The 55896-nt window shown below is 74.2% G+C and carries 53 protein-coding genes, 1 tRNA gene and 1 riboswitch (2 of these 55 running past the window's edge); of the genes, 21 read left to right on the forward strand and 33 right to left on the reverse strand.

What is annotated here, in order from left to right:
- Both ACRYM6_RS10630 and ACRYM6_RS10635 read right to left on the reverse strand, forming a co-directional pair.
- Positions 1-598: the 5' portion of an SDR family oxidoreductase gene (locus ACRYM6_RS10630; protein WP_432542838.1), read on the reverse strand. Its footprint begins 158 nt before the window's first position; the window shows 598 of its 756 coding nt (coding positions 1-598); the start codon lies at positions 596-598; the stop codon falls past the left edge of the window.
- A gap of 46 nt (positions 599-644) precedes the next feature.
- Complete coding sequence (locus ACRYM6_RS10635; protein ID WP_432542839.1) at positions 645-890, reverse strand: DUF2630 family protein; 246 nt, start codon at positions 888-890, stop codon at positions 645-647.
- Positions 891-1027: 137 nt separating this feature from the next.
- On the opposite strand from ACRYM6_RS10635, the gene ACRYM6_RS10640 reads away from it, so the two are divergent.
- Entirely contained in the window at positions 1028-1507 is a 480-nt protein-coding gene (locus tag ACRYM6_RS10640) for a MarR family winged helix-turn-helix transcriptional regulator (RefSeq protein WP_432542840.1), read from the forward strand.
- Positions 1508-1511: 4 nt separating this feature from the next.
- On the opposite strand, the gene ACRYM6_RS10645 is transcribed toward ACRYM6_RS10640, so the two are convergent.
- On the reverse strand, positions 1512-2741 hold the full coding sequence (locus ACRYM6_RS10645; RefSeq protein ID WP_432542841.1) for an MFS transporter: 1230 nt from the start codon (positions 2739-2741) through the stop codon (positions 1512-1514).
- A gap of 72 nt (positions 2742-2813) precedes the next feature.
- Here ACRYM6_RS10645 and ACRYM6_RS10650 point away from each other — a divergent pair, with 72 nt between their 5' ends.
- Complete coding sequence (locus tag ACRYM6_RS10650; protein WP_432542842.1) at positions 2814-2999, forward strand: hypothetical protein; 186 nt, start codon at positions 2814-2816, stop codon at positions 2997-2999.
- A gap of 38 nt (positions 3000-3037) precedes the next feature.
- Here ACRYM6_RS10650 and ACRYM6_RS10655 read toward each other — a convergent pair whose 3' ends face one another.
- The 5 genes from ACRYM6_RS10655 to dcd form a co-directional block, all read right to left on the reverse strand.
- A complete protein-coding gene (locus tag ACRYM6_RS10655) occupies positions 3038-3673 on the reverse strand; it encodes a potassium channel family protein (RefSeq protein ID WP_432542843.1) in 636 nt (211 codons plus the stop codon).
- A 37-nt stretch (positions 3674-3710) separates the two neighbouring features.
- Entirely contained in the window at positions 3711-5051 is a 1341-nt protein-coding gene (locus ACRYM6_RS10660; protein WP_432542844.1) for a TrkH family potassium uptake protein, read from the reverse strand.
- Between the two features lie 104 nt (positions 5052-5155).
- On the reverse strand, positions 5156-5611 hold the full coding sequence (locus ACRYM6_RS10665; RefSeq protein WP_432542845.1) for an ankyrin repeat domain-containing protein: 456 nt from the start codon (positions 5609-5611) through the stop codon (positions 5156-5158).
- 67 nt (positions 5612-5678) lie between these two features.
- A complete protein-coding gene (locus ACRYM6_RS10670) occupies positions 5679-6971 on the reverse strand; it encodes an EAL and HDOD domain-containing protein (RefSeq protein WP_432542846.1) in 1293 nt (430 codons plus the stop codon).
- Between the two features lie 82 nt (positions 6972-7053).
- The gene (dcd, locus tag ACRYM6_RS10675; RefSeq protein WP_432542847.1) at positions 7054-7629 is read right to left on the reverse strand and encodes a dCTP deaminase; all 576 of its coding nucleotides are present in this window, start codon (positions 7627-7629) and stop codon (positions 7054-7056) included.
- Between the two features lie 75 nt (positions 7630-7704).
- Between dcd and ACRYM6_RS10680 the strand changes: the two genes are divergently transcribed.
- Positions 7705-7775 (forward strand) — tRNA-Gly (locus ACRYM6_RS10680).
- A 55-nt stretch (positions 7776-7830) separates the two neighbouring features.
- Here the strand turns inward: ACRYM6_RS10680 and ACRYM6_RS10685 are convergent.
- A complete protein-coding gene (locus ACRYM6_RS10685) occupies positions 7831-8097 on the reverse strand; it encodes a hypothetical protein (protein WP_432542848.1) in 267 nt (88 codons plus the stop codon).
- On the reverse strand, positions 8094-10517 hold the full coding sequence (locus ACRYM6_RS10690; RefSeq protein ID WP_432542849.1) for a glycosyl hydrolase family 95 catalytic domain-containing protein: 2424 nt from the start codon (positions 10515-10517) through the stop codon (positions 8094-8096). Before ACRYM6_RS10690 ends, ACRYM6_RS10685 begins: the two co-directional genes overlap by 4 nt.
- A 210-nt stretch (positions 10518-10727) precedes the next feature.
- On the opposite strand from ACRYM6_RS10690, the gene ACRYM6_RS10695 reads away from it, so the two are divergent.
- A complete protein-coding gene (locus ACRYM6_RS10695) occupies positions 10728-11711 on the forward strand; it encodes an NAD-dependent epimerase/dehydratase family protein (protein ID WP_432542850.1) in 984 nt (327 codons plus the stop codon).
- Here the strand turns inward: ACRYM6_RS10695 and ACRYM6_RS10700 are convergent.
- The 3 genes from ACRYM6_RS10700 to ACRYM6_RS10710 all read right to left on the reverse strand — a co-directional run bounded on the left by ACRYM6_RS10700 (position 11708) and on the right by ACRYM6_RS10710 (position 12422).
- Complete coding sequence (locus tag ACRYM6_RS10700) at positions 11708-11881, reverse strand: CsbD family protein (RefSeq protein ID WP_432542851.1); 174 nt, start codon at positions 11879-11881, stop codon at positions 11708-11710. The two genes, ACRYM6_RS10695 and ACRYM6_RS10700, sit on opposite strands and share 4 nt — an antisense overlap.
- 82 nt (positions 11882-11963) lie before the next feature.
- Positions 11964-12266, reverse strand: coding sequence for a DUF4235 domain-containing protein (locus tag ACRYM6_RS10705; protein ID WP_432542852.1), 303 nt, complete (start codon positions 12264-12266; stop codon positions 11964-11966).
- 15 nt (positions 12267-12281) lie between these two features.
- Positions 12282-12422: a hypothetical protein gene (locus ACRYM6_RS10710; protein ID WP_432542853.1), complete on the reverse strand. Its 141-nt coding sequence runs from the start codon at positions 12420-12422 to the stop codon at positions 12282-12284.
- A 62-nt stretch (positions 12423-12484) separates the two neighbouring features.
- A riboswitch (TPP riboswitch) is annotated at positions 12485-12589 on the forward strand.
- Between the two features lie 48 nt (positions 12590-12637).
- Between ACRYM6_RS10710 and ACRYM6_RS10715 the strand changes: the two genes are divergently transcribed.
- From ACRYM6_RS10715 to ACRYM6_RS10725, 3 genes are all read left to right on the forward strand, one after another.
- Positions 12638-13240 carry an ECF transporter S component gene (locus tag ACRYM6_RS10715; RefSeq protein ID WP_432542854.1) on the forward strand — a complete coding sequence of 201 codons (603 nt, stop codon included), beginning with the start codon at positions 12638-12640 and terminating at the stop codon, positions 13238-13240.
- Positions 13233-14687 carry an ATP-binding cassette domain-containing protein gene (locus ACRYM6_RS10720; protein WP_432542855.1) on the forward strand — a complete coding sequence of 485 codons (1455 nt, stop codon included), beginning with the start codon at positions 13233-13235 and terminating at the stop codon, positions 14685-14687. The genes ACRYM6_RS10715 and ACRYM6_RS10720 overlap by 8 nt, the downstream gene beginning before the upstream one ends.
- A 95-nt stretch (positions 14688-14782) precedes the next feature.
- On the forward strand, positions 14783-15556 hold the full coding sequence (locus ACRYM6_RS10725) for an energy-coupling factor transporter transmembrane component T (RefSeq protein ID WP_432542856.1): 774 nt from the start codon (positions 14783-14785) through the stop codon (positions 15554-15556).
- A 9-nt stretch (positions 15557-15565) separates the two neighbouring features.
- Here the strand turns inward: ACRYM6_RS10725 and ACRYM6_RS10730 are convergent, their stop codons facing one another.
- Positions 15566-16642, reverse strand: a complete 1077-nt coding sequence (locus ACRYM6_RS10730; protein WP_432542857.1) for a DUF3616 domain-containing protein — start codon at positions 16640-16642, stop codon at positions 15566-15568.
- 176 nt (positions 16643-16818) lie between these two features.
- Here ACRYM6_RS10730 and dnaK point away from each other — a divergent pair, with 176 nt between their 5' ends.
- The 4 genes from dnaK (at position 16819) to ACRYM6_RS10750 (ending at position 20835) form a co-directional block, all read left to right on the forward strand.
- Complete coding sequence (dnaK, locus tag ACRYM6_RS10735) at positions 16819-18690, forward strand: molecular chaperone DnaK (RefSeq protein ID WP_432542858.1); 1872 nt, start codon at positions 16819-16821, stop codon at positions 18688-18690.
- Positions 18690-19283 carry a nucleotide exchange factor GrpE gene (grpE, locus tag ACRYM6_RS10740; RefSeq protein ID WP_432542859.1) on the forward strand — a complete coding sequence of 198 codons (594 nt, stop codon included), beginning with the start codon at positions 18690-18692 and terminating at the stop codon, positions 19281-19283. Before dnaK ends, grpE begins: the two co-directional genes overlap by 1 nt.
- 28 nt (positions 19284-19311) lie before the next feature.
- On the forward strand, positions 19312-20361 hold the full coding sequence (locus tag ACRYM6_RS10745; protein ID WP_432542860.1) for a DnaJ C-terminal domain-containing protein: 1050 nt from the start codon (positions 19312-19314) through the stop codon (positions 20359-20361).
- Between the two features lie 108 nt (positions 20362-20469).
- The gene (locus ACRYM6_RS10750) at positions 20470-20835 is read left to right on the forward strand and encodes a heat shock protein transcriptional repressor HspR (RefSeq protein WP_432542891.1); all 366 of its coding nucleotides are present in this window, start codon (positions 20470-20472) and stop codon (positions 20833-20835) included.
- A gap of 42 nt (positions 20836-20877) precedes the next feature.
- Here ACRYM6_RS10750 and ACRYM6_RS10755 read toward each other — a convergent pair whose 3' ends face one another.
- Positions 20878-22455, reverse strand: a complete 1578-nt coding sequence (locus tag ACRYM6_RS10755; RefSeq protein WP_432542861.1) for a hydantoinase/oxoprolinase N-terminal domain-containing protein — start codon at positions 22453-22455, stop codon at positions 20878-20880.
- Positions 22452-23555: a DUF917 domain-containing protein gene (locus ACRYM6_RS10760; protein WP_432542862.1), complete on the reverse strand. Its 1104-nt coding sequence runs from the start codon at positions 23553-23555 to the stop codon at positions 22452-22454. The genes ACRYM6_RS10755 and ACRYM6_RS10760 overlap by 4 nt, the downstream gene beginning before the upstream one ends.
- A gap of 73 nt (positions 23556-23628) precedes the next feature.
- On the opposite strand from ACRYM6_RS10760, the gene ACRYM6_RS10765 reads away from it, so the two are divergent.
- Entirely contained in the window at positions 23629-25113 is a 1485-nt protein-coding gene (locus tag ACRYM6_RS10765; protein ID WP_432542863.1) for a PucR family transcriptional regulator, read from the forward strand.
- A gap of 1202 nt (positions 25114-26315) precedes the next feature.
- Here the strand turns inward: ACRYM6_RS10765 and ACRYM6_RS10770 are convergent.
- Positions 26316-26951 (reverse strand): helix-turn-helix domain-containing protein, encoded by a 636-nt coding sequence (locus tag ACRYM6_RS10770; RefSeq protein WP_432542864.1) that lies wholly within the window; start codon positions 26949-26951, stop codon positions 26316-26318.
- Positions 26952-27059: 108 nt separating this feature from the next.
- Between ACRYM6_RS10770 and ACRYM6_RS10775 the strand changes: the two genes are divergently transcribed.
- The 3 genes from ACRYM6_RS10775 to ACRYM6_RS10785 all read left to right on the forward strand — a co-directional run bounded on the left by ACRYM6_RS10775 (position 27060) and on the right by ACRYM6_RS10785 (position 29701).
- Positions 27060-28115 (forward strand): NAD(P)/FAD-dependent oxidoreductase, encoded by a 1056-nt coding sequence (locus ACRYM6_RS10775; protein ID WP_432542865.1) that lies wholly within the window; start codon positions 27060-27062, stop codon positions 28113-28115.
- Positions 28108-28869, forward strand: coding sequence for an SAM-dependent methyltransferase (locus ACRYM6_RS10780; protein ID WP_432542866.1), 762 nt, complete (start codon positions 28108-28110; stop codon positions 28867-28869). The genes ACRYM6_RS10775 and ACRYM6_RS10780 overlap by 8 nt, the downstream gene beginning before the upstream one ends.
- 88 nt (positions 28870-28957) lie before the next feature.
- Positions 28958-29701 carry an SDR family NAD(P)-dependent oxidoreductase gene (locus tag ACRYM6_RS10785; RefSeq protein ID WP_432542867.1) on the forward strand — a complete coding sequence of 248 codons (744 nt, stop codon included), beginning with the start codon at positions 28958-28960 and terminating at the stop codon, positions 29699-29701.
- Between the two features lie 573 nt (positions 29702-30274).
- Here the strand turns inward: ACRYM6_RS10785 and ACRYM6_RS10790 are convergent.
- From ACRYM6_RS10790 to ACRYM6_RS10805, 4 genes are all read right to left on the reverse strand, one after another.
- The gene (locus ACRYM6_RS10790; protein ID WP_432542868.1) at positions 30275-30946 is read right to left on the reverse strand and encodes a response regulator; all 672 of its coding nucleotides are present in this window, start codon (positions 30944-30946) and stop codon (positions 30275-30277) included.
- Positions 30943-32103, reverse strand: coding sequence for a sensor histidine kinase (locus ACRYM6_RS10795; RefSeq protein WP_432542869.1), 1161 nt, complete (start codon positions 32101-32103; stop codon positions 30943-30945). Before ACRYM6_RS10795 ends, ACRYM6_RS10790 begins: the two co-directional genes overlap by 4 nt.
- Entirely contained in the window at positions 32100-32948 is an 849-nt protein-coding gene (locus ACRYM6_RS10800; protein ID WP_432542870.1) for a CPBP family intramembrane glutamic endopeptidase, read from the reverse strand. The genes ACRYM6_RS10795 and ACRYM6_RS10800 overlap by 4 nt, the downstream gene beginning before the upstream one ends.
- Before the next feature lie 584 nt (positions 32949-33532).
- On the reverse strand, positions 33533-33985 hold the full coding sequence (locus tag ACRYM6_RS10805) for a hypothetical protein (RefSeq protein ID WP_432542871.1): 453 nt from the start codon (positions 33983-33985) through the stop codon (positions 33533-33535).
- A gap of 692 nt (positions 33986-34677) precedes the next feature.
- On the opposite strand from ACRYM6_RS10805, the gene ACRYM6_RS10810 reads away from it, so the two are divergent.
- A complete protein-coding gene (locus ACRYM6_RS10810) occupies positions 34678-35265 on the forward strand; it encodes a TetR/AcrR family transcriptional regulator (protein WP_432542872.1) in 588 nt (195 codons plus the stop codon).
- Between the two features lie 248 nt (positions 35266-35513).
- Here the strand turns inward: ACRYM6_RS10810 and ACRYM6_RS10815 are convergent, their stop codons facing one another.
- Positions 35514-35843: a hypothetical protein gene (locus tag ACRYM6_RS10815; protein ID WP_432542873.1), complete on the reverse strand. Its 330-nt coding sequence runs from the start codon at positions 35841-35843 to the stop codon at positions 35514-35516.
- A 397-nt stretch (positions 35844-36240) separates the two neighbouring features.
- Entirely contained in the window at positions 36241-37185 is a 945-nt protein-coding gene (locus ACRYM6_RS10820; RefSeq protein ID WP_432542874.1) for an NAD-dependent epimerase/dehydratase family protein, read from the reverse strand.
- A gap of 70 nt (positions 37186-37255) precedes the next feature.
- On the opposite strand from ACRYM6_RS10820, the gene ACRYM6_RS10825 reads away from it, so the two are divergent.
- Complete coding sequence (locus ACRYM6_RS10825) at positions 37256-37693, forward strand: MarR family winged helix-turn-helix transcriptional regulator (protein ID WP_432542875.1); 438 nt, start codon at positions 37256-37258, stop codon at positions 37691-37693.
- A gap of 433 nt (positions 37694-38126) precedes the next feature.
- Here the strand turns inward: ACRYM6_RS10825 and ACRYM6_RS10830 are convergent, their stop codons facing one another.
- From ACRYM6_RS10830 to ACRYM6_RS10870, 9 genes are all read right to left on the reverse strand, one after another.
- The gene (locus tag ACRYM6_RS10830; protein WP_432542892.1) at positions 38127-38981 is read right to left on the reverse strand and encodes an alpha/beta fold hydrolase; all 855 of its coding nucleotides are present in this window, start codon (positions 38979-38981) and stop codon (positions 38127-38129) included.
- A gap of 13 nt (positions 38982-38994) precedes the next feature.
- Positions 38995-39783, reverse strand: coding sequence for an ABC transporter ATP-binding protein (locus ACRYM6_RS10835; RefSeq protein WP_432542876.1), 789 nt, complete (start codon positions 39781-39783; stop codon positions 38995-38997).
- Complete coding sequence (locus ACRYM6_RS10840; protein ID WP_432542877.1) at positions 39780-41477, reverse strand: dipeptide/oligopeptide/nickel ABC transporter permease/ATP-binding protein; 1698 nt, start codon at positions 41475-41477, stop codon at positions 39780-39782. Before ACRYM6_RS10840 ends, ACRYM6_RS10835 begins: the two co-directional genes overlap by 4 nt.
- Before the next feature lie 3 nt (positions 41478-41480).
- Positions 41481-42416 (reverse strand): ABC transporter permease, encoded by a 936-nt coding sequence (locus ACRYM6_RS10845; protein ID WP_432542893.1) that lies wholly within the window; start codon positions 42414-42416, stop codon positions 41481-41483.
- Between the two features lie 102 nt (positions 42417-42518).
- A complete protein-coding gene (locus ACRYM6_RS10850; protein ID WP_432542878.1) occupies positions 42519-44126 on the reverse strand; it encodes an ABC transporter substrate-binding protein in 1608 nt (535 codons plus the stop codon).
- 157 nt (positions 44127-44283) lie between these two features.
- The gene (locus tag ACRYM6_RS10855; RefSeq protein ID WP_432542879.1) at positions 44284-45459 is read right to left on the reverse strand and encodes a M20 metallopeptidase family protein; all 1176 of its coding nucleotides are present in this window, start codon (positions 45457-45459) and stop codon (positions 44284-44286) included.
- Complete coding sequence (locus ACRYM6_RS10860; RefSeq protein ID WP_432542880.1) at positions 45438-46088, reverse strand: FMN-binding negative transcriptional regulator; 651 nt, start codon at positions 46086-46088, stop codon at positions 45438-45440. Before ACRYM6_RS10860 ends, ACRYM6_RS10855 begins: the two co-directional genes overlap by 22 nt.
- Positions 46085-47569, reverse strand: a complete 1485-nt coding sequence (locus ACRYM6_RS10865; protein ID WP_432542881.1) for an amidohydrolase — start codon at positions 47567-47569, stop codon at positions 46085-46087. The genes ACRYM6_RS10860 and ACRYM6_RS10865 overlap by 4 nt, the downstream gene beginning before the upstream one ends.
- 93 nt (positions 47570-47662) lie before the next feature.
- A complete protein-coding gene (locus ACRYM6_RS10870; RefSeq protein WP_432542882.1) occupies positions 47663-49039 on the reverse strand; it encodes an MFS transporter in 1377 nt (458 codons plus the stop codon).
- Positions 49040-49193: 154 nt separating this feature from the next.
- On the opposite strand from ACRYM6_RS10870, the gene ACRYM6_RS10875 reads away from it, so the two are divergent.
- Complete coding sequence (locus ACRYM6_RS10875; protein ID WP_432542883.1) at positions 49194-51134, forward strand: helix-turn-helix domain-containing protein; 1941 nt, start codon at positions 49194-49196, stop codon at positions 51132-51134.
- A gap of 4 nt (positions 51135-51138) precedes the next feature.
- Here the strand turns inward: ACRYM6_RS10875 and solA are convergent, their stop codons facing one another.
- Positions 51139-52281, reverse strand: coding sequence for an N-methyl-L-tryptophan oxidase (gene solA, locus ACRYM6_RS10880; RefSeq protein WP_432542884.1), 1143 nt, complete (start codon positions 52279-52281; stop codon positions 51139-51141).
- Between the two features lie 151 nt (positions 52282-52432).
- Between solA and ACRYM6_RS10885 the strand changes: the two genes are divergently transcribed.
- The 3 genes in view from ACRYM6_RS10885 to ACRYM6_RS10895 are tightly spaced (at most 4 nt apart) and all read left to right on the forward strand, a layout consistent with a single transcriptional unit that may run on beyond the window.
- A complete protein-coding gene (locus tag ACRYM6_RS10885; protein WP_432542885.1) occupies positions 52433-53746 on the forward strand; it encodes a hydroxymethylglutaryl-CoA reductase, degradative in 1314 nt (437 codons plus the stop codon).
- On the forward strand, positions 53743-54738 hold the full coding sequence (locus ACRYM6_RS10890) for a hydroxymethylglutaryl-CoA lyase (protein WP_432542886.1): 996 nt from the start codon (positions 53743-53745) through the stop codon (positions 54736-54738). Before ACRYM6_RS10885 ends, ACRYM6_RS10890 begins: the two co-directional genes overlap by 4 nt.
- 4 nt (positions 54739-54742) lie before the next feature.
- Positions 54743-55896 carry the 5' portion of a CaiB/BaiF CoA transferase family protein gene (locus tag ACRYM6_RS10895; protein WP_432542887.1) on the forward strand. The gene runs 91 nt beyond the window's last position, so 1154 of the gene's 1245 nt are visible here — the first part of the coding sequence; it begins with the start codon at positions 54743-54745; its stop codon lies beyond the right edge, outside the window.

The following is a 55896-nucleotide window of genomic DNA, read 5'->3' on the forward strand; positions in this document are numbered from 1 at the left end:
TCCAGCCGGTGTCGACCGGCCCGGGGTTGACCACGTTGGCGGTCAGCCGCAGGTGCTCCAGCTCCCGCGCCGCGGCCAGGACGATCCGGTCCAGCGCCCCCTTGCTCGCGCCGTAGGGCAGGTTGTGGACGGTGTGGTCGCTGGTGAGGGCCACGATCCGGCCCGTCCCGGTCGCGCCCCGGAACCGGCGGGCGAACTCCGCGACGAGCAGCCAGGAGGCCCGCGCGTTGACGGCGACGTGCCGGTCGAAGCTCTCGACCGTCGTGTCCAGGATCGAGGAGTCCACCGACTCGCAGTGGCACAGCACCAGCGCCGTCACCGGCCCGAGCGCCGCCTCGACCTCGTCGAACAGCCGCGCCGGGGCCGCGGGGTCGGCCAGGTCCGCGGGGACGGCGACCGTGCGGGCCCCCGCCCCGCGCAGCCGCGCGTGGACGTGGTCGGGGCCCTCGGGCTGCGGTCCCCAGGGCATCCGCTCGTCGTAGGGCGTCCAGTGGCTCGTCGCCACGTCCCAGCCGTCCCCGGCCAGCCGCGTCGCGATCCCGGCCCCGATGCCGACCTCGCGTCCGACCCCCGTCACGAGCACCACCGGTCGCGTCACGCCACCCACTGTGGCCGACGCCCCCGGGGGCCCGCGACGGGTTTCCTCACTGCTGGTAGTGCTCGACCTCGCTGACGGGCCGCGCCTGCGCGCCGTCGGGGTCCTGCCCGGCGGCGCGGCGGGCGTCGCGCTGGCGCAGCAGGTCCCAGCACTGGTCCAGGGCCTCCTCGGCGGCCCGCAGCTGGGCGTGCTCCTCCTCGGCGCTGAGCTCACCGGCCGCCAGCGCCTCGCGCAGGCGGTGCTCGGTGGCGACCAGGTCGTTGATCTGACGGTGGATGTCGCGCTCGTCCATGGCGGCATCCTGCTCCGCGGTCCCCCGGACCGCGCGGGCGGGTCGGGGCGGGGCCCCGGAGGGGGTCGTCGTGACGGCGTCCGCGGGATGGGCCGACTCGGCTCGCGCGGCGCGGCCCGGCCACTAGCATCCGCTGCGTGCCACCACCCGATCAGCAGGTCGACGACGACGTCGAAGCCGTGCTCGCGGGGTCCCGTGCCGTCGTGGGCATCAGCGTCCGTTCCCTCTCGGGCGCCATGGGGTCCCTCACCCTGCAGCAGTACCGCGTCCTGGTGCTGATCTGCTCCCGCGGCCCGTTGCGCAGCGGTGCGCTGGCCGCCGCCATCGGTGTCCACCCCTCCACGTTCACCCGCGCGGTGGACCGGCTGGTCGCGGCCGGCTGGGTCACCCGCGAGGACAACCCCGACACCCGCCGGGAGGTCCTCGTCGCCCCGACCGCGCGGGCGCGGCTGCTCGTGCGGGAGGTCCTGGACCGCCGCCGGGCCGAGTTCGAGGCCGTGCTGGCCCGGATGAGCCCGCAGGACCGGGCCGTCGTGGGGGACGGCTTCGCCCGGTTCGCGCTGGCCGTGGGGGACGCCGAGCTGCCCGAGGCGGCGACGCTGGGGTACCCGGGCTGACGGTTCAGGCGTCGCCGGCGGTCAGCGCCTGCGCCTGGGCGGGGGAGCCCGCGGCGGGGCCGTCGTGCGCGACGGCGAGGTGCCGGCGCCCGCCGAGCAGGACGAGCAGCCCGGCGAGCACGCCGACCGCCCCGAGCGCGAACGGGGACCAGTCGGTGAACACCTCGCCGAGCTCGCCCACGGCCCAGGCCGCGATCGCCCCGCCGAGGAAGCGGACGAAGGAGTAGGCCGCCGACGCCGTCGCGCGCGGGACGGGGGAGACCTCCATGACGAGTTCGGTGACGATGGTGTTGTTCACGCCCAGGGGGATCCCGGCGACGACGGTGCCGACGACGAGGACGGCCTGCGAGTGGACGAAGACCGCCTCGACGGCGAGGACGAGCGCGAACGCGACCAGCACCCCGGCGACGACGGGGACGGCCCCGAAGCGGTGCCGCAGCCGCGGGGCGAGGACGACGGAGGCCAGCGCCAGGCAGACGCCCCAGCCGAAGAAGACGAGCCCGAGGCGGACGGGGGAGGTGATCCCGAGCGCGAACGGCGTGTAGGCCAGGAGGGTGAAGAACCCGACGTTGTAGAGGAACGCCGTGATCGCGACGGTGCGCAGGCCGGGGTGCCGCAGGGCCCGCACGGGGTCCTTGACGGAGGTGCGCGCGGCCGGCCGCGGCGTCGTGGGCAGCAGGGTGGCGATGGCGACGAACGCGACGGCCATGAGGGCGGCGGTGCCGAAGAACGGCCCGCGCCAGGAGACCTCGCCGAGCAGGCCGCCCAGGAGGGGGCCGGTGGCGATGCCCAGGCCGAGCGCGGCCTCGTAGAGGATGATCGCCGCGGCGGTGCCGCCGCTGGCCGCGCCGACGATGGTGGCGAGCGCGGTGGCGATGAACAGGGAGTTCCCCAGGCCCCAGCCGGCGCGGAAGCCGACGATCTGGCCGATGGACCCGGCGGACCCGGCGAGGGCGGCGAAGACGACGATGAGCGCCAGCCCGGCCAGGAGGGTCTTCTTGGCCCCGAAGCGGCTGGAGACCCAGCCGGTCAGCAGCATCGCCAGGCCGGTGATGCCGAGGTAGGACGTGAACAGCAGCAGGGTCTGGGCCCGGGTGGCGCCGAGCTGCCCGGCGATGGCGGGCAGGATCGGGTCGACCAGGCCGATGCCCATGAAGGAGACGACGGCCGCGAAGGCGACGGCCCACACGGCGACGGGTTGCTTCAGCAGGCTCGGCTCCCTATTTAGTTGCATAGGGACACTATAAAACCGCCGCGTCCGCCCGACAACGCGACAGGGGACCACGGGACGTGGTGAGCTGGAGCGGTGAGTGACGAACGGGCGACGAGCAGCCACGCCGACGAGGACCGGCGGCGGCGCGTCGACCGGCGCAGCACCATCGACCTGACCCGCGCCGAGCGCGGCGAGCCCGAGCGCCGCCGCCTGCCCGGGGTGGACCGCCGCGACAACGACGACTCCGTCACCGCCGACCGGGACGACCGGGACGGCTGACCGGGCCGGCCGACCCGGCGGGCCCGGCCGGCCCCGGGTCAGGACAGCGCGCTGAACGCCTCCACGTCGCGGATCTGGCCCGAGACGATGATCACGTCGTCGGCGGCCAGGACGGTCTCCGGGGTGGCGTAGGTGAACCCCTCACCCGGTTTGTGGTGGGCCACGACGGTCACCTTGTACGTGCTGCGCAGCTTCACCTGCCCCAGGCTCTTGCCCACGATGGGGCTCGGCGGGGTCGTCTTCACCATGGCGTAGCCGTCGTCGAACTCGATGTAGTCCAGCATCCGGCCCCGCACCAGGTGCGCCACCCGCAGGCCCATCTCGTGCTCGGGGCGGATCACCTTGTGCGCGCCGAGCTGGGTGAGGATCCGCGCGTGCGACTCGCTGATCGCCTTGGCCCACACGTTGCGGATGCCGAACTGGAGCAGCGTCGAGACCGTCAGGATGCTCGCCTCCAGGTTCGTCCCGATGCCCACCACGGCCCGGTCGAACTCGTGCACCGACAGCTGCCGCAACGCCTCCTCGCGGGTGGAGTCGGCGACCACGGCGTGCGTCAGGGACCCCGCGAGCTCGTCGACGAGCCGGGGGTCGTTGTCGATGCCGAGGACGTCGACCTGACCGTCCTCCATGAGCTCCAGGGCCAGGGAGCGGCCGAACCGGCCGAGGCCGATCACGACGACCGACCGGGGACTGGCCAGAGCCGAGCGCTTGCTACCCAATGATCGGCCTTCCTTCGGGGTAGTCGTACAGCCGCGTGCGGTCACGCAGCGCCAGCGCCGCACCGAGCGTGATGGGCCCGATGCGGCCGAGGAACATGAGCAGGGCCAGGATGACCTGCCCGGCGTCCGGCAGCTGCACCAGCAGGCCCGAGCTCAGGCCCACCGTCGCGAACGACGAGATCACCTCGAACACCACCATGTCGAGCGGGGCGCGGGTCATCTCCACCAGGACGATCGTCGCGACGACCACCACGCCCACCGAGGCCAGCGCCACCGTCAGGGCCTGCCGGACCACGCGGTCGGCGACGCGGCGCTGGAACACCGTGACGGTGGCCTCCCCGCGGAACTCGGCGTAGACGGCGACGGCGAGCAGCGCGAACGTCGTCACCTTGATGCCGCCGGCCGTCGACGCCGACCCGCCGCCGATGAACATCAGCACGTCCATGACGAGCCAGGACCCGCCGTTCATCTGCGTGATGTCGATGGAGTTGAAGCCGGAGCTGCGCGTCGCGGAGGCCTGGAACAACCCCGCCAGCGGCCGGGCCCACCAGTCCAGCGCGCCCAGCGTGGCCGGGTTGCGCCACTCGTTGACGGTCAGGAAGAAGGTGCCGACGACCAGCAGCGGGACGGTCGTGACCAGCGTCAGCCGGGTGTGCAGCGACCAGCGCTGCGGGGTCCGGAACTGCTTGCGCAGCTCCAGCAGGACCGGGAAGCCCAGCCCGCCGAGGAAGGAGGCCGCCACCACCGGCAGGCACATCCAGGGGTCGGCGACGAAGTCGGTCATGCTGTCCGAGCGCAGCACGAACCCGGCGTTGTTGAAGGACGAGACGGCCAGGAAGGTGCCCTCCCAGGCGGCCGACGGGAGGCTGCGGTCGTACCCGGTGAACAGGCGCGAGGTGAGCAGCACGGCCGTCACCAGCTCGACGAGGACGGAGACGCGCACGACGCCGAGCAGGACGCTGCGGACGTCGCCGAGGTCCAGGCCGCGCGACTCGGTCGCGGTGAGCATCCGCGAGCGCAGGCCCAGGCGGCGGGAGGCGAAGACCCCCAGCAGCGAGGCCGACGTCATGATCCCGAAGCCGCCGACCTGGGCGAGCGCCAGGATGACGACGAGCCCGAAGGTGGACCAGTGCTCCCGGGTGTCGACGACGACGTGCCCGGTGACGCACAGCGCGCTGACCGCGGTGAACAGGGCGTCGACGGAGGCGGCGGCGCCGGCGCCCCGGCGGGCCACCGGCAGCGACAGCAGCGCGGTCCCGAGGAGGACGGCGGCGGTGAACCCGAGCGCCACGACCTGGGCGGGGTGCCGCACGACGAGCGGGCGTCGCCGCACCGGGCCCTGCTCCACGTGCGGCCTCCGGCGGTGCGGTGTCGAGGACGACGCGATCACGCCGACGGGGCCAGGCTACCGACGGCCGGGGGCGGGGGCGGCCCGGTTCAGTCGACCTCGGGGACCTCCAGCAGGTCGAGCAGGTCCTCGCGGCCGAAGAACCGGGCCGACTCCAGGGCGTTGGGGGACCCCAGGTACGGGTCGGCGTCGGCGGCGACGAGGGCGGCCACGACCTCCAGCTCGCCCTTGAAGACGGCGCCGGTGAGCGGGGTCTGGCCCCGGCCGTTGGTGCGGTCGGGGTCGGCGCCGCGCTCCAGCAGGGCCAGGACGGTGCGGGGGTGGCCGTGGTAGGCGGCCAGCATCACCAGGGAGTTGCCCTCGCTGTCGGTGGAGTTCACCGGGATCCCGAGGTCGAGGTAGCCGCACAGCTCGCGCACGCGGCCGTTGCGGGCGTGCTCGAAGACCCGGTGGGCCAGTTCGAGGGCCCGCGCCTCGCCGTCGTCGGCAGGCCCCGCGGGCTCGGTGGTCGAGCCGTCGGGCAGGTCCTCCCGGTTCTCGGTCACGGCGCCAGGGTAGGTCCGGGGCGCTCGCCGGCGCACCCCGGCGACGTGTCCCTGGTCGGTCCCCGGGTCAGTGACCCTGCAAGACTGCACTCACAGTGACCATCGCGCCACTGAGAGCAGCCAAGTAGGCGCGGGAGACCTCGTACACCGCGTGCCCCGCGTTCGAGATGACCAGCGGCTCGTCCTCCTCGTACGCCAGCACCGCCTGCAGCGCCCGCCCCGCCGCACCCCGCCGGCCCACCAGCGCCGTCCGCACCGACTGCGCCACGCCCGTCGTCGCGACCAGCTCCTCCTCGGCCATCCCCAGCACGGTCGCCAGCCCCGACAGCAGCCCCACCGTGTACCCCAGGTCCACGTCGTCGTCGGCCAGCCGGGACACCGCCGCCGCCCGCGTCAGCACCATCGTCAGGGACTCGGTGTCCACCGTCGTCACCCCGCCGAGCAGCATCAGCACCACCCACGAGCACAGCTGCCGCGGGCCCAGCAGGACGATCGCCTGCCGCAGCGACCGGATCTCCCCGCGCGTGCCGTGGGCCACCGAGGACACCGTCCGCAGCACCCGCAGGCTCAGCGCCGGGTCCGAGGCCACCAGCTCCTCGATCTCCCGGATCGGGGCCTCGGCCCCCGTCAGCGCCCGCACCAGCCGCAGGCACACCAGCTGCGACGGCGTCAGGCTCATCGCCTCCAGCGTCACCGGCCGCTGCAGCCCGTACCCCTGGAACAGGTCCGCGCCCGCCGCCGCGCACCGGGCGAGCATCGCCTCGTCCTCGATGCGCTCCACCACGACCAGGGCGTCCGGGGCGTGCTCGCGGGCCATCGCCAGGACGCGCTCGAAGTCGTCCCCCGACGCCTCCAGGTCGATCTTCACGTAGTCGGCCAGCGCCAGCGCCGGCAACCGCGACTCCTCGCCGTTGAAGTCGTCCACGGCGATCCGGTACCCCAGCGCCCGCAACCGGATGAGGCCCAGCAGGACCTCCTCGTCGACGGTGATGTTCTCCAGCAGCTCCAGCACCACCTGCTCCGGGGAGCACGGCACCGGCAGCTCACCGGTGAAGAACGGGCGCGTCAGGTTGAGGAACAGCGGCCGGTCGCCCGCGATCTGCTCCACGCCGAAGTCGCCGAAGGTGGCGCTGATGACCTGCGACGTCGCGTGGTCCTGCTCCGCGCCCTCGGCCAGGTCCGCGCTGGTGCCGCCGTGGTTGCGGAAGAGCAGCTCGTACGCCACGAGGGTGCGGCCGGCGTCGTAGATGCCCTGCCGGCCCACCCGGACCGGCGACAGCTCGCCCCGGGCGGAGGTGCCGCGCGCCGCGGGCGCGCCGGAGGCGGGGCGCGCCATCGCGCCCCCCTCGTCGGTCGTCACCGGTGCTCCCACCCTGGTGACAACGGCGTCCGCGGCCCGCACCTGAAGCGTCCGGCCCCGCGCGCTGGGCCGAACGGGGTGCTCAGACCCTCGTGCGGTGGAAGTGCAGCGCCGAACGGCTCGGCGTCGGCCCCCGCTGACCCTGGTAGCGCGAGCCCGACGCGTCGCTGCCGTAGGGGGCCTGGGCGGGGGAGGACAGCTGGAAGAAGCACAGCTGGCCGATCTTCATCCCCGGCCACAGCGTGATCGGCAGCGTCGCGACGTTGGACAGCTCCAGCGTCACGTGCCCGGAGAAGCCCGCGTCGATGAACCCGGCCGTCGAGTGCGTCAGCAGCCCCAGCCGGCCCAGGCTGCTCTTGCCCTCCAGCCGCGCGGAGATGTCGTCGGGCAGCGACACGACCTCGTACGTCGAGCCCAGGACGAACTCGCCCGGGTGCAGGATGAACGCCTCGTCCGGCGCCGTCTCCACCAGGCGCGTCAGGTCGGGCTGCTCCTGCGCCGGGTCGATGACCGAGTACTTGTGGTTGTCGAAGAGGCGGAAGAAGCGGTCCAGCCGCACGTCGACGCTGCTGGGCTGGACCATCGACGGGTCGAACGGGTCCAGCCCGACGCGGCCGGACTCGAGCTGGGCGCGGATGTCGCGGTCGGAGAGCAGCACGGGCGTGAGGCTACCGCCGGTGCGAGCACCCCCCGGGGTCCGGTACAGTGGTCCCGCTCCTGCTCGCAGGGGTGCGCGGGTGTAGTTCAATGGTAGAACTTCAGCTTCCCAAGCTGATAGTGCGAGTTCGATTCTCGTCACCCGCTCCGCCCGAAGGCCCCGGTCCGCTGGACCGGGGCCTTCGTCGTGCTCGGGGTCGCCTCAGCGGGTGCCCTCGGGGCCGTCGTCGCCGGGGACGGCGTTCGCGGCGTCCTCCTCGCTGATGCGGACCCCCGCGATCGGGTCGCCCTGCCCGGTGCCGTCGGCCGCGTCGTCGTCCACGCCGAGGGGGTCCTGCGGGTCGCGCGCCGGGCTGGGCACCGGGCCGGAGCCCGACGCCCGGGCGTTCTCGCGGCTGCCGCCCTCCTGCACGGCCCGCACCTCGGCGTTGTCCCGCGGGTCCACGTGGTCGGTGCTCTGCCCGCTCATCCGGCCACTGTGCCGTCGCCCGCGGGCGGCCGCGCGCCGGGGACGGCGCCGGGGACGCGGACGACGTGCCCGTCGCCCGCCGCGGCGTCCCACCGGACGGTGGTGGTGCCGTCGGCCGCGGCGGTGGCGGTCGCGACCACCTCGTCCCCGCGCAGGACCTCCAGCCCGTCGGCGGGGGCGCGGACCGCGAGCTGACCGCCGGTGCCCGCCAGGACCCGCGCCCCCACCAGCCGCCCGCCGGACCAGCGGGCGTCCACGCGGTGCCCGCCGCGCACCCGCAGGCCCCGGAACCGCCCCGACGGCCACGCGGCGGGCAGCGCCGGCAGCAGGTCCACCGCGTCGTCGTGCCCCTGGACGAGCACCTCGCAGATCCCCGCCGTGACGCCGAAGTTGCCGTCGATCTGGAAGATCGCCCCACCGGGCCAGTGCGGGTGCGGGTGCATGTCCAGCAGCGAGTCCGACGCGAGGTCCTCCACGAGCACCCGCAGGTGCTCCGCGGCCCGGTCCCCCTGGCCCAGGCGGGCGGCGAGGGCGACGGCCCAGGACCGGCTCCAGCCCGTGTGCCCCCCGCCGTGGCGCAGCCGCTCCTCCAGCGCCCGGCACGCCGCGTCCCGGTGCCCGGGGGTGCGCGAGGCGGTGATCCGGGTCCCGGGGAACAGCCCGTACAGGTGCGAGACGTGCCGGTGCCCGGGTTCGGCGGACACCTTGCCGGGGTCCCACTCCTGCAGGACGCCGTCGACGACCGCGGGCGGCCGCACCCGCGCGGCGGCCTCCCGCACCCGCCCGGCGAGGTCGTGGTCCGCCGGGTCGACGGTCCCGCTGCGCGCCAGCAGGTCCAGGTAGTGCGCGAAGACCTCGGTGACGAGCTCCTGGTCCATCGTGGACCCCGCGGTGATCGCCGCCGACGACCCCCCGGGCAGCACGAACGTGTTCTCCGGGGAGGTCGAGGGGCTCACCACGAGCCGGCCCGCCCCGTCGTCGACGAGCAGGTCGAGGGCGAAGGCGGCCGCGGCGCGGTGCACCGGCAGCGCCACGTCCCGCACGAACCGGTCGTCGCCGGAGCCGAAGTCGACGTGGTCGTACGCGTGCGCGGCGACCCACGGCAGCGCGCCGGTCCAGTTCGACCACAGCGGCTGCCCCGCGACGGCCCGGGTGAACCGCCACAGGTCGGTGTTGTGGTGCACGACGGCCCCGGCGGCGCCGTAGTCCAGCCGGGCCGTCTCCCGGCCCGCGTCGGCCAGGTCCAGGGCCAGGTCGAACAGGGGGGTGTGCAGCTCGCCCAGCCCGGTGGGCTCGGCGGCCCAGTAGTTCATCGTGAGGTTGATGTTGGTCGTGTAGTTGCTGCTCCACCCCGGCCGGACGTCGACGTTCCAGATGCCCTGCAGGTTCGCGGCCTGGGTGCCGGGGCGGGAGGAGGCGATCAGCAGGTACCGGCCGAGGTCGAAGAGCAGTTCCGCCTCGGCCGCCGTGCGCTCGTGCCCGGCGGCCGGTCCCAGCTCGACCTCGCTGCGGTCGAAGAACACCCGGTGCGCCTGCTCGGTGCGCTCGCGCAGGACCCCGGTGGGGGTGGCCGCGACGGCCAGCACCCGTTCCCGGGCCCGGTCCAGGAGGGCCTCGAGGTCGGCGCCGGGACGTTCGCGGGGGCCGCGGAAACCGGTGACGACCGTGGTCAGGACCCGGGGCCGGCCCTCGACCACCTGCTCCAGGGCGGCGACGGCGAACCCGGTGCCGCGCGCGACGGTCCCCGCGGCGTCGGGTCCGTCGTCGGCGTAGCGGACGGGGTCCTCGTCCGGCACGTAGTTCGGGACGACCGCGGCCGGGACGCGCCCGGCGGCCAGCGTGAGCCGCCCCCCGGGCAGGTCCTCGTGCCGCTGCACGCCCAGCGGGTGCGGGCTGGTGAACGTCAGCGGCGCCGGGCCCGGGCCGGGCCCGGGCCGGTCGAGGACGGTGACGGCGACGCTGCCGACGGGGTCGACGAACGTCTCCAGCGCCACGGGCCCGCCCGCGCCCCCGTGCCGGCCGGTGTAGCGGGTGGTGCTGAGCGCCCGGGCCAGGTCCAGCTCCCGCGCGTACTCCTGGACGTCCCCGCTCGTCGCCGCCGGGTCGTAGGCCCAGGTGAGGTGCCCGACGGGCTGGTAGGACTCGGTGTACCCGTCCGCGTGCAGCCGCCGCCCCAGCTCGTCGGCGAGGGCGTGGTCGCCGGCCGCGACCGCGGCGCGCAGCGCGGGCAGCACGTCCGCCGCGCCCGCGTCCCGCCGCGCCGGCAGGGGCCCGCCCGACCACAGGGTGTCGGCGTTCAGGTCGTACCGCTCGGACCCGATCCCCCCGGCGACGGTCACGCCGAGGCGCCCGTCGCCGAGCAGGAAGGAGTCGGCGAAGCGCGCGGCGGGAGCCGGGCAGGACAGCAGGTGCCGGGTCATGGGGAACGGAAACCTCGGACGTCTGGTGGGGTCGGAGAGCCGAGTCGGCGCGGCAGCGTGCTGCAGGACGACGAGTCGGGCGGTGATCGACGCTATTGATCCGAGGTCTGACCCGTCAACCACCCGGTGGACCGGTCGCGGCACCCCCGCTCGGGGCCTAGGGTCGCCGAGGGGCCGGGTCACCGGCCCGCGGACGACGGAGGAGTCGGCATGGCGTTGCGCGTCCTGTTCATCGGCGGCACCGGGATCATCAGCTCGGCCTGCGCGGCGCTCGCCGTCGAGCGCGGCGTCGACCTGACGGTCCTCAACCGCGGCACCGGCCGGCGCCCCGTCCCCGAGGGCGCCCGGACGCTGACCGCCGACGTCCGCGACCCCGCGGCCGTGCGGGAGGCGCTGGGCGGTGAGGAGTTCGACGCCGTCGTGGACTTCATCGCCTTCACCCCCGACCACGTCGCCGCCGACGTCGAGCTGTTCACCGGCCGGACCGGCCAGTACGTCTTCGTCTCCAGCGCCAGCGCCTACGCCAAACCCGTCGCGCACCTGCCGATCACCGAGTCCACGCCGCTGCGGAACCCGTTCTGGTCGTACTCGCGCGACAAGATCGCCTGCGAGGAGCTGCTGACCCGCGCGTGGCGCGAGACCGGGTTCCCCGCGTTCGTCATCCGCCCCAGCCACACCTACGACCGGACCAGCATCCCCCTCGACGGCGGCTGGACCGCGATCGACCGGATGCGCCGCGGCGACCCCGTCGTCGTCCACGGCGACGGCACCTCCACGTGGGTCCTCACCCACCACACCGACTTCGCCCGCGGGTTCGTGCCGCTGCTCGGCGAGCCCGCCACGATCGGCGACGCCCTGCACCTGACCGGCGACGAGGTCCTCACCTGGGACGGGATCGCCCGCCGCCTCGCGGCGGCCGCCGGGGTCCCCGACCCCCGGATCGTGCACGTCCCCAGCGACGTCATCGCCCGCGAGGCCCCCGACCGGGGCCCGAGCCTGCTGGGGGACAAGGCGCACTCGGTGGTCTTCGACAACACCAGGCTCAAGCGGTTCGTGCCGGGCTTCGCGGCCACCACGGCGTTCGCGCAGGGGGCGCGGGAGATCGTCGCGCACCACGACGCCCACCCGGACCTGCAGGTCGTCGACCCCGTCGTCGACGCCCTGCAGGACCGGCTGGTGGAGCGGTTCGGCTAGCCCTTGAACGCGTCCTTGACGTGCTCGCCGCGCTGCTTCAGGTCGGCCGCGGCCTGGTCCTTCTGACCCTCGCGGCGCAGCCCCTCGTCGTCCTTCGCGCCGCCGGCGGCTTCCTTCGCCTTCCCGGCGAGGTCCTGCGCGGCGTTGCTGATCTTGTCGCTGGCGCTCATCGTTCCTCCAACCCTCGCGACCGGGGGTCTCCCGGTGCGGTCCCACTGCACCACCGCGGTGCCGGGACCGCACCCGGAGCGGTCAGGCGTTGGCCTTCGTCCCGCCGTCGTCGCCGGGGCCCAGGCCGGGCGGCAGCTCGCCGAAGCTCCTGCGGTACCAGACCGCGGCCTGGCGCTCGACGAGCAGGCGGGTCACGCCGATGATCGCGCCGGAGGCCAGCGCCCACACGACGGCCTGCCGCCAGGCGACGTCCGGGTCCTCCGGGTTGTCCGGCGGCGGCGACTTGGTCACCGCGACCCACGCCTTCTTGGTGACACGGCTCGCGACAGCGGTCGCGAGGAAGCCGGCACCGGGGCCGACGAACTTCCAGACGAACGAGCTCATGGGCCCGACCTTGCCCTACAGCAGGTCCAGGAGCCAGCCCAGGAGGGGGGTCAGCGCGGCGGCGCTGCCCGCGAGCACCGCGAGGACGACGACGAGCGTCATCAGCTTCACCGCCCGCGAGGGCCCACCGTCCGGACCGCGCATCATCCTCAGCACACCCCCCATCCTCCCAGCCCCGCGGCCGGGGACCGCCGGGGCGGCAGGGGGGTAAGGTCGCCCCCACACGACAGGGGAGCGCCGTGGGGCGCTGAGAGTGCGGGTTTCCGCAGACCCTCGAACCTGATCCGGTTCAGACCGGCGTAGGGAGTCGGGACGTCCTCGACGCGCGGCCGCGGTGGCGGCGCGTCCCCCTCCTGGACCCAGGAGGAACGATGAGCAGCACCGTCAGCCGCGCCCGCAGTACCCACCGCTGGCGCACCGTCGACCTCGTCACCGCCGCCGTCCTCGGCGTCGCGTTCGGCGTCGTCTTCTGGGGGTGGGGCGTCCTCTACACCACCCTCACCCCCCTCTTCGCCGCCGTCCCGTTCGTCCAGAGCCTGCTCAGCGGGGTGTGGCTGCTGCCGGCCGTCGTCGCCGCGCTCGTGGTGCGCCGGCCCGGGGCGGCGCTGCTGGCGGAGATGGTCGCCGCGACCGTCGAGGCGCTGCTCGGCAGCCACTGGGCGTTCGGGGTGCTGATCTCCGGCGCCATCCAGGGCGTCGGCGTCGAGCTCGCGTTCGCGCTGTTCGCCTGGCGCGCCGCCGGGCCCGTCGTCGCCGTCCTCGGCGGGGTGCTGGCCGCCGTCCTGGAGGGCGTCTACGAGCTGTTCGCCTACTACGCCGGGATGTGGACCCCCGTCTTCCAGGCCGTCTACGTCGCCTGCTTCGCCGTCTCCGGCGCCCTGGTCGCCGGGCTCGGGGGCTGGGCCCTGGTCCGGGCGCTGGCCCGCACCGGCGCGCTGTCCGCCTTCGCCGCGGGCCGCGAGCACCGTGGCTGACCTGACCCTGCGCGGCCTCACGGTCACCAGCGGGGACCGGGTGCTGGTGCGCGACGTCGACCTCGACGTCGCCGCCGGGGAGCGCGTCCTGCTCGTCGGGCCCAGCGGGGCGGGCAAGTCGACCGTGCTGCGGGCCCTGGCCGGGCTCCTGGACGACGAGGTCGACGCCACCGGCGACGTCCGGCTGGACGGCCGCGCCCCCGCCCCCGGCGAGATCGGCCTCCTCGTGCAGGACCCGCTGGACGCCGTCGTCGCCGAGACCGCCGGGCGCGACACCGCCTTCGGGCCCGAGAACGCCGGGCGGGACCGGGCCAGGACCTGGCGCGAGGTGGCCCGCGCCCACCGCGCCGCCCGCTTCACCGCCGGCCGCGACCGCGAGGTCGCGACCCTGTCCGGCGGGGAGCGGCAGCGGCTGGCGCTGGCCGGGACGCTGGCCGCCGACCCGGCGGTCCTGCTGCTGGACGAGCCCACCTCGATGCTCGACGCCCCCACCGCGGCCGCCGTCCGCGCCGCGGTGCTCGACGCCGTGCGCGAGCCGTCCCGCACCCGCAGCCTCGTCGTCGTCGACCACGACCTCGCCGGGTGGGCCCCGCACGTCGACCGCGTCGTCGTCCTGGGCGCCGACGGCCGCGTCGCCGCCGACGGACCCCCCGCCGCGACCCGCACCGGCGACGACCTGTGGTGGCCCGGCCGGGGCGCCCCGGACCCCGTCGACGTCCCCGCCGGGCTCCTGGCCCCCGTCCTGGCCGTGGCCGGGGACGCGCTGCGGGGCGAGGGGCTGGGCCTGGTCGCCACCCGGCGCTCGCTGCGCCCCCGGCCGCCGGTGACGGTCCTGGCCGGGGTGGACGTCCGGCTGCCCGCCGGTGCGCTCACCCCGGTCACGGGCGGCAGCGGGTCGGGCAAGTCGAGCCTGCTGCGCGTCCTGGCCGGGCTGGTGCGCCCCACCGGGCGGCTGCTGGCGGCCCCGGAGCTGGCCGGGGCGCGCGGGCGGCGCACCCCGCACGCGTGGACCTCGGCCGAGCTCGCCGCCCGCACCGGCTGGGTGCCGCAGTTCCCCGAGCACACGTTCGTGGCGGCCACCGTGGCCGAGGAGGTCGACGTCACCGCCCGCGTCCTGGGTCGCGGCAGCGCCCGCGGCCACGTCCTGCTGGAGCTGCTCGGCCTCGCCGGGCACGCCCACCTGAACCCGTTCCGCCTCTCCGGCGGGGAGCAGCGCCGGCTGGCGCTCGCGAGCGCCCTGGCGGCCGGCCCGGCGGTGCTGCTGGCGGACGAGCCGACGGTGGGCCAGGACCGCGGGACGTGGGCGGTGGTGACGGGGCTGCTGGCGGCCGCGGCCCGGGACGGGGCGGCGGTGGCGGTGAGCACGCACGACGAGCGGCTGGTGGGCGGTGCGCGCGGGGTGCACCTGCGGGCGGGCACGACGGCGGTCCGGGGGGAGGCGGCGTGAGCGGCCCGGCGCGCGGGACCGTCCCCAGCGACCCCCCACCTGTCCACACGGCTGTCCACAGCTCTGTGCACAGCGGTGTGGACGAACCTGTGGACATGGCCCTCCCGGGTGTGGACGACGGCGTCCCGCCGACGGCCGCCGAGCGCCGCAGCGCCGGTCCCGGCCCGCTCGTGCGGCACTGCGGGCCGCTGCCGCTGCTCCTGGTCGGGCTGCTGTGCGCGGTCGGCGCGTTCGCGGTGCGGGAGTGGTGGCAGGCCGCCGGAGCCCTCGCGGTGCAGCTGCTCTGCCTGCCGCTGGTCGTCACCGGTGTCCGGCCGCTGCTGCGCCGGGTGCTGCCCACGGTGCTGGCGGCGCTGTCGGTGGGCTGGTCCACGGTCCTGGCCGGTGACGCCGACGACCCGCTGACGGCGGCGCTGACGGCGGGCCTGCGGCTGGTCGTCCTCGTCCTGCCGGGGCTGGTGCTGCTGAGCTGGGTCGACCCGGCCGAGGCGGGGGACCACCTGGCGCAGCGCCTGCGGGTCCCGGCGCGCGTGGTGGTCTCCGCGGTCGTCGCGCTGGGCCGCCTGGACGCCCTGGCCGACTCCTGGGACCAGATCGCCGCCGCCCGCCGGGTCCGGGGGCTGGGCCCGGGCCGGGGCCCGGTGAGCCGGGTGCGGTGGGCGGGCTCGACGGCGTTCGGCCTGCTGGTGGACGCGGTGCGCCGCGCCGGGCGGGTGTCGGTGGCGATGGACGCGCGCGGTTTCGCGGCGGAGTCGGCGGGGCGGCGCAGCTGGGCGCTGCCGGCGCCGTGGCGGCGCGCGGACACCGTGCTGGTGGTGGCCGGGACGGTGGTGGCGGCCGTCCCGGCCCTGCTGCGCGCGGCGTCCTGACGGGGGCGCTCAGCCCCGGGGCAGCGGCCACACGTCGGCGAGCATCCCGCCGCCGGGGGTGTGCCGGTGCGCGGCGGGGGAGTCCAGGACGACGAGCAGCTCGTCCTCGGCGGTGACGGCGATGCCCTCGGGGTGGTCCTCACCCTGCCCGTGCGGCAGGTCCAGGACGACGGGCAGCTCGTCGGCGCGCACGACGTCGGCGGCCTCGACGACGCACCCGCCGACCCAGCGGTGCACGCGGACGGGCCCGGACAGGCCCATCGAGGGGCCGGTCAGGACGAGCAGGTCGTCGCCGTCGGGGCACAGGTCGCGGACGCCCAGGCCCCGCAGGTCCAGCAGGTGGGTGCGGTACGTCGAGCCGTCCTCGAACTCCTCCAGGACCAGGCGCCCGGGGTGCTTGCGGTGGGTCCGCGGCCGCAGCTCCAGCAGCACCGCCCAGCCGCGCAGCACCGGGCCGCGCAGGCCGACGTAGAGCCGGGTGCCGCGCTCGGAGCGGTGGACGGCGACGCCCTCGACGTCGAGGCCGTTGTCCTTGGAGGGGATGGACAGGAAGGGGCCGATCAGGTCGTCGTCGCGCAGGTGCCGGGTGAGGTCGTCGTCGTGGGCGCCGAGGACGGCGGCGGTCAGGATCTCGCCGTCGACCTCGACCTCGCGGGCGGGCAGGCCGGTGGCGGGGTCGACGGGCAGCCGGACGAGGACGAAGCGGTTGGGTTCGCGCACGACGCGGGACAGGCGCCTGCGGGCCTTGGCGTCGGGGTCCTCGGGGCGGATGCGCTTGCGCTTGAGGCTGTGCGAGCCGATCGCCCACAGCCAGGGCCCGCTGCGGGCCAGGCCCTCGACGTCGGCCTCGTCGCCGTGGGGGCCGGGCAGGTCGACGAGGTCGGCGAGCGCGACGGTGACCTGGTGGTCGTAGGAGGTCGTCGTCCCGCCGGTGGTGACGGCGGTGAGGCGCTCGACGGTGGCGGTCTCGTCGCCGGCGACCCACAGGTGGGGCCCGTCGGCGCGGACGGCGGAGAGGTTGACGTGCGTGCGGCCCGCCCGGGAGGCGTCGTCGAAGTGCAGGGGCACGCGGCGGCTGGGTTCCACGCGGTGAGCCTACGGAGGCCGGGCCGGTTCCCGCCGGGAACGGGAACAACCGGCCCGTCCCGCGAGTTGAGCCCATCAGACTCAAGTTCGACGCCTCTCCGCTTGACAGACGCGCGGCGGTCGGCGAACTTGAGTGGGGAACGCTCAACAGTCAGTCGCTCGGGAGGGCACCAACCATGGCACGTGCGGTCGGCATCGACCTCGGGACCACCAACTCCGTCGTCTCCGTCCTCGAAGGCGGGGAGCCGACGGTCATCGCGAACGCCGAGGGCGGCCGCACCACGCCGTCCGTCGTCGCGTTCGCCAAGAACGGCGAGGTGCTCGTCGGCGAGATCGCCAAGCGCCAGGCCGTCACCAACGTCGACCGCACCATCCGGTCGGTCAAGCGCCACGTCGGCACCGACTGGAACGTCGCGATCGACGACAAGAAGTACACCCCGCAGGAGATCTCCGCCCGGGTGCTGCAGAAGCTCAAGCGCGACGCCGAGAGCTACCTCGGCGAGGCCGTGACCGACGCCGTCATCACGGTCCCCGCGTACTTCTCCGACTCCCAGCGCCAGGCGACGAAGGAGGCCGGCGAGATCGCCGGCCTGAACGTCCTGCGCATCATCAACGAGCCCACCGCGGCCGCCCTCGCCTACGGCCTGGAGAAGGGCAAGGAGGACGAGCTCATCCTCGTCTTCGACCTCGGCGGCGGCACCTTCGACGTCTCCCTGCTCGAGGTCGGCAAGGACGAGGACGGTTTCTCCACCATCCAGGTCCGCGCCACCTCCGGCGACAACCACCTCGGTGGTGACGACTGGGACCAGCGGATCGTGGACCACCTGCTGAAGAAGGTCCAGGGCGCCTACGGCATCGACCTGTCCAAGGACAAGATCGCCATGCAGCGCCTGCGCGAGTCCGCCGAGCAGGCCAAGAAGGAGCTGTCGACGGCCACCAGCACCGGCATCTCGCTGCAGTACCTGTCGATGACCGAGAACGGCCCCGTCCACCTCGACGAGCAGCTCACCCGCGCCCAGTTCGAGCAGATGACGCAGGACCTGCTGGACCGCACCAAGAAGCCGTTCCACGACGTCATCCGCGACGCCGACGTCAAGCTCGCCGAGATCCACCACGTCGTCCTCGTCGGCGGTTCCACCCGCATGCCCGCGGTGACGAACGTCGTCAAGGAGCTGCTCGGCGGCAAGGAGCCCAACAAGGGCGTGAACCCGGACGAGGTCGTCGCCATCGGCGCCGCCCTGCAGGCCGGTGTCCTCAAGGGCGAGCGCAAGGACGTCCTGCTCATCGACGTCACCCCGCTGTCCCTGGGCATCGAGACCAAGGGCGGGATCATGACCAAGCTCATCGAGCGCAACACGGCCATCCCGACCAAGCGCTCGGAGGTCTTCACCACCGCCGACGACAACCAGCCCTCGGTGCTCATCCAGGTGTTCCAGGGCGAGCGCGAGCTGGCCCGCGACAACAAGCCGCTGGGCACGTTCGAGCTGACCGGCATCGCCCCCGCCCCCCGCGGCGTCCCGCAGGTCGAGGTCACCTTCGACATCGACGCCAACGGCATCGTGCACGTGAACGCGAAGGACCGCGGCACGGGCAAGGAGCAGTCGATGACCATCTCCGGCGGCAGCGCGCTGTCGAAGGAGGACATCGAGCGGATGGTCAAGGACGCCGAGACCCACGCCAACGAGGACAAGCAGCGCCGCGAGGAGGCCGAGGCCCGCAACCAGGCCGAGGCGCTCGTCTACCAGACCGAGAAGTTCGTCGCGGACAACTCCGACAAGCTGCCCGAGGACGGCAAGGCCAAGGTCGAGTCCGCCGTGGCGGAGCTGAAGACCGCGCTGAACGGCACCGACGCGGCCGAGATCAAGGCCAAGTCCGACGCCGTCGCGCAGGCCTCCCAGGAACTCGGGTCGGCCCTGTACGCCGCCCAGCAGTCCGAGGGCGCGGCCACCGGTGACGCCGGCTCGGCGGGCCCCGACTTCACCAAGCCCTCCTCGAACGACGAGGACGTGGTGGACGCCGAGGTCGTCGACGACGAGAAGGACAAGTGATGTCGGAGGACTTCTCCGAACCCACCGTGATCCGGGACAACCGCCGCATCGACCCCGAGACGGGCCAGGTGCGGGGCGAACCCGCCGCGCAGGAACCGGCCCCGGCGCAGCCGACGGTCGGCGGCCCGGACGACGGCGCCGACACCTACGGGGCGGACGCCGAGCTCGGCGCCGCGCAGTCCCTCGCGGCCGAGCGGCTCGAGGAGCTGCAGCGGCTGAACGCCGAGTACGTGAACTACAAGAAGCGCGTCGACCGCGACCGCGACGTCGCCAAGAACGCGGCGCTCGCGGGTGTGGCCGAGGCCCTGCTGCCGGTCCTCGACGACATCCACCTGTCCCGCGAGCACGGTGACCTGACCGGCCCGTTCGTGGCGATCGCGGACAAGCTCGAGGCGACGCTCACGCGGTTCGGGCTCGAGCGGTACGGCCAGGACGGCGAGCCGTTCGACCCGGCCGTGCACGAGGCCCTCATGCACAGCCACTCCGACGAGTACGAGGTGGCGACGTGCGTGAAGGTGCTGCAGCCCGGCTACCGGTTCGGCGAGCGCGTCCTGCGCCCGGCCCGCGTCGCGGTGGCCGACCCGCAGGGATGAGCCCCACCGTCGAGGGAGGAGGACGTCGATGAGCATGCAGGACTGGGCCGAGAAGGACTTCTACGCGATCCTCGGCGTCCCCCACGACGCCGACGCGGCCGAGGTCAAGAAGGCCTACCGCAAGAAGGCCCGCACGCTGCACCCGGACGCCAACCCGGGTGACGCGCGCGCCGAGCAGCAGTTCAAGGAGGTCGGCGAGGCCTACTCGGTCCTGTCCGACCCCGAGCAGCGCCAGCAGTACGACGGGGTCCGCGCCATGGTCGGCGGCGGCGCCCGGTTCTCCTCCGGGGGAGCCGGCGGTGCCGCCGGCGGCGCGGGTTTCGAGGACCTGCTCGGCGGGTTGTTCGGCCAGGGCCGCGGCGGGGCGCCGGGGGGCGTCCGCTTCGGCACCCCCGGCGGTGCGGGCGGCGGGGCGGGTTTCGAGGACCTGCTCGGCGGCCTGTTCGGCCAGGGGGGTGCCGCGCCCGGGGGTTTCCCCGGCGGTTTCGGCGGGCCGCAGGCCTCCTCGGCGCGCGGGCAGGACCTCGACGCCTCGGCGCGGGTCTCGTTCCGCGACGCCCTGGAGGGCAAGACGGTCTCCCTGCGGGTCCCCGACCCGCGCGGCGGCCAGCCCCGCACGGTCAACGCGCGCCTGCCCCAGGGCGTGCGCGACGGCCAGAAGGTGCGGCTGCGCGGCCAGGGCCTGCCCGGGGCGGGCGGCAACGGGGACCTGCTGGTCACCGTGCACGTCGAACCGCACCCGGTGTTCCGCCGGGACGGGGACGACCTGCGGATGACGCTGCCGGTGTCCTTCGACGAGGCCGTGCTCGGCGCCACCGTCGAGGTCCCCACCCTGGACGGCACGACCGTCCGGGTGAAGGTCCCCGCCGGGACGCCCTCGGGCCGGTCCCTGCGGCTGAAGGGCCGCGGGGTGAAGCGGTCCCGCTCCACCGACGAGCGGGGCGACCTGTTCGTCACGGTGGAGGTCGTCGTCCCGCAGCGGGTCGACGGCGCGGTGCGCGAAGCCGTGGAGGCGTTCGCGAAGGCCACCGCCGGGGACGACCCGCGCGCCGGGCTCGCCGACCGGGCCCGGAGCTGACGGCCCGCGGCTGACGACACGCACGACCCGGAAGGGCGGGAGGAGGACGAGGTGTACCAGGACGACGACCCGCTGTTCGTCATCTCGGTGGCGGCCGACCTCGCGGGCATGCACCCGCAGACGCTGCGGCAGTACGACCGCCTCGGCCTCGTCTCGCCCAGCCGGGCCCGCGGCCGCGGCCGCCGCTACTCCGCCCGGGACATCGCCCAGCTGCGCGAGGTGCAGCGGCTGTCCCAGGAGGACGGCGTGAACCTCGCCGGCATCAAGCGGATCATGGACCTGGAGAACCAGGTCCTCGCCCTCGGCCAGCGGGTCGAGGAGCTCGAGGGCGAGATCGCCCACGTCCGCCAGCAGGCCCGGCGGATCTTCGCCGCCGGCGTCGCCGGCGACATCGTCGCGACCCCCCTGGGCCGGCGCCCGGAGTCGCAGCGCTCCACGGCGCTGGTGGTGTGGCGGCCCGACCGCACCCGCTGAACCCGCTGAACCCGCTGGGCCCGCCGCGGCGGCCGGGACCGCTCAGACCCGCGACAGCCGTCGCTCGCCCACCCGGGCCAGCGGGCCGGCGGCCTTGACCGAGACCCGGACGGTCGGGCGGTCGGTGTAGGTCACCGGGGTCTCCAGCACGTCGACGACGGTCACGGCCAGCGGGTCGGCCCCGGCCTGGATCGCCTTCGCCGTGGCGGCCTCCGCGGCGTCCTCGACGGCCCGGTCGCGGTCCTCCAGGGCGGCGATCCGGTCGGCGCGCCCCCCGGCCAGCGAGATCGCCGCGCCCACGGCGTTGGCGACGTCCCCGTGGTCGGGGCGGACGACGGGGCCGAGGCCGGGCAGGTGGTCCGGCACCAGGAACGCGCCGCCGCCGACGACCACCAGCGGGACGTCGGTGCGGCCGAAGGACAGCCGTTCGACGGCGTCGGCCAGCCGGGTCCGGGCCAGTTCCAGCCCCTCCCGCAGCGCCTGCTGGACCGACGGCGGCTGAGGGGGCAGCGACAGCCCCCCGACCGCGGCGCCGGCCAGCACGGCCGCGTCGGTCAGGGTGGGGGTGCTCCCGCCGAACGACAACCCCTCGCGGCTGATCCGGTACCCGACCGAGCCCGGCCCGACGGCCCCGGTCGCGGGGTCGACGACGGTCCCGCCGCCGACGCCCAGGCTCAGCACGTCCGGCATCCGGAAGTTCGTGCGCACGCCGCCGATCTCGCGCGGCAGCGTCGACTCGCGCGGGAAACCCTTCACCAGGACGCCGAGGTCGGACGTCGTCCCGCCCACGTCGACGACGACGGCGTCCTGGGTGCCGGACAGGAACGCGGCCCCGCGGATGGAGTTCGCCGGTCCCGAGCCGATGGTCAGGACCGGGTACTGGGCGGTGTGGTCCAGGGACATCAGGGTGCCGTCGTTCTGGGCGAAGAACGTCTGCGCGTCCAGCCCCTCCTCGGCCACGACGGTGACCAGGGCCTGCGTGACCGACCGCGCCACGCTGTGCAGCGCGGCGTTCAGGATGGTCGCGTTCTCCCGTTCCAGCAGACCCGTCGGGCCGATGTCCTGGCTGAGGAACACCCGGGTGTCCGGCCCCCGGTGCCGGCGGACCAGCTCGGCGACCTCGAACTCCTGGTCGGGCGAGGACGGGCTGAAGATGCCGGTGATCGCGACCGCGTCGAACTCGCCCACCTCGTCGAGGAACCGCAGCACCGCGTCCCGGTCCAGCGGGGCGATGGGCGTCCCGTCCACCATGTGGCCGCCGCGGACCATCGCCGAACCCGCCAGCACCAGCCGGGACAGGTCCTGCGGCCAGCCCAGCAGCGGCGGGTACTCGGTGGCCGCGGGAGCGCCCAGGCGCAGGGCCGCCACCCGGTCCAGCTGCTGGCGCCCGACGATCGCGTTCGTCGCGTGCGTCGTGCCGAGCATGACCCGCGAGACCCGGGAGCGGTCCTCGCCCACGGCGGCCAGCACCGAGGCGATGCCGGCCCGGATGCCGCCGGTGACGTCGTCGGTGGTGGCCTGCTTGGTGCGGGCCAGCACCGCCCCGTCGGCGTCGATGACGACGGCGTCGGTGTTCGTCCCGCCGACGTCGACACCGATGGACAGGTCGCGTGCGGTCATCGGGTTCCTCCTGCGAACGGGGTGTAGGGCAGGTCGTAGCCGAACGCCTGCGGCCCGGCCAGTTCCAGGCCGCGCGCCGAGCGCCAGATCGGGTCCGCGGCCCAGGCCAGCACGCAGACCCGCTGACCGAAGCGCAGCATCTCGGTGGTGATGGCGTGACCCGTCTCGGAGTCGATGACGGTGACGTTGTCGGGGACGCTCACGACGACCTCACCGTCCTCCAGCACGACGAGGTTCTCGTTCTGCAGCTCTAGCCGCTGCAACCGCCCGCGGTCCTCGCCGGTGCCGGAGATCGTCACCGAACCCCGCGAGAAACCCCCTTCGGTGCGCCGGTCCAGGTCGGTGATCTTCCCGGTGATCAGCAGGGAACCCCCGAGCTCGGCGGCCACGGCCCGCACCGGGTCGGGGGAGGACAGCAGGGCGTGGCCGACGCGGACGGCGGCGCTGACGGTGCCCTCGACGACCGCGCCGCGGACCGTCGCGGCCGTCATCGGGTAGTGCGCGCCGAGGCAGATCGACCCGCTGGCGATCGTCAGCGCGCGGGCGTGCCGCTCCAGCCAGTGCAGGTCGACCGTCCGCAGCACCGAGACGTTCCCCACGACGTCGGACAGCACGGCGAACTCGCACGGCAACCCGGCCACGTTCATCGACACCATGGCGGCGTCGGGGAACGCGCGGCCCATGCCGTCGGCGTCCAGGAGCTTCAGCCCCAGCCGGGAGGCCCAGCCGACGGGTGAGACGCCGTTGCTGCCGCCGATCTCGGCGGCCATCAGCGTCGTCACCGGCCGGCCCAGCACCCGTTCGGACTCGCGCAGCAGGGTTTCGACCTGGTGGGCCGCGGAGAGCATCTCGATGCCCACCGTGGGGGCGCCGATGCCCGACAGCAGGATCACCTGGTCCTGCGGGCCGAGGTCGTCCACGGTGACGAGGGGGACGGGGCCGCGTTCGCGCAGGGCGTGCTCGGCGACCATCTGCGAGGTGTGGACGGCGCCGCCGCCGCCGGTGCCGAAGATCGCCGTCCCGGCCGCGAGGGCGGGGACGTCGGCGGCGGTCAGCTCCGTGAGCCGGTCGCGCGCCGGGGCGTCGAGGAGGCTGTGCATGTCGTCACCGTAGGTGGCGCCCCGCAGCGGCACCATGTCCCGCGAGTCCAGAGAATCCGCTCATACTGTGCCGGTGGGACAACTGACCATCGACGACCTCGTCGCGCAGGCCGACCGGCTCGGCCTCACCCGCCTCGCCGGCCCCGTGGGCCCGCAGACCGTGCTGCGGGTCGAGGTCGCCGCGCTCGAGCGGCTGGCCGACGTCCCCGCCGGGACCCTCGTCGTCGTCCCGGAGGAGGAGAACGTCGCCCCCTACCGCCTCGACGTCGCGTTGCGGCGGGCCGGGGCCCGGGGGCTGGCGGGCCTGGTGCTGCTGACCGACGTGGTGCTGCCCGAGACGGCCGTGGCGCTGGCCGACCGCGGCGGGGTCCCGGTGTTCCGCGCGGCCGGGGCGGGCCCGGCCGACGTCGCGATGGCCGTGGACCGGTTGCTGTCGGGCGGGGCCTCCGAGGCCGTCCTGCGGGCCGCGACCGCCGTGGAACGCACCAGCGCGCACGCGGCGTCCCCGGACAGCACCGTGGAGAGCCTCCTGACCGCCGCCGGGAACGCCCTGGGCACCGAACTGCTCCTGGTCGACGACCCCGACGTCACGTGGTCGGACCCGCACGCGGTCTGCATCGGCGAGGTCGCCGTCGGGCGGGTCGTCGCCGCCGTCCCCGACGCCGCGACCGCCGTCGCGCTGCCCGTCGTGGCCTCGCTGGCTTCCCGTGCGGCGCAACGCAGGATGAGCGACCGCTACGCGCGCAGCCAGTCCCGGGCCGACCTCGTCGTCGAGCTCGTCCTGGCCGAGTCCTCCCGCGTCGAGGCGTTCGTGGGGCAGGCCGCGCGGCTGGGGCTGCCCCTGCACCACTCGCACGTCGTGGCCTGGCTGAAACCGACGGGCGTGAACGACCCCGCCGGGCAGGCCCCGCGCAGCGTCCAGGCCGCGCTGGAGCTGTTCGCCCTGCAACTGGTCGACGGCCGTCCCGAGACCTGGCACGTGGCGTTCCTGCAGTCCGACGTCCTGCTGGTCAGTTCCGAGGAGCACGGCGCCGCCGACCACCAGCGCCGGTTGCGCGAGGTCGGCGAGCGGGTCCAGCGGCAGGCCCGCACCCTGGCCGGGCCGGGGTGGGAGTACACCCTGGGCCTGGGGACGCCGCAGATCGGGGCGGCGGGGTTGCGGCTGTCGGCGGCCGAGGCGCGCATCGCCGCCGAGTCGGCCGTCGCGGCCGGCCGGGCCGGGGGCGTGGAACTCACCGACGTCACCGGGTTGCGCCGGGTCCTGCTGGACTTCTTCGCCTCACCCATCAGCCGGCGGCTGCTCGTCGACATCCTGCAGCCGCTGGACGACCTGGGCCCCGAACGGGCCGAGACCGCCGTCCGGACCCTGCTGGCCTACCTCGCCCACCGCAACTCCCTGGCCCACGCCGGCCGCGAGCTGCACCTGCACGCCAACGCCGTGGGGTACCGGCTGAAGTGGATCCGCCAGGCGCTGCAGCTGGACCTGGAGGACCCCGACGTCCGGTTCGCGGTGGAACTGGCGTGCCGGGTCCGGATGCTCAGCGCCACCCGGGGGTGACGACTTCCGAGGGCTCGACGAGGCACCGCGGCCCCCTCCGCAGGCGCGTGGGCCACCAGGTTCCCCTCGTGAGGGACCTGGCGTGATCCGTTGGCTTCCGCCCGCCTGGGCTGCCCGGGAAGGCGAAGGGGAAGGTGGTGCGGTGCTCGACGCGCTCTGGAGCGCCGACCGGTGCAGGTGCGGCAGCCCGCACGCGCCACATCGGGGTGGCGAGGTCAGTGAGCACTTCCCGGTAGCGGCCTGACGGCCACGGACGGTGACGCTGGTACTGCTGGGGTGAGGGCCGAGGTGGCGGCCGAGGGGGAACCCCGGTGGACGGAGGGCTTCCTGCGGCGACATCCACCACCGGAGCTCCACCGTGCCCGGTCCTGTCATCGACACCGCTGCGCTGCCCACCTCCCGGGCCACCGTCCAGGACACCGCCGCTCTGCTCCTGCGCCACCGCCTGAGCATCGGGACCCGCCTGGACCGGCGGGTGCTCGGTTGCTTCCCCCAGGCGGTGCTCACCTGCCGGTTCCTGCTCGACGCCACCCGGGTGGCGCGCCTGGCGCGCGACGACGCGATGGGGGTGTCCCCCGCCCACCGCTGCGTCCACGAAGCCCGGGACGTCCTGGCCGCACGAGCACCTCGGCTGCGAGGGCGAACGGACCCGTCTCACCTGCCCTCACGAGCGCGGTGCCGGTCGTGCTGCCTCTGGAGCACGACCGCACGACGTGCCCCACCGCGTCCGTCAGACCGCTACGGGAAGTGCTCACCGGGTCGGCGACGTCACCTTCGACGGTGACCGTTCCCGAGTCCGCACCCGTGCCGGTCCCCAGGTCGTGGCGACTCCGCGGAACACGGCGATCAGCTCGCTGGGGCTGGGTGGACGAGTGAGCACCGCCGCCGCGGCGCGCCATCGCGCTCATGCACCCGAGGCGCCGCTGGCACTGTTGTCGACCTGCTGGAGCACGACGTCGGGCAGGACGGTACCGGTGACGTGGGAGGCCTCCGGGCTGGCCAGGAGGACGGTGTCGGCCGCGACCTCCTCAGGACGGCCGAAGCGGTCGATAGCGGTGGTCGCCCCCGGCTACAGGCGCGGTCGTGCCTCTCGCGTCCTTGCTGCGGTGTTCCCTGGTGGGGTTTCGGTCGTGCAGGTGATGCGATTGCCGCGTTCCTTCCCTGGTCCAGAGTGGTCGTCGTGGTCCGGCCTCCGCACGCAGTCACGGGGCTGTGGTCTCGACTGGCTGTGGCCGGGCGCGTACGTGCATGCGTTCACCTTGCGGACCGAACAGGGCGAGCACCTCGGCAGCACCGGGACCGGCGGAGGCGAACCAGTGGGGAGTTCGGGTGTCGAACTCGGCGACCTCTCCGGCACCGAGGACGAGGTCGTGCTCACCCAGCAGCAGGCGCAGCCCTCCGGAGAGCACGTACAGCCAGTCGTAGCCCTCGTGGACCTGCTGCTCCCGGTCCTCCGCTGGTGAGCGCACCGGGATGATGAGCTTGTAGGCCTGCGGCCCCCCCGGACGACGGCTGAGGGGCAGCATCGTCATCCCGTGGCGGGTGGTGGGGCGGGGGTGGATGCGCGGATCCCCGGTGGCCGGAGCGCCGACGAGTTCGTCGAGAGGCACTTGGTGGGCTCGGGCCAGGAGCAGCAGGAGTTCCAGGGTGGGCCGTCGCTGACCGCTCTCCAACCGCGACAGCGTGCTGATCGAGATGCCGGTGTCGGTGGAGAGGTCGTTGAGCGTGGCCCCGCGGCTGCGGCGCAGCGCCCGCAGGCGGGTGCCGACGCCGGCCAGCACAGGAGTGAGGTCGTCGCTGCCGGCGACAGCGGGTAGGTCTTCGCGATCGTCACGCACTCCCTCATTTTGCCGGACTCGCAACTATTCTTGTCAATCGCCGAGGCGCGATGCACCGTGCACCTGACCGCGGTGCGTTCGGCGTCGCGCGGGGACGAAGGAACTGTCATGGCACTGGAGCAGGTGGGCGCGGAGTACGACGTCGTGGTCGTGGGAGGGGGTCCCGCAGGATTGAGCGCTGCGGTGGCCCTGGCTCGGTCTCGGCGCAGCGTCCTGGTCATCGACGCCGGTGAGCCCCGAAACTCCGCGGCGGGGCACGCCCACAACTACCTCGGGCGCGAGGGGGTCGTGCCGGCGCAGCTGCTGTCCGACGGACGCGCGGAGGCCGTCCGCTACGGCGCTGAGGTCCTGACCGGTCGCGTCACCTCCCTGCGCGCTGCCCACCAGCACCTGCAGGGCGACGTCGGCCGTGGCGCGGACCGGACGCAGGACGACGGCTTCCTCGTCGAGCTGCAGGACGGTCCCACCGTCGCGGCCCGGCGGTTGCTGGTGACCACTGGGCTGGCCGATCAGCTGCCCGCGGTGCCAGGCTTGGCCCAGCGGTGGGGGCGTGACGTTCTGCACTGCCCGTACTGTCACGGCTGGGAGGTGCGCGACCAGGCGATCGGGGTGCTCGCCACTGGAGCGTCCGGCGTGCACCAGGCTCAGCTGTTTCGTCAGCTCAGCGCCACCGTGACCCTCCTCGCCCACAGCGGCCCCACTCCCAGCGCGGAAGAGGCCGAGGTGTTGGCCGCCCGCGGCATCACCGTGGTCGAGGGTGAGGTGATCGACCTCGTCGTCGACGACGACCGGCTGCGCGGAGTGCGGCTGAACTCGGGGGAGGTGATCCCGCTGCAGGTCCTGGTCGTCGCCCCGTTCTTCGCGGCCAACGCCGACCTGCTCACCGGCCTGGGGCTGGTGGTGAGCGAGATGCAGGTGGGTGACGAGGTCGTCGCCACCTACGTGGCTGCGGACCCCAGCGGCGCGACGGCGGTACCCGGGGTGTGGGTGGCGGGCAACGTGGCCAACCCGCAAGCCCAGGTCGTCTCCTCGGCTGCCGCCGGCCTGACGGCCGGCGCGGCCATCAACGCCGACCTGATCGCCGAGGAGACCCGGGCCGCCGTCACGGCTCACCGCGCCTCGTTCGGCGACCAGCACGATCGGGGGGAGGACGCAGGTGAGTGACTCGGGTGTCGACGTCTCGAGGATGTTCAGCCAGGAGTTCTGGGACGACCGCTACAGCGGGGCGCCGATCTTCTCCGGCAACCCCAACCCCTGGCTGGTGCACCACGCCGGGGACCTCACGCCCGGCACCGCACTGGACGTGGGCAGCGGCGAAGGCGCGGACGTCTTGTGGCTGGCCTCGCGTGGCTGGCACGTCACCGGCGCCGACATCTCTCCTGTCGCCCTGGCCCGCTCAGCGCGCCTGGTCGAGCGGGCTGGTCCGCAGGTCGCTGCCCGCGTCACCTGGCAGCAGGCCGACATGCTCGACTTCGACGCCCCCGACGACAGCTTCGACCTGGTCTCGGCCCAGTTCATGCACCTGCCGGGCCTCGCGCTGAAGGTGCTGCACCGCCGCCTCGCTGCAGCAGTCAAACCCGGGGGGACCCTGCTCCTCGTCCTGCACGTGCCCCCGGAACCGGGGACAGGAAACCCCGCCTTCCCTGCGGACATGTTTCCCGCCGCCGATCAGATGGCCTCCGTGCTCGACCCGGCGCGGTGGACCATCGACGCCGGTACCCACCAGCGCCCGGCGAACGCCGCCACGAACGCGGCGGGACACACCCACGACGTCGTGCTCCACGCCGTCCGGCGTCCCGTTCCGCGGCACACCGCGACGACGAGACGGCCGGCCGTCAGCGGCTACTGGTCGATGACCGAGGCCCGATGGGTACCAGCACGTGACGAGGTCGTGGCAGGCCGGTGGTGGCCGCAGTGACGTCACCGCGGCCACTCAGCGCGTCCGTCAGCCCGAAGTCGATGTCGTTCCATCGACGTCGTCCCACCAAGCGCAAGGAGAAACTCAGATGACCGATCGTCTGGACGGGCGCACTGCCCTGGTGACGGGTTCCACCAGCGGCATCGGCCGCGCCGTCGCCGCCGTCCTCGCCGCTCGCGGTGCCCACGTGCTCGTCTCCGGCCGCGACGACACTCGAGGACGAGAAGTCGTCCAGTCGCTGGTGAACGCGGGGGGGACGGCAGAATACCTACCCGCCGACCTGTCCGCAGCGAGTGGTGTGCGTGAACTGGCCCGAGCAGCCCTCGACCTGGCCGGTTCGGTGGACATCCTCATCAACAACGCCGGTACCTTCTCCTTCGGGCCGACAGTCGACAACACCGAGGTCGACATCGACCGGATGTACGCGATCAACGTCAAGGCGCCCTACCTCCTCGTCCAGGCCCTGGCCCCGAGGATGGTCGAGCAGGGTTCGGGGGCCATCGTGAACGTCCTCACCGGTGCGGCCCACCGGGGGTCCGTGGCCGCGGGCCTGTACGGGTCGAGCAAGGCGGCCCTGCTGCTCCTCACCACCGCCTGGGCAGCTGAGTTCGGTCCCTCGGGAGTGCGGGTGAACGCTGTCAGTCCCGGGCCGATCCGGACCGAGGGCACAGCGAACGGTGCCGGCCTCGACGGGGTGGCTCGTGCCATCCCGGCCCGGCGCCTGGGCGAACCCGCCGAGGTCGCTGCCGCAGTAGCGTTCCTGGCGTCAGATGACGCCTCCTACGTCCACGGAGCGATCCTGCCCGTGGACGGCGGGGCGATCGCTGCCTGACGGCGGCCGATCTTCTCAGCTGCGAGCTGACCGCAACCCTCGGCGACGACGAGATCGGTGAGTCCTCGTCAGTACCGGGTCTTCAGCTGGGGCCCGGTACTCGTAGGGGTTCAGTGGTTGGAACCTCGGAGCGGGTGTGCAGCACACGGTCCGTCGCGGGACAGGCACCGGTTCGAGCCCGCCTCGACCTGGTGCCGGCCCCGGTGGACGGGCGATCGGCGTTCACCGGGCCGTCTCCTCAGCCGCCCAGGACCAGGAGGTGTCCTGCCGTCGAGCGCGCAGGCGCTGCACGGGGAACGGGATGAGGGGTGTTCCCCCGCTTCGGCTGTCATCGATCCGTGCAGCAGACCCGAGCGTTCGTGGTCGAAGCCGCGCAGCCACGCCCCGGCCGCCGTGAAGGTGGTGGTGGAGGACGTGTCGCTGCCATCACCCGTGCGGGCCAGCAGTCGGCGCAGCGCGGGTCGGGCGAACGCGTGGTGACGCGTCTCCTCGACGGCTCCATGCCCCGCCCGGGGCTTCGCACGCCAGGGCCCTGACGAGTCCGGGCCGTACCACCGTGCGTGCCCGGTGCAGCTAGGTCACCAGTCCGCGCCGGTACGCGTACACGACGGCTTGTACGCGGTCACGCAGCCCGAGCTTGGTGAGCAGCCGCGACACGTACGTCTTCACCGTCTCCGGGCTGAGGGACAAGGTCGCGGCGATCTCGCTGTTGGAGAGACCGTCGGCGATCAGGCGCAGGACTTGCAGCTCGCGCGGCGTGAGAGCGGAGTCCTCCTGCGCTTGCTGCGCCGGGCGGATCCGTGAGGCGTAGCGGCCGACGAGCTGCCGGGTGACCTCCGGTGCCAGCAGGGAAGTCCCGGCGGCCACGGTCCGGATGCCCTGCAGGAGTTGCGCAGGTCGCGCGTCCTTGAGCAGGAAGCCGCTGGCGCCGGCGCGCAGGGCTTCGTAGACGTACTCGTCGAGGTTGAAGGTCGTGACGATGAGGACCTTGGTCGGCGCCTCGATGCCCGGGCCGGCCAGCAGGCGCGTTGCGCCGATGCCGTCGAGGACGGGCATGCGCACGTCCATCACCACCACGTCAGGGCGCAGTGCACCGGCGAGCTCGACCGCTGCGCGCCCGTCGCCGCACTCGCCGACGACCTCGAGGTCGGCTTGCGCGTCGATGATGGTGACGAAGCCGGCACGGATCATCGCCTGGTCATCGCACACCAGGACTCTGATCGGCGCCCGGACCGGGCGGGTCACGACCGCTCACCGGCGGGGATGCGGGCACGGACCACGAAGTCGCCGTCTGGTCGGCGGTGTGCGCTGAACTCACCGCCGAGGACGGCGACCCGCTCCCGCAGACCGGCCAGCCCACGCCCGCTGCCGCCCACCGCACCGGCTACCGCCTCAGCCGTCGCTGAGGCGGCGCGGGTCCTCACCTCGACGGTGATCTCCTGCGGCCGGTGGTGGACGTGGACGGCCGTGGCACTGCCCCGCGCGTGCTTGAGGGCGTTCGTCAGCGCCTCCTGCACCACCCGGTACGTCACGAACTCCGCACTGCCACCGCTCACCGCGGCCGTCCCCTCCTGGGTGAACTCCACCGGCTGGCCGGCCCGGCGTGCTTGCTCGACGAGGACCTCCACCTCGACGGGGCGCACGGGCCCTCGGCTGCCGTGCTCGGGGTCGAGCAGGTCGAGCAGGTGCCGCAGGTCGGAGATCGCCCGCCGGCCGGTGTCGGCAACCTCGGTCAGGGTAGCTGTGAGCTTGTCGGGCGCGGCTGTCAGGTAGTGCGCTGCTTCGGTCTGCACCACCATCGCGGTCACGTGGTGGGTGACGACGTCGTGCAGCTCCCCGGCGATCCGTGTGCGCTCGGCGGCCACGGCGAGCGCGGCCTCGGCCCGCTGCCTGCTCGCCTCGCTGGCGCGGGTGAAGCGCCACCACGTCCCGGCGCCCCAGGCGAGGACCAGCAGCAGGTAGAACTGCACGAACCCGCTCACCTGCTCCCCGGAGCCGAGGTGGTCCAGCCAGAGGGCCAGCACGACGTACACCGCCGACAGCAGCACCGCCCCGGTCCGGCGGTGCCGTTCCTGGTGCGCCCCGGCCGAGAACAGCACGACGGCCAGTGCGGTTCCGGCGAGGGAGTGGTAGCTGCGGACCTGGTCCACGAAGAAGCCGAGCGAGACCACGGCCAGGCACACCAGCGGCCACCGGCGCCGCCCCAGCAGGGGCAGCGACTGCATCAGCACGACCACGACAGCGAGCGCATCGAAGGGGCGGGCCGGCAGGTTCCCGACCTGCGTGCCGTGGCCCTGTGAGGAAGGCAGCAGCGACCCGACCGCCAGCACCAGGGCCAGGGGGAGGTCCCGCACCGTGACGTCGAGCTTGCGCCACCGCTCCAGGATCAGCTCCTCGCTCACCGAACCGGCCTCGGCTCCTCGTGAGGAGCAGCGGTCCCCCCGGCGCGGTCGACACCCCTGCGGCGCAGGTTCCCGCGGCGATGGGCGAGCAGGAGGAACCCGACGGTGACGATGCTGCACACCAGCACCGAGAACACGCTGGCCTCCGGCCCGAAGTCACCGCCGGTGATCCAGGTCGGGCCGGACAGGCTGCTGAGCAGCAGCCCCTGGGGCTGATCCGTACCGGACACACTCATCCCGAAGACGCCCCCCTCGGCGAAGTTCCAGGCGAAGTGCAGGCCGATCGGCAGCCACAGCGTCCGCGTCGCCACGTAGGCGGCGGCGAGCATCGCCCCGGCCTCGACGGTGATGGCCACCGCTCCCCACAGGCTGGAGTGCGGGTTGAGCAGGTGCGAGGCGCCGAACAGGGCTGCCGTCAGGACGAGAGCGAGCCAGCTGCCCAGCCGGCCCTCGACCACGCGGAACAGCACGCCGCGGAAGATGACCTCTTCGGTGACCGCGGCTGCGGCGCTGAAACCGAGCAGAGCCACTGCCCCGGAGGCGGAACCCCACCCATCGACCTGGTAGTCCCCGAAGACGGCCATCAGGGCGATGACACTGCCGAACAAGGCGAACCCGATCAGTGCCCCACGCCCCAGGGCGCGGCCGGCCCCGCGAACCAGCAGTTCGGTGGGAGCCCGTCGCTCGGTGCGGCGCACGATCCACCTGTAAGCCAGGACGGTGGCGGCCGCTGCTGCGAACCCCAGCACCAGCGTGAGCGGCGCGTTCCACTGCACTGCACGCACCACGAGACTCCCCAGCAGCGCGACGATCATCACGAACCCGAGCTGCTTGACCACACGCATGGCGACTCCTCCGCAGACGGACCCCGGTGGTCCGACATCTTGTCGGGGACGATGCTAGGGATGCGCAGTACCGGGGTCGTCACCGTCGGGTGGACATTTCCTGGTAGCTCTCACGGGGGACCTCGCGGGGTCCCACGGTCGGCGTCCCGGGCTCCGGCGTCGGCGGGCGAGGCGTCCGGCAGGCGCCGGTGGTGCGCGGGAGATCGCCGGCGAGGACCTCCACGTCGTCCGGGCCGTTGCGGCGCAGCAGACGGTTCGGGAAACCGGTGGAGGCGCGGTGGGGGACGGGTGTCGTCGAGGTCGAGGACGATTCACTGCGGCCGGCGCACCCGGTAGCCCCTGGGCGGGCGAGATCCACGCGCCGGGTCACGTGGGCGACCTCCTCGGAGAGGGCGCCGAGCCCAGGAGTTCGGAACATCCCGCTCCGGAGCCTGACCCGGTTCCCCGGACGGTCTGATCGCCGCGAGGCGCTGGTTCCCTCCGCCGGGGACCGGTGGGTGTGCTTCGGACGGCCGGCTCGGCCACACCGCCAACTCGGTTCACGACGCACCCGATCGTGCGGTGGTCGGTCCCGAGCGGGTGATTCACGCGTGCGACCCGACGAGGGCTCCAGCGTCGGCCTGCTTCCTGCTCAGCGGCCGCCACGCGCTCCACCCCCGGCACAGGACGTAGGCCAGGACTCCGCTGAGGACCAGCCAGCCGTCGACCAGTGCGGTTTCCCGCGCACCGGGCGCGTTGCCGAGGGTGAGAGCGAAGGCAGTGATCGCGACCTTGTGGACGAAGATCAGCTCCCACGCTCCAGGGGTCTGGCGCGGCCACACGGTGACCAGGACCCACAGGGAGAAGAAGATCAGGAACCCGAAGGTGCGCCAGGCGTTCACGATCAGGTCGTCAGCGGTGGCCTGGGACATCGTGTAGATGCCGTGGCCCAGCGCGATGAGCGTGAGGAAGGCGTTGAAGCTCGTCACCACCCGGCTGACGCGATCGGCCAGCGCGCTGCGCTGACCCGGGCTGGTCTCGTTCGGTGCAGCAGTCATGTCGTTCACTTCTCCTCGTCGTCGTGCGGTGGGACGCATCCTGTGGAGCTGGTCGCGGGTCGCTCTGGTCGTACGGATGCCGCGGACCCCGAGCGGAGGGGACGGAGCGGACGACACCTCGACCTCGGCCACCACGCCGGTGACGTGGACCGGCGCGTGGACGCCCTGCGGCGTGGTCTCGTGGTTCGTCTCGTGGTTCGTCTCGTGGTTCGTCTCGTGGTCGGCTCGAGCGCACTCGGCGTCCTGGACGGCTCGGTCCACGCTTCGGTGGCCTGAGACGGGGCCGAGCTCCGGCTGGGTGAACCAGGCAGCGGTCTTCGAACCCCCACCGTGGAACGCCGACACCTCATCGACAGACCCGCGGCTGGCCGGGTGGGTCAGGTGGTCGACCAGGCGCATGAGGTCCTCCGGACGAGGGCGCGGCTGTGGGTGTGGTCACCGCCGTGGTCGCGACCCACGACGCGGGACCTGACCAACGGGATCGTCTCGCCGGTGGTGCGCCGGCCCACCTGCGTGGCCCGACCTGCCCGAGGTCGGCGCGAACCTCGGATCCACGTGGGGTGGAAGAGGACCACGATCGGCTCCTAACGTCGGTAGAAGTCCTAACGCTGTTAGATTCGCAGGGGACGCGGGAGCTGTCAAGGCTGCGGCTACCGTCGGAGGGACTCACCGGGACGAAGCAACGGAGGACCATGCCCAGCAGTGACCGGCGGGCTCGGGAACGGGCAGACGTCCGTGAGCGGATCATCGCGGCGGCGATGGAGGTCCTCGTGGCGGAGGGGGCCACCGCCCTGACGATGCGGCGGGTCGCGAGCGACATGGACTACACCGCGCCGGTCATCTACCAGCACTTCGCCAACAAGGACGCCCTCATCGCCGAAGTCGTTCGACGGGGGTACGACGAGCTCGTGGATCGGTTGGACGCCGTGCGGCACGTACCGGACGTCGATGCGCGCCTGGCCGGCATGGCAGCGGAGTACCTGCGCTTCGCCGGTGAGAACGAGCACCTCTTCGAGGCGATGAACGGCACCGCCCTGAGTGCCGACGGGCGCCGCGCCGCTGCCCAGCCAGTCATCGACGTGATGTGGAACCTCGTGGACGAATGGGTTCAGAAGCACCAGGTCGAGCTCGAGATCGGCGAGGCCTGCGACATCGTCTGGGGCACGCTCTACGGCATCGCCACGCTCGGGCGCCTCGGCACCTTCGGAGAAGCTCGAGCACGCCGACTCGGGGTGCACGCCCTGCAGCTCCTGCTGCAGGGGTGGCGCTCCACGACGTAGGTCCGCCAGGGCTGCCCACCGCTCCCGGCGGGTGCGGGCGATGCGGTCTGAAGACGTGGGGACGGTGGTCGCGAGCAGCTCCACGGTTGGACCGCCTGGCAGCGGAACTCCTCGGCGCCACCGCGGCGATCCCCTGGAGACCGCCTCGGTGTCCGGGTGCTCACGGCGTGCACGTCGGGTGCGCGTCGAGTGTCCCGGTTGCACGGTGGGGGGAAACCCCACGCAGGTGGTCGTGCGGGGTCCTCGCCTCACGAGGGCAGGCGGACGGGAACGGCCGAGGCGTCGACGTCTTCGCAGAAGGGCAGGAGGGTGGCGGCGAGCTGGTCCGGCGCTTCCAGGGCCGCGTAGTGCCCCACGCCCTGGAGCTGGACCGAGCGGACGGGGGAGTCGACGGCCGAGGACAGGGTGGACTCCGTGAAGGCGCCACCGCCGGCCCCCACGGCCAGGACGGGTGCGGTCAGCGGGCGCGTGGCGGCCAGGGTGGTGATGTCCGCGCCTTCGCGCAGCATCGAGCCGTAGGGGCCGCTGACACCGCGGAAGCCTCCAGGTCGGGAGTAGGTCCGGGCGAACTCGTCCACGTCAGCAGCGGGACGCCCGGTGACCGCCGCGCCCCGAGCAGGAGTCCCAGCGGACCGAGGGCCTGGGTGGCGGCCGCGTCGGGATGCTCGGTCCCGTCGTCCAGCCCTCCGAGGCCGACTTCCGTGCCTGGATCACGGCTGGGGAGCGAGGGTCCGAAGTCGTTCACCCGGACCGAGGCCGCTGACTGGATCTCGACGTCACTCGGACGACTCCTGCAGCGGATCTCCGGCGGAGGGCACCAGAGATCGCACGTGATTCCAGGGCCACGTGGCGCGCTCCGGTCGTCGGGACCGGTCGATCCGTCGATGGGCTCCGAGGTGCCCGCCGGCGACGACGGGTGGTCGTCTCCGGTGGGGCGGCGATCGAATCGACGCGAGGGCTGCCGAGGGACCGGGGTCACCGCGGGTTCCCCGCGCGCAGCCAGGTGACGTAGTCGGCTGCGGCTGCGGCGGTGTCGTAGCGGGGGTGGAACCCGGTGTCCTCGCGCAGGCGGGTGATGTCCAGCCAGCTCACCGGGTGGTCGCCGCCGGAGGGGATGTCACACCTGAAGCCGGGCTCGACGGAGGTGAGGGCGGTGACGATGTCGGCGTTGCTGGTGGCGCGACCGGAGGCGACGTTGTACGTGGAGTGGTGCAGTTCCTCGGCGAGCTGCAGCAGCGCGAGGGCGCGGCCGGTGTCCTCGACGTGGAGCAGGTCGAGCGCGTCCTCGACGTGCGGGGGTGCGATGAGCCCGGACAGGTCGGGTTCCCTGCGCTGGGCGGCGGCGTGGGCCAGGGAGGGGGCGGCGAAGAACGGATCGGGCAGGTGCCCGCCGGGGCCCCAGGTCGCGGAGATGCGGGCGTTGACGATGTCCACGTCGGTCACGTCGGAGAGGTGGCCGGCGAGGAGTTCGGTGACCTTCTTGAACGTCGGGATGGGGTGGGAGTGCTCGAAGGGGATCGGCATGTCCTCGGTGAGGGCGCCTTCGGCGGCGAAACCGTAGACGCCGATGGTGCTCGCGGTCACGACACGGCGCACGCCCCAGGCCTGTGCGGCGCGGACGATGTTGAGGAACGCCTCCAGCGCTGCTCCGGTGGCCTCGATCGGGTCGGTGTCGGTCACCGGCCAGGGCAGGGTGACGGCGAGGTGGACGATCCCGGTGATCGGGTGCTGCTGGCCGACGGCGAGCAGGGCGTCGGAGTCGGCGACATCGGCCTGGACGACGTGGATGGGCAGGTCCGCCAGGTGCGCCGGGACCTGTGGGGTGCGGCGCTGGAGCAGGACGCACTCCTGGCCGGCCTCGGCGAGTGCGCGGACGGTGTGGGAGCCGATGAAGCCGGCTCCTCCGGTGACGAGGATCATGACGGCACCTTTCGCAGTAGGTCTGATCGTCAGTAGTGCTGACGATCAGGTTAAGCCTAAGATCAAGACCGTGTCCACCGCACCGAGCACCGGCTCCGACCCGCACGAGGTCCTGGGGTACCTCCTCAAGCACGCGACCCTGAAGCTCACAGCGTTGACAGACGCGGCGCTGGAGCCGTTGGGGATCGACAGCAAGGACTTCGGGGTGCTGCGGGTCTTGGCTCACCGGGAGCCGGCGTCGCAGCTGCAGGTGGCGCAGACGCTCGGCGTCGATCGCACCACGATGGTGGCGGTGCTGGACGTGCTGGAGCGCAAGGGCGTCATCACGCGACGACCGGACCCCGCGGACCGGCGCAGGAACGTCGTAGCGCTCACCGAGCAGGGGTTGCGGGTCTACGACGCGGCGCAGGTCGCGCACCGCGAAGCCGAGGACGTGTTCCTGGCCGGGATCACTCCGGCCGGGACGACGCAGCTCCGCCGGACGCTGCGCAGCATCGTGGAAGGTTGAGCCGGCCCCGTGGGGTCGCCGGGTCCTGGCGACCCCGGCGCACCAGTCGGCCCAGCAGCACCGTTGATGCGGGCGCCGGCGCGGTCTCCGGCTCGCCCACCCCGTCCGGGCTGACCCACCACCCGTCCCGCGGTTCCCTGACGGGCAGCTGACCGGGGAACCGGGCCGTGCTCGTCGAAGAAGCCACCGGTCGGCCCGTCACCGGACTCCGGAGGCGGGATGACGGGCACCGGACGGCGAACCACTCACGCGGTCGACGATTCCGGGAAGGTCGCTCGTCGAGGTGTGGTCGAACCTGACCTCTAGTCTGGAGTCGCCCTGGTGGGGTGGCAGCAGGTTCGTCGGGGAGGGACGGGAACCTGGAGGTGATCGCCCCGTTCTCCGAGGTCGTGCAGCCGAGGTGCGTGCCACTGGACCACCCGAGTGGTGAGCGTCACGGTGCGGCGCGCTCGGCGCGGCGGGCGGTGCGGGCCAGCGCCAGCACGAACTCCGGCCACAGCTCCCGCGGGACGTCGTGGCCCATCTCCTCGTACACGTGCACCTCGGCGTGCGGCAGCAGTTCGGCCGTCACCAGCGCCGAGCGCCAGTGCACGCACTGGTCGCCGCGGCCGTGCAGGACGACCGCGGGGGCGGTGACCCGTGCGAGCCCGGCGCGGCGTTCCAGCGGCCCGCGGAGCATCGCGTTCCACTGCCGCAGCAGCCCGTCGGGGCGGTAGACCCGGTCGTAGTAGCGCGCCCCCAGCTCGGCCGACTCCTGCGCGTCGAACGGGAAGCCGGGGGAGGCGAACCCGCGCTGCCCGCCGACGAACATCTCGACGTACGCCTCGCGGGTGAGCGGTTCGGGCAGCTCGGTCAGCGGCGTGCGGTCACCGGTGGGCGGCACCAGGAACTCCGGGTCGCTGGAGGGGCAGGTCGACATCAGCCCCAGGCTGGCCACCCGCCCGGGGTGGCGGATCGCGACGAGCTGCACGATGAAACCGCCCATCGACATCCCCGTCAGGTGCGCGGACGCCAGGCCGAGGTGGTCGAGCAGGGCGACCACGTCGTCGGCCATGTCGTCCAGGTCGTACGTCGCGGTGAGGTCGTCGGGCCCGGCGGTCATCTGGCTCAGGCCCACGTCGCGGTTGTCGGGCCGCACGACGAGGAAACCCGCCGCGGCGAGCTGCTCGACGAACCCCTCGGGCCAGCCGATGAGCTGCGCCCCGCCGCCGTGCACGAGCACGAGGGGACGGCCACCGGGGTCGCCGGTGGTCTCGTAGTGGATCCGCACACCGGCGGGGGTGGTCATCGTCGGCACGGGGTCACGCGTCCTCGAGGTCGAGCGCGGCGCCCATGACGGGCACGGACCGCAGCAGTTCACGGGTGTAGGGGTCGGCCGGGTCGGCCAGCACGGCGTCGGTGGGGCCGTGCTCGACGATGCGACCGGCGCGCATGACGCTCACCTCGTCGCTGACGTACCGGACGACGGCCAGGTTGTGGGAGATGAACAGCATCGTCAGCGACAGTTCCGCCTGCAGCTCGCGCAGCAGGTTCAGCACCACGCCCTGGACGCTGACGTCGAGGGCGGAGGTGATCTCGTCGGCCACCAGCACGGCGGGTTCGGCGGCCAGCGCGCGGGCGATGGTGATCCGCTGCCGCTGACCGCCGGAGAACCGCGCGGGCAGGTCACCGCTGCGCGCGGGGTCGATGTGCACCAGGTCGAGCAGCTCGCGCACCCGGGCTTCGCGGTCCGCCCGGGACCAGGGCCGGCCGGTGGCGAGCAGGCCCTCGGCGACGGACTGCCCGACGGGCATCCGGGGATCCAGCGCGGACGCCGGGTCCTGGAAGACCATCTGGACCCGGCGCCGCGCGAGCCGGGCGGTGCGGGAACGGTCGCCGATGTCCATACCGTCCAGGCGGACGGTCCCCGCGCTGGCCCGCGCCAGCCCGACGGCGACGCGCGCCACCGTGGACTTGCCCGACCCCGATTCCCCGACCAGCCCGTGCGTCGTGCCGGGCCGGACCAGGAGCGAGGCGTCCTGGACGGCGGTGAACGCGGTGCGCCCGCGGCCGTACCGGACGCTGACCCCGCGGAACTCCAGTCCGCTCACGTGAGGACCTCCTGCTCCTCGGCGCCCAGGACCGGCAGCGGCCGGGCCCGGTCGGTCGTCATGTCCGGGACGCAGGCGATGAGCCCCTGGGTGTAGGGGTGCCGGGCGTCCGCCAGCCGGTCGGCGTCCAGCTGCTCCACCACGACGCCGTCCTTCATGACGACGATGCGGTCGCAGAACCCGCTGATCAGCGCGATGTCGTGGGAGATCAGCAGGATCGCGGCCCCGGTCTCGCGCTGGGCGTCCCGCAGCGCGCGCAGCACCTGGCGCTGGACGGTGACGTCGAGGGCGGTGGTGGGTTCGTCGGCGATGACGAGCCGCGGCGAGCCCATGAGCCCCATCGCGATCATCGCGCGCTGGCGCATCCCGCCGGAGAACTCGTGGGGCAGCTGCCGCAGCCGCTCGGCGGGCCGGGGGATGCGCACCAGGGCGAGGGCGGCCAGGGCCCGCCGGGTCGCCTCGGCCCGGGGGGTGCGGGCGTGGACCTCGATGGCCTCGGTGAGCTGCCGGCCCACGGTCAGGGCCGGGTTCAGCGACGACAGCGGGTCCTGGAACACCACGGCCTGCTCCAGGCCGAGCGTGCGGCGCTGCTCGGCGCCGAGCCGGCGGCGCATGTCCACGTCCCCGAACGACAGTTCCTCGGCCGTGATCCGGGCCTCCGGGCCGAGGAGCCCGGCGATCGCCATCGCGGTCACGGACTTGCCGGACCCGGATTCGCCGACGATGCCGACGGTCTCGCCGGGCGCGACGCTCAGGTCCACCCCGTGGACGCGTTCGACGAGGGCGCCGTCGTCGCCGCGGAACGCGACCCGCAGGTCGCGGACCCCGACCAGGGTCGTCCCGGTGGCCGCGGCGGGCCGCGGGCCGGGCCCGCGCACCGCCCGCACCGCTCGGGTCCGCTTCTCGCTGAGCAGTTCCCCGAGCAGGGCGAAGACGACACCGGTGAAGACGATGGCGGTGCCCGGCCCGATCGCGGCCATCGGGGCCACGTAGATGCGTTTCGCGCCCTCGTTGAGCAGCCGGCCCCAGTCGTACTCGGGGGCCTGCACGCCCAGGCCGAGGAACGACAGCGCCGCGAACGACAGCAGCGTCACCGAGGCGTGCGCGGCGGTGTTCACCAGCATGGGCGGCATGATGTTCGGCAGGACGTGCCGGGTCGCGGTCCGCCACGGGGAGGCGCCCAGCAGTCGCGCCGCGTGGACGTAGTCGGCGTTCGCGACCGACGAGGCCAGCGTGGAGACCAGCCGGGCGAACACCGGGATCCCCGCGAAACCGATCGCGAGCATCCCGCCCGTCGCCGACGTGCCCCAGATCACCGAGAAGAACAGCGCCAGCAGCAGCCACGGGAACGACAGCAGGATGTCGATGAGCGCGCTGAGCACCCGGCGCGCCGGCCGCGGCAGGACCGCCGTGACGATGCCGAGGACGACCCCGCCCACGACGGACACGACCGTCGCGCCCAGGGTCAGCAGGACCGACAGCCGGGTCGCGACGACGGTGCGGGCGAACAGGTCCCGGCCCAGGTCGTCGGTGCCGAAGGGGTGCGCCGGGCTCGCGGGGGCCTGCCGGCCGGCGATGTCGCGGGCGGTGGCGGCGTCGCCGAAGAGGGCGGGCCCGAGCACCGCGGCGGCCAGGACGAGGGACAGCCCCACGACCAGGGCGAGCCCCAGCGGGGTGCGGAGGGTCGAGCGCACGGTTCAGGCCTCCGCGACGGCCGAACGCGGGTCGATCACCGCGAGCGCCAGGTCGATGACGAGGTTGGCGCCCAGGACCAGCACCGCGTAGACGAGGACGATCCCCTGGATGAGCGGGTAGTCCTTGGCGGTGATGGAGGAGACGATGGTCGAGCCGATGCCGGGGATCGTGAACACGGTCTCCACCAGGACGGTCCCGCCGATGAGGCCGACGAGGACGACGCCGCCGGCCGTCAGGGTGGCGGCGACGATGTTGGGCAGGGCGTGCCGCACGTGCAGCAGGTGCGGGGGCAGGCGCTTGCTGCGGGCGGTCGTCAGGTACGGGGCGTCGAGCACGCGCAGCATCTCGACGTGCACGATGCGGGCCAGGTAGGCCAGGGGGCCGACGGCCAGGGCCAGGACGGGCAGGACGGCCTGCTCGGGGCGGCCCCACCCGGCGGGCGGCAGCAGCGACGCGCCGATGCTGAAGGTCGCGATGAGCAGGACCGCGAGCAGGAAGTTGGGGATGGCGATGACGACGCCGAGGAACCCCGAGACGCCGAGGTCGAGGACGCGGTGGCGGCCGCCGCGGGCCGAGACGGCCGTGGCGACGCCGAGGGGGAACGCGCCGGCGACGGCGACGACGAACGACACGACGGCCAGCAGGACCGTCGTGGGGAGCCGTTCGGCCAGGGTCGTCCCGACGGGGCGCTGGGAGGTGGTGGACGTGCCGAAGTCCAGGTGGAGGAGCCCGCCGACGTAGTCGGTGAACTGCTGCCACACCGGCAGGTCCAGCCCGAGGTCGGCGCGCAGGGCGGCCACGGTCGCGGCCGGTGCGGTGGGTCCGAGCGCGGCGCGGACGGGGTCGCCCGGCACGAGCTGCACCATGAAGAACGAGGCCACCAGGACGATGACCAGGGACACCGCGGCCCGCCCCAGCCGGCGCAGCACGAACGCCAGCCGGGGCGAGGAGATCAGCGCCAGGCCCCGGTCCCCCCGGCCCGGCAGGCGGTTGGGGGTGACCGGCGCCGCGACGTCGGGGGAGACGGGGAGCGTCACGGGTCAGCCCACCATCCGGATGGTGGAGGGGGCGATGTAGCCGGGCATGTCGGCGGTGGCGCCGGAGAACCAGGTCGGCGACGTCGTCTGGGCCAGGGGGAAGATGTCGACGCGGTCGACGAGCTCCTTCTCGGCCTCCTGCCACAGCCCGCACGCGGTGTCGGCGTCGGGGGCGGTGGCCGCCTGCGCCGCGATCTGCTCGTAGGCGTCGTTCTGGACGGCCATGAAGTTGTAGCCGCCGTTCTCGGCGGTCTCCCCGAGGAAGAACAGGCTCAGCGTGACGGGGGTCCCGGGGGCGAGCTGGATGAACCCGGTGTCCCAGTCGTAGGTCTGGTACAGGTCGGTGGACCAGCCGGTCGGGTCCTCGGCGACGAGTTCGGTGGTGACGCCGAGCTCGTTCCACTGCGCCTGGACCTCCTCGGCCCCGGCGCCGTGGCTGGGGGTCCCGGCGTCGTAGAGGAACCGGACGGTCAGGGGTTCGCCGTCCTTGCTGCGCTTGCCGTCGCCGCCCGCGGTCCAGCCGGCCTCGTCGAGCAGCCGGCCGGCCGCGGCGACGTCGGTCTCGGGCAGCGTCCACTTCGGCCCTCCCGCGACGCACAGGAAGGGGTTGGCGATGACCAGGGAGGTCATCTCCTCGTAGTGGCCGTTGGTGACGAGTTCGCCGACGGAGTCCCGGTCCAGGGCCGTGACGAGGGCCTGGCGCACCAGCGGGTCGGCGGTGGGGCGGTCGGGGCGCTCGTTGAAGAGCATCTCGCCGATGGGGTTGGTGACGCCCTTCGACGTCAGGCCGGCGCCCTCGAGGCGGTCGCGGTCGGACCCGGCGACGGCGGCGGCGTTGAGCTCGCCGGACAGCAGCAGGTTCGCGGCGGTCGCCTCGTCGGTGACGACCCGCGCGTCGATCTCGTCCGGCAGCCCCTCGGTGTCGCTGGTGATGCCCTCGAAGCCCCAGGTGTGGTCGTCGCGCTTGGCGTAGACGTAGTTCTGGCCGGCGTTCGCCGTCTTCAGCTGGAACAGGCCGGTGCCGTCGGTCGCGTCGTCCAGGGAGGACGGGTCGTCCAGCCCGCCCTGGCAGACCTGCTCGATCGTGCCGGTCGAGGCGAGCAGGAACGGGTTGCTCGTGGGGCTGGTGATGGTGAGCTCGTTGCCGTTCGCCGTCGCCGTCGTGCCCGCGGCGATGTTCGAGCCGTGCCAGAAGGTGCCGTTCGCGGGGTCGGCCTGGTAGGTGATGTTGTTCGCCGCGGTCTGGGCGGTGAACGCGGTGCCGTCGGCGCAGGTGATGCCGTCCTTGAGCACGTAGGTGATGGACGTGGGCGTCTCGGTCCAGCTCTGGGCCATCCACGGCACGAACTCGCCGTCCTCGGTGGTGTGGACCATCGACTCGTAGGCGAAGGGGACGAGCCCGCGCTGGACGAGGGAGACACCGGTGAGCGGGGACAGGCTGCCGGGGTCGTCGTTGAGCGCCATCGAGAACGTGCCGCCGGAGACGAAGCTGGTGGGGGACGGTTCCTGGCCGCCCTCGGAGCCGGAGCTGCACGCGGTCAGCGTCGCGCCGCCGAGGCCCCCGACCACAGCGAGGACCGTGACCGTCCGGAGGTGCTGCTTCCTCATCATGCTGCGATCCCTTCGTCTGAGCTCGGAGCTCTGCTGCCTCGGACCGCCGGGGCTCGTCGGCGTCGACGGGGCCGGTGGGTCGTGGCTGCGAGCCTAGGAAGCGGTCAGCGGGGCGACAATGTGCCGACCCTGCAGAGAAAAGCGCTGCACTGTGCCCTCACCACAGCTTTTCGCCGTCAGGCGCCTCGATCGAGGAGCCCCGGGCCAGGCGGGCCCGGGCCAGCAGCGCCAGCGTCGCGGCCTGGCCGGCCAGCACCGCGTCGTCGAACACGGCCCGCGGGGAGTGCAGCGGCGTCCCCTCCCCGACGGCCGCACCGAGGAACAGCAGCGTGCCGGGCACCCGCTCCAGGACGTACGCGAAGTCCTCCGAGGCCATCGAGGGCTCCGGCAGCACCTCGGCGCGGGGCCCGAACAGGTGCAGCACCGAGGCCGTCTCGGCCGGGTCGTTGACCGTCACCGGGTAGGAGGGGGTGAAGACGGTCTCGACCGCGGCGCCGTGGGCGGCCCCGATGCCGGCGACGAACGGGGGCAGCTCGGTGCGGATCCGGTCCAGGACGGCCGCCGAGAGCGTGCGGACGTTCAGCGTCAGCGTCACCGTCCGGGGCAGGACGTTGCCGGCCGCGGAGTCGGTGCCGATGCCGGTGACCGACACGACGGCCGGTTCGGTGGCGGGCAGCTTGCGGGCCGTGAACGTCTGCAGGGCCAGGACGACCTCGGCGGCCACCGGGACCGCGTCGACGCCCGCGTGCGGGCGCGCCGCGTGCCCCCCGGTCCCCGTGACGGTGATGCGCAGCGCGCTGGCGCCGGCCATGACCGGACCCGGCCGGGTGGTGCACCGGCCGGCGGGGAACTGGCTGTCGACGTGGATCGCGTACGCCGCGACGGGGCGCTCGCCGGAGGCGTCGAGCAACCCCTCCTCGAGCATGACCCGGCCGCCGCCGAACCCCTCCTCCCCGGGCTGGAACGCGAGCACGACGTCGCCCGGCAGGGTGTCCCGCCCGGCGTGCAGGAGGCGCGCGGCCCCCACCAGCCCCGCGGTGTGCAGGTCGTGGCCGCAGGCGTGCATGGCGCCGTTCGTCGCCGCGTACGGCAGCCCGGTGTCCTCGGCGACCGGCAGCGCGTCCATGTCCGCGCGCAGCAGCACCGTCGGCCCCGGACGGCCCCCGCGCAGGACCGCCGTCACCGAGCTCAGCGCCCGGCCCGTGCCGATCTCCAGGTCGAGCCCGTCCAGGGCGGCCAGGACGGCCTCCTGGGTGCGGGGCAGGTCCAGCCCCACCTCGGGGTCGGCGTGCAGCGCGCGCCGCAGGGCGATCAGGTCGCCGGCCGCGTCCACGGGGCCCTCCCGGCGTGCACGTCGGTCATCCGGTCGGCGAGCGCGTCGTTGCGGTACGGGCCGGGTGCGCGCAGCGCGGCGACGATGCGCCCGACGACCTCGGCGGGTTTGTCCTGGCTCATCTTCTCCTTGCCCTCCACGCGGGTGACGCGCAGCCGGAAACCCACCGTCCCGCCGACGATGCGTTCGGCGTAGGCGGCGTTCCCCAGGCTGCGGTGCAGGCGGAACGGGTTCGGCAGCGGGTCCTCGAAGCGGTCCACGAGGCGTTCGAGCACGGCGAGGTTCTCCGCGTCCGACAGGATCTCGGGGACCCCGTGGCAGTGCACCGCCGCGAAGTTCCACGTCGGCACCGCCGGTTCCACCCCGTACCAGCCCGGGGAGACGTACCCGCTGGGGCCGGTGAAGACGACCAGCAGTTCCCGCGTGCCGAGCTGGTGCAGCGCCTCGTCGGGCCGGCCGACGTGGCTGAGCAGCACGAGCTCGTCCGTGCCGTCCTCCAGCAGGAACGGGTAGTGCGAGGCGACCGGCCCGGTCGGCGGGTGCGAGAACATCGTGGCCCACGGGTACCGGGCGACGAGGTCGCGGACGGCGGCGGGGTCCTCCAGCGCGTAGTCGGGGTTCCGCCTCACGCGCGCAGCCCGTCGTGGGTGAACCGGCCGCCGACGAGGGTCGCGGCGACGGGCAGGTCCCGCAGCGCGGCGTCCTCCACGGTGAGCGGGTCGGCGTCGAGCACCACGAGGTCGGCGACGTCACCCACCCCCACCCGCAGCCGGCCGCGGGTGGAGGCGGCCAGCGCCACCTCGCGCGGCAGGCGCTGCTCGGGGTGCCAGGCCGCGCGGCCGTCGCGGGACCGGTCGACGGCCGCCGCGACCGCCGGCCAGGGGTCCAGCGGCGACACCGGCGCGTCGGAACCGAGGCGCAGGACCGCACCGGCCGCGTGCAGGGAGGCGAAGGCGAACGCCCGGTCGGTCCGCCCCGCCCAGTGCCGGTCGGCGACGTCGCGGTCGTCCATGGCGTGCTCGGGCTGGACGCTCGCGGTCAGCCCCAGCCGCCCGAACCGCTCGAAGTCGGCCCGGGAGACCAGTTGCGCGTGCTCGACCGTCCCGGCGATCCCCAGCTCCTCGAACGCGTCGAGGACCTGGGTGTTCGCGAGGTCCCCGATGGCGTGGATCGCGGGCAGGACCCCCGCGTCGCGGGCGGTCCTCAGCAGGTCCCGCAACCGTTCCGGGGGGACGCTCTGCACCCCGCAGGCGTCCGGCGCGAACGGGTCCAGCCCCGGGTAGGGGTCGTGGCACAGCGCGGTGCGGGTGTTCAGCGAGCCGTCGACCACGACCTTCAGCCGCCCGACCGCGACCAGGCCGAGCGGGTCGCGGCCGGGGTCCACGGCCGCACCGGTCCGGTACCCGTCGGCGATCGCCCGCTCCAGCCGGTGCGGCCACACCGACGCCTCGACCCGCAGCTGGTCGACGCCCGCGGCGACGCGGCCGGGCCACTCGGCGAGGTTGTCGGCGTTCTCGAACTCCACGACCCCGACGACGCCCCGCGCCGCGGCGTCGGCCGCCGCCGCCCGGTACCCCTCCACGGGTGGGGAGGCGCGCCGGTCCAGCCGGTCCAGCGCGGCGATCCACTCGTTCTCCCGCAGCAGCCCCGACGCGCGCAGCGGGACGCCCACCGACCGCATCGCGGCCGAGTTCAGCCAGCCGCAGTGCAGGTCCCCGGAGACGAGGACGACGGACCGGTCGCCGCTCACGGCGTCCAGGGCGGCCAGCGACGGCTCGTCGGGCCACAGCCCGTCGCGGAACCCGTAGCCGGACAGCGGGTCCGGGCCCGGGCGGTCGGCCACGGCCCGGGTGACCAGCGCGACGGCGTCGGCCGCGCTGCGCGCCCCGGACAGGTCCAGCCGCGACCGCGTGACGACCCACTGGGTGAAGTGCACGTGGTGGTCCCACAGGCCGGGGAACAGGAACCGCCCGTCGAGCTGCACCTCCTCGCCCGGCCCGGCCCGGCCCGGCGCGTGCGGGACCACGGCGGTGACGGACCCGCCCGCCAGGGTCACGTCGTGCAGACCGGTCAGGCCCGGCAGCCGGGCCCCTCTCAGGTGGGTCGTCATGCGCTGCACGCTACGAGGGCGGGTCGCCGCGGCCAATGTGGTGGGCGCCCAGACAATCGCGCCCGACGGTGCTCCCGCCACAGGTGCGCCTCGTCACGACCGGACCCCGCCCGACTCCCGCTCCACGACCCGGACGTCGCGCTCCAGCGTCTCCGGCAACGCGCGGACCCCCACGACCCCGACGAGGCTGAGCACCACCAGGTACCCCGCCACCAGCCACGGCGACCCCCCGGACACCGACACGAACCACGTCGCGACCAGCGGGGCGGTCCCGCCGACCAGCGCCGCCGGGATCTCCCGGGAGATCGCGATCCCGCTCCAGCGCAGCGACGTCGGGAACAGCTCGGCCAGCATCGCGGCCGACACCCCGATCGTGCCGCCCTGGACGACGGCCAGGCCCAGGACCAGGCCGACCGCCACCAGGACGGAGTTCTCGGTGCGGTACAGGGCGAACATGGGGAAGGCGAAGACGACGCCGAACAGGGCCGCGGCCGTCAGGACGGGTCGGCGCCCCACCCGGTCGGCGATCCGCCCGGCCACCAGCGTCGCGGGGATCGTCAGCACCTCGGCGACGATGAGGCCGATCAGCGCGTGGGAGGGTTCCACCGCCAGCGTCCTCGTCGTGTACGACACCGAGAACGTCTGCACCACGTACACCCAGGGCAGGGCGAAGACGAACAGCGCCATCCCCGGCAGCAGGACCCGCCAGTGCGACCGCACGGCCTCCACCACGGGTGCGCGCCGCACGACCCCGGCGCCCTCGGCGGCCCGGAACGCGGGCGTCTCCTGCACCCGCAACCGGAAGTGCAGCGCCCACACCACGATGAGCGCGCTCGCCACGAACGGCACCCGCCACCCCCACGACAGGAACGCCTCCTCGCTCAGGACCGCCGTCAGCACCGCGAACGTCGTGGTCGCCAGCGCCATCCCGACGTAGACCGCCGCGCCGGGGAACCCGGCCGTGAAGGCGCGGTTGCGGCCGTGCGCGGACTCGCTGGCCATCGTCATGGCCCCGGCGAACTCCGCCCCGGCCCCCGCGCCCTGCGCCACGCGCAGCACGATCAGCAGGACCGGCGCCCACAGGCCGATGCTGTCGGCCGTGGGCAGCAGCCCGATGAGCGTGCTGGACAACCCCATCGTCAGCAACGTCACCAGCAGGGTCCCCTTGCGCCCCAGCCGGTCACCGGCGTGGGCGAACAGCAGGCCGCCGATCGGGCGCGCCCCGAAACCCACCGCGAACGTGGCGAAGGCGCCCAGCGTGCCGGCCAGGCCGCTGTCCCCGAAGAACGACGGCGCGAACACCAGCGCCGCCGCGAGGCCGTACAGCGTGAAGTCGTACCACTCGATGACGGTGCCCACCGAACTGCCGACGACGGCCCGCCGCCGCTGCTCGCGCGACCCCGGGTCGACCCCGGCCAGACCGGCCGGATCGCCGGTCGACCGTTCTCCCGGTCCGTCCTGGAACTCCATCGGTGACTCCTTCGACGTCCTCGTCGTGCGCGGTGCTCCCAGTGAACCCGGCTGCCCGCCCCCGGGCCCATGGGCGCTCGTCACACCCGGCGGCCGTCCTGGTAGGTTCCCCACCCATCGAACGATCGTTCCGGCGCAGGGGCGGAGGGCCGCGGTGAGCGTCCGCGAGCAGGACCCGGACCGCGGCACCGCGACCCGCGTCGAGCAGTTGCTGACCGACGTCGTCGCCCTCGTCCTGGACGGCGCCGAGGTCACCGGGCTACCCGTCCAGGGCCGTCTGGAGGAACTCGGCGTCGACCCCGCGCGGGCGCTGGACCTGGCCCGCAGCGTCCACCACGTGCGCCGCGAGCACGCCCGGCTGCGCCGCCGCGAGCTGGAGCTGACCGCCCTGTTCTCCAGCGCCCGCGAACTCGCCGAGGTCCGCGACGCCGACGCCCTGCTCGTCCGCCTCGTCGAGCGCGCCCACACCATGATGGGCGCCGACCTCACCTACCTGTCCGAGTTCGACCCCCGCACCGGGCAGCTGCAGGTCCGCACCACCGCCGGGGTCGTCAGCCCGCAGTTCCGCGAGCTGCGCGTCCCGGCCGGCGCGGGACTGGCCAGCGTCGTGGTGCGCACCCGCGCCCCGCAGAGCGTCTTGCGCTACGAGGAGTACGCCGAGGGGACCCACGACCCGGCGGTCGACACCGCCGTGCGGGCCGAGGGGGTCGTCTCCATCCTCGGCGTCCCGCTCGTCTCCGGCCCCGACGTGCTCGGGGTGCTGTTCGTCGCCACCCGCACCGAGCACGCCTTCGGCCCCGAGCAGGTCGCCCTGCTCAGCGCCCTGGCCAGCCACGCCGCGGTCGTCCTCCAGACCGCCCGGACCCTGCACGACCTCGCCGCGTCCGAGGACGAGGCCCGCGGGGCGCTGGCGAGCCTGCGCGGGTACCTGGCCGAGCGGGAACGCTCCAGCGCCGTGCACCGCGACCTCGTGCAGACCGTCCTCGCCGGCGGCGGCCTCGAACCCGTCGCGGCGACCCTGGCGGCCGAGCTGCGCTGCGGGGTGTGGATCGTCGACGAGCACGGGTCGGTGGTCGCCGGGACACCGGGGGCGGAGCCCGGGCCGGCCGCCCGGGCCGCCCTCGCCGACAGCCGCCGCTCCGGCCGGTGCCTGCGCGTCGAGGGCGACCCCGCGGTCCAGGCCGTGTCCGCCCTCGTCGCCGGCGCCGCCGGGGCCCGCGACTTCGGCGCCGTGCTCCTGGGGCCCGGCGACCTCGAGCTCAGCGACGTCGACCTGCGCACCGTGGAGCGCGCCACCCAGGTCTGCGCGCTGCTCGCCCTGCAGCAGCAGGCCGTCGCCGACGCCGAGCGCCGCGTCGCCGACGAGCTCGTCGCCGAGCTGCTGGCCGCCGGACCCGGGCGACGGCCCGAGGTGGAACGCCGCGCCCGCCGGGCGGGGATCCCCGTCGACGACCTCGGCGCCGTCGTCGTCCTGGCCGTGCCCGGGGGGTCGCGGGCCGTGGCGGCGCGCGCGGTCGCCCGCACCGTCGAGGGTCCCGTCCTGGCCGGCGAGCACCTCGGCGTGGTCGTCGCGCTGCTGCCGGCCGCGGCAGCCGACCCGGCCCTGGTGCGCACGCTGCACGACCGCGTCCGCGCGGCGGTGGGCGGCCCCGTCCTGGCGGTGCTGCCACCGCCGGGCCCCGACCTCGCCGCCGCGTTCGAGGAGGGGCGGCGCACCGCGCGCCTGCTCACGGCGCTGGGGGTGCAGGACCTGGCCACCACGACGGAGGAGTACCTGCCCTACGCCTCCGTCCTAGACACCGGACCTGGTGCGCTGCAGGCGTTCCTGGCCTCCACGCTCGGCGCCGTCCGCGCCCACGACGTCGAGCGGGGCACCGACCTGCTCGCCACGCTGCGGGCCTTCGTCCGCTGCGGGGCCAGCCCCACCCGCACGGCCCGCGAGCTGAACTTCCACACCAACACGATCCTGCAGCGGCTGGCGCGGCTCGACGTCGTCCTGGGGCCCGGGTGGCGGGAGGACGAGCGGCTGTTCCGGCTGACGATCGCCGTCCGCCTCGACGAGCTGCGCGAACGCCTCACCGCCCGCCCCACCTGACCCCTCAGCCGACCGGGGCGGGGGCCGGCACGCCGAACGCGGAGACGTCCTCGGCCGTCCCGCCGTCGAGGGCGAGCTCGGCCAGGACCCGGCCGACGGCGGGGGCGAACTTGAACGCGTGACCGGCGCCGAGGGCGACGAGGACGTCCGGGTGCCGGGTCAGCGGGCCCAGCACGAACCTCCGGTCGGGCGTGAGCGCGTACTGGCACGTCACGGTCCGCACGTCCGGGCCGGCGCCGGGGACCACCCGGCCCACGAACCCGCGGAGCTCCTCGAGCAGTTCCGGGGAGTGCACGAAGGTGCGCTCCTCCGGGGTCGTGAGGTTCCCCGAGACGTCCCGCGCCGCCTTCACCGTCGGCTCGCCGTACGTCGGGAACCCGTAGAAGCACTGCTCGTCCTCCCAGATCCACACCGGGAACCGCGCGCGGTCGAACGCGGCCGGGTCGGCGGGGGCGAAGTACGTCACCTGTTCCTGCATGCAGACCAGCGGGATCGCCGCCCCCAGCGGTTCGAGCAGCCGGTTCGCCCAGGCGTCGGCGGCCAGCACGACCTTGCGGGCGCGCAGCGTCCCGTCGTCGGTGCGCACCACGACGCCGCCGCCGTCGGGCTCCAGCGCCCGCACCGGGGTCCGGTCGCGCAGCACCGCCCCGTGCACCCGCGCGTGCAGCTGCAACGTCGCCACCGTCCGGGCCGCGTGCGCGATGCCGGTGTCGGCCGTCCACACCGCGCGGACGTCGTCCCCGACCCGGAACTGCGGGAACCGGTGCCGGACCTGGTCGGCGTCGAGCAGCTCGAAGGGCACGTCGAACCGCCCGAGGCTGGTCGAGAAGTCGTCGATCGAGTACGGCCCGGCGTCGGGGATGAGCACGAGGCCACCGGTGCGGGTGAGCAGGCGCTCGCCGGTCTCGCGCTCCAGGTCGGCCCAGTCCGCGTACGCCGACTTCGCCAGCCGGACGTACTCGCCCGCGCCGTAGGAGGTCCGGACGATGCGGGAGGTGTCGTGCGAGGCCCCGCGCACGTGGCCCAGCTCGAACTGCTCCAGCGCCACGACGCGGGCGCCGCGCCGCGCCAGGTGGTGGGCGGCGGCGCTGCCGAGGGCGCCCAGGCCGACGACCACGACGTCGGCGTTCTCGGTGGAGCGGGTCACGGGACCTCCTGGACGGGTCGGGTCCGCCGGTGCGGCCGGGGGTGACCAGGACAGCAGACCTGCGTCCGCGCGCCTGTGGGTCCACGGCACACGGCCGCGCGGCACCGGTGGGGCGATCGTCCACAGCGGCCGGGGCGGGCAGGTCCCTACCGTGGCGTGGAACCACTCGCGAACAGGAGCCCAGACGATGACCAGTCGCATCCCCGGACTGCGGGACCTCTCACCGGGGGAGCGCCGGGTGGCCGTCGCCCGGGCCGCCGGTCTCGCCGACGGCGCCCTGGACGTCCTCGACCCCGCGGCGGGGCTGCCGGTCGAGGCGGCCGACCACATGGTCGAGAACGTCGTCGGGGTGCTGGGCGTCCCCGTGGGGGTCGCGACGAACGTCGTCGTCGACGGCGTCGAGCGGCTCGTCCCGATGGCCACCGAGGAACCCAGCGTCGTCGCCGCCGCCTCGAACGCGGCGCGGATGGCTCGCGGGGCCGGCGGTTTCCGGACCTCCACGACGGGGCCGGTGATGATCGCGCAGATCCAGCTCGTCGGGGCGGTCGACCCCGAGGCCGCCCGGGCCCGCGTGCTGGAGGCCAGGGAGGAACTGCTCGCCGCCGCCGACGCCTGCGACCCGGTGCTCGTCCGGTTCGGCGGCGGTGCCCGCGACGTGCAGGTGCGCTGCCTGCCGACCGACGCCGGGGTGCAGGTCGTCGTCCACCTGCTGGTCGACGTGCGCGACGCCATGGGCGCGAACGCGGTGAACACGATGGCCGAGGCCCTCGCCCCGCGGGTGGGGGAGATCGCCGGTGCCCGGCCCCTGCTGCGGATCCTGTCGAACAAGGCCGACCAGCGGCTGACCCGGGCCCGCGCCGTGTTCGACGCCGGGATGCTCGGCGGACCGCAGGTCGTCGCCGACATCGTGCAGGCCGCCGCGTTCGCCGCCGCCGACCCCTACCGGGCGGCCACCCACAACAAGGGCATCATGAACGGCATCACCGCCGTCGTCCTCGCCACCGGGAACGACACCCGCGCCGTGGAGGCCGGCTGCCACTCGCACGCCGCCCGCGACGGCCGGTACACGGCGCTCTCGCGGTTCGAGGTGGACACCGACGGGAACCTCGTGGGAACCCTGGAGGTGCCGCTCGCCGTCGGCCTCGTCGGCGGGGCCACCCGCGCGCACCCCGTGGCCCGGGCGGCCGTGGGGCTCCTCGGGGTGAGGACGTCCGGGGAACTCGCCGCGGTCGTCGCCTCGGTGGGGCTGGCGCAGAACCTCGCCGCCCTGCGGGCGCTGGCCGCCGAGGGGATCCAGCGCGGGCACATGACGCTGCACGCCCGCACCGTGGCGGCCTCGGCCGGGGCGACGCCGGCGGAGGTGGGGGCCGTGGCCGCCCGCATCGTCGCCGAGCGCGCGATCTCCGTCGAGCGCGCCGGCGAGGTCCTGGCGGAACTGCGCGGCGAACTGCGGGGGACCGCGTGAGCGGCGCGCTGTGGCGGCCCGTCCCGCAGGTCGTGCGCGACGAGCGGTTGCCGGCCGCCGTGCGGATCCACGAGGTGGGGCCGCGCGACGGGTTGCAGGCCGAACCCGACCTCGTGCCCACCGGCGTGAAGGTCGAGCTGTGCCGCCGCCTCGTCGCGGCCGGGAACTCCTCGCTGGAGGTGACGAGCTTCGTGCCGCCGCGCTGGGTGCCGCAGCTGGCCGACGCCGCCGAGGTGCTCGCCGCGCTGGGGGAGACTCCCGGGACCCGCCGCACGGTGCTCGTGCCGAACGTCCGCGGGCTGGAGGCGGCGCTGGCCGCGGGGGTCCCCGACGTCGCCGTCGTGGTGTCGGCGACCGCGAGCTTCGCGGCGGCGAACCTGAACTCCACGGTCACCGGGGCGCTGGAGCGCGCGGTCGACGTCGTCCACCGCGCCCGGCGGGAGGGGGTGACGGTGCGGGGTTACGTGTCGATGGCCTTCGGCGACCCGTGGGAGGGGCCCGTCGCGGGGCCCCGCGTCACCGCGCTCGCCGGGGCGCTGCTGGACGCCGGGTGCCGCGTCGTGGCGCTGGGGGACACCACCGGCGTCGCCACCCCCGCGCACGTCGTGGCCCGGGTCGGGGACCTGCGCGCGACCGGCGTGGACCCCGGCCGGATCGCCCTGCACCTGCACGACACCTACGGGCAGGGCCTGGCGAACGTCCACGCGGCCCTGCTGGCCGGCGTCACCGAGTTCGACAGCTCCCTGGGCGGTCTGGGCCGCTGCCCCTACGCCCCCGGCGCGACGGGGAACCTCGCCACCGAGGACCTGGTGTGGATGCTGCACGGCCTGGGGATCGGGACCGGCCTGGACCTCGACGGGCTCGTGCGCGCCTCGGCGTGGCTGGCCGCGCACCTCGGCCGCCGGTTGCCCACCCGCGTCGGGAACGCCCTCGCGCCCCACCTCGCCCCCGCGACCCCGACGCAGGACTCCCCACGACGAGCAGGAGGCTGACCCCATGACCTCTCCGGACCTGTCCGCCCTCACCGGTCTCCTCCCGCCCGGGGCCCTGCAGGGGGTCGTCGTGCTGGACCTCTCCCGCGTCCTGGCCGGCCCCTACGCCTCGGCCGTCCTGGCCGACCTCGGCGCGACCGTGGTCAAGGTCGAGAACCCGGCCGACCCCGACGTCACGCGGGGTTTCCCGCCCTACCTGCGCGACGGCGACGCCGAGCTCAGCGGGTACTTCGCGCAGTACAACCGCGGCAAGCTGGGCGTGACGCTGGACCTGAAGGACGAGGAGGGCAAGCAGGTCCTGCGCGACCTCGTCGCCCGGGCGGACGTGCTGGTGGAGAACTTCCGCCCCGGCACCATGGACAAGCTCGGGCTCGGGTACGCGACCCTGGCCGCCATCAACCCGCGGCTGGTCTACACCGCGATCTCCGGGTACGGGCAGACCGGTTCGCGCTCGCGCCGCCCGGCCTTCGACAACACCGCGCAGGCCGCCGGGGGCCTGTGGTCGATGAACGGGTACCCCGGCGCCGAACCCGTGCGGGTCGGCGTCACCATCGGGGACCTGTCGGCGACGTTGTTCGCCCTCGTCGGGACCCTCGCCGCGCTGCGGCACGCCGAGCGCACCGGGGAGGGGCAGCTCGTCGACGTGGCGCAGGTCGACAGCGTCATCGCCCTCACCGAGACCGCCGTCGTGGAGTACACCGTCACGGGGCGGGTGGCCCGGCCCGCGGGGAACGCGCACGCCTGGGTCCGCCCCTACGAGCTGTTCCCCTGCGCGGACGGCCAGGTGTTCTTCGGCGGCTACACGGACAGGTTGTGGAACGCCAGCTGCGAGTTGTTCGGCAGCCCCGAGGCCGTCACCGACCCCGAGATCGACACCATGCGCAAGCGGTTCGACCAGGAGGTCTACGAACGCCGCGTCAAACCCCTCGTGGTGGGCTGGTTCGCCGGCCGGACGCGCGCCGAGCTGGAGGAGCTCGCCGGGGACCTCATCCCGCTGACCGCGGTCCGCGACATCGGGGAGGTCGTCGAGGACCCCGGCACCGCCGAGCGCGAGATGGTCGTCGAGACCGACTACGGCCGGTTCGGGACCCTGCGCACCTTCGGGCAGCCGGTGAAGATGAGCCGCACCCCCGCGCGCCCGGACCGGCCCGCCAACGG

It is taken from the genome of Kineococcus rugosus (assembly GCF_050871975.1).
GTDB lineage: Bacteria > Actinomycetota > Actinomycetes > Actinomycetales > Kineococcaceae > Kineococcus.

Coding starts and splice junctions, on each gene's coding strand:
- ACRYM6_RS10635 (WP_432542839.1), bottom strand. CDS start 890: ATGGACGAGCGCGACATCCACCGTCAGATCAACGACCTGGTCGCCACC.
- ACRYM6_RS10645 (WP_432542841.1), bottom strand. CDS start 2,741: ATGCAACTAAATAGGGAGCCGAGCCTGCTGAAGCAACCCGTCGCCGTG.
- ACRYM6_RS10685 (WP_432542848.1), bottom strand. CDS start 8,097: ATGAGCGGGCAGAGCACCGACCACGTGGACCCGCGGGACAACGCCGAG.
- ACRYM6_RS10690 (WP_432542849.1), bottom strand. CDS start 10,517: ATGACCCGGCACCTGCTGTCCTGCCCGGCTCCCGCCGCGCGCTTCGCC.
- ACRYM6_RS10695 (WP_432542850.1), top strand. CDS start 10,728: ATGGCGTTGCGCGTCCTGTTCATCGGCGGCACCGGGATCATCAGCTCG.
- ACRYM6_RS10700 (WP_432542851.1), bottom strand. CDS start 11,881: ATGAGCGCCAGCGACAAGATCAGCAACGCCGCGCAGGACCTCGCCGGG.
- ACRYM6_RS10705 (WP_432542852.1), bottom strand. CDS start 12,266: ATGAGCTCGTTCGTCTGGAAGTTCGTCGGCCCCGGTGCCGGCTTCCTC.
- ACRYM6_RS10715 (WP_432542854.1), top strand. CDS start 12,638: ATGAGCAGCACCGTCAGCCGCGCCCGCAGTACCCACCGCTGGCGCACC.
- ACRYM6_RS10725 (WP_432542856.1), top strand. CDS start 14,783: ATGGCCCTCCCGGGTGTGGACGACGGCGTCCCGCCGACGGCCGCCGAG.
- dnaK (WP_432542858.1), top strand. CDS start 16,819: ATGGCACGTGCGGTCGGCATCGACCTCGGGACCACCAACTCCGTCGTC.
- grpE (WP_432542859.1), top strand. CDS start 18,690: ATGTCGGAGGACTTCTCCGAACCCACCGTGATCCGGGACAACCGCCGC.
- ACRYM6_RS10745 (WP_432542860.1), top strand. CDS start 19,312: ATGAGCATGCAGGACTGGGCCGAGAAGGACTTCTACGCGATCCTCGGC.
- ACRYM6_RS10750 (WP_432542891.1), top strand. CDS start 20,470: ATGCACCCGCAGACGCTGCGGCAGTACGACCGCCTCGGCCTCGTCTCG.
- ACRYM6_RS10755 (WP_432542861.1), bottom strand. CDS start 22,455: ATGACCGCACGCGACCTGTCCATCGGTGTCGACGTCGGCGGGACGAAC.
- ACRYM6_RS10760 (WP_432542862.1), bottom strand. CDS start 23,555: ATGCACAGCCTCCTCGACGCCCCGGCGCGCGACCGGCTCACGGAGCTG.
- ACRYM6_RS10775 (WP_432542865.1), top strand. CDS start 27,060: ATGGCACTGGAGCAGGTGGGCGCGGAGTACGACGTCGTGGTCGTGGGA.
- ACRYM6_RS10785 (WP_432542867.1), top strand. CDS start 28,958: ATGACCGATCGTCTGGACGGGCGCACTGCCCTGGTGACGGGTTCCACC.
- ACRYM6_RS10800 (WP_432542870.1), bottom strand. CDS start 32,948: ATGCGTGTGGTCAAGCAGCTCGGGTTCGTGATGATCGTCGCGCTGCTG.
- ACRYM6_RS10805 (WP_432542871.1), bottom strand. CDS start 33,985: ATGACTGCTGCACCGAACGAGACCAGCCCGGGTCAGCGCAGCGCGCTG.
- ACRYM6_RS10810 (WP_432542872.1), top strand. CDS start 34,678: ATGCCCAGCAGTGACCGGCGGGCTCGGGAACGGGCAGACGTCCGTGAG.
- ACRYM6_RS10820 (WP_432542874.1), bottom strand. CDS start 37,185: ATGATCCTCGTCACCGGAGGAGCCGGCTTCATCGGCTCCCACACCGTC.
- ACRYM6_RS10830 (WP_432542892.1), bottom strand. CDS start 38,981: ATGACCACCCCCGCCGGTGTGCGGATCCACTACGAGACCACCGGCGAC.
- ACRYM6_RS10850 (WP_432542878.1), bottom strand. CDS start 44,126: ATGATGAGGAAGCAGCACCTCCGGACGGTCACGGTCCTCGCTGTGGTC.
- ACRYM6_RS10865 (WP_432542881.1), bottom strand. CDS start 47,569: ATGACGACCCACCTGAGAGGGGCCCGGCTGCCGGGCCTGACCGGTCTG.
- ACRYM6_RS10870 (WP_432542882.1), bottom strand. CDS start 49,039: ATGGAGTTCCAGGACGGACCGGGAGAACGGTCGACCGGCGATCCGGCC.